44 protein-coding genes, 1 tRNA gene and 1 pseudogene are annotated in these 40384 nt (G+C 68.3%); 23 read left to right on the top strand and 23 right to left on the bottom strand.

Features of this window, described 5'->3' with window-relative positions:
- The 9 genes and pseudogenes from ASG69_RS22780 to ASG69_RS15210 form a co-directional block, all read right to left on the bottom strand.
- Positions 1–241 (bottom strand): annotated as a pseudogene (locus ASG69_RS22780) (hypothetical protein); the annotation flags it as partial.
- The gene (locus tag ASG69_RS15235) at positions 241–588 is read right to left on the bottom strand and encodes a WhiB family transcriptional regulator (protein WP_056446102.1); all 348 of its coding nucleotides are present in this window, start codon (positions 586–588) and stop codon (positions 241–243) included. The pseudogene ASG69_RS22780 and the gene ASG69_RS15235, both read right to left, overlap by 1 nt.
- Positions 585–707: a hypothetical protein gene (locus ASG69_RS23280; protein WP_268788577.1), complete on the bottom strand. Its 123-nt coding sequence runs from the start codon at positions 705–707 to the stop codon at positions 585–587. Before ASG69_RS23280 ends, ASG69_RS15235 begins: the two co-directional genes overlap by 4 nt.
- Entirely contained in the window at positions 704–862 is a 159-nt protein-coding gene (locus tag ASG69_RS22530) for a hypothetical protein (protein WP_156380543.1), read from the bottom strand. Before ASG69_RS22530 ends, ASG69_RS23280 begins: the two co-directional genes overlap by 4 nt.
- The gene (locus ASG69_RS15230) at positions 862–1200 is read right to left on the bottom strand and encodes a hypothetical protein (protein ID WP_056446105.1); all 339 of its coding nucleotides are present in this window, start codon (positions 1198–1200) and stop codon (positions 862–864) included. The genes ASG69_RS22530 and ASG69_RS15230 overlap by 1 nt, the downstream gene beginning before the upstream one ends.
- Positions 1201–1336: 136 nt before the next feature.
- Positions 1337–1996: a hypothetical protein gene (locus ASG69_RS15225; RefSeq protein WP_056446106.1), complete on the bottom strand. Its 660-nt coding sequence runs from the start codon at positions 1994–1996 to the stop codon at positions 1337–1339.
- 67 nt (positions 1997–2063) lie between these two features.
- Positions 2064–2297, bottom strand: a complete 234-nt coding sequence (locus tag ASG69_RS15220; protein WP_056446108.1) for a helix-turn-helix transcriptional regulator — start codon at positions 2295–2297, stop codon at positions 2064–2066.
- Positions 2294–3076 carry a phage antirepressor KilAC domain-containing protein gene (locus ASG69_RS15215; protein ID WP_082544547.1) on the bottom strand — a complete coding sequence of 261 codons (783 nt, stop codon included), beginning with the start codon at positions 3074–3076 and terminating at the stop codon, positions 2294–2296. Before ASG69_RS15215 ends, ASG69_RS15220 begins: the two co-directional genes overlap by 4 nt.
- A gap of 55 nt (positions 3077–3131) precedes the next feature.
- Positions 3132–3437: a helix-turn-helix domain-containing protein gene (locus tag ASG69_RS15210; protein ID WP_235578969.1), complete on the bottom strand. Its 306-nt coding sequence runs from the start codon at positions 3435–3437 to the stop codon at positions 3132–3134.
- 195 nt (positions 3438–3632) lie between these two features.
- Here ASG69_RS15210 and ASG69_RS15205 point away from each other — a divergent pair, with 195 nt between their 5' ends.
- The 6 genes from ASG69_RS15205 to ASG69_RS15180 all read left to right on the top strand — a co-directional run bounded on the left by ASG69_RS15205 (position 3633) and on the right by ASG69_RS15180 (position 7981).
- A complete protein-coding gene (locus tag ASG69_RS15205; RefSeq protein ID WP_056446118.1) occupies positions 3633–4529 on the top strand; it encodes a helix-turn-helix domain-containing protein in 897 nt (298 codons plus the stop codon).
- Positions 4526–5095: a DUF6932 family protein gene (locus tag ASG69_RS15200; protein ID WP_156380542.1), complete on the top strand. Its 570-nt coding sequence runs from the start codon at positions 4526–4528 to the stop codon at positions 5093–5095. The genes ASG69_RS15205 and ASG69_RS15200 overlap by 4 nt, the downstream gene beginning before the upstream one ends.
- Positions 5086–5982, top strand: coding sequence for a hypothetical protein (locus tag ASG69_RS15195; protein WP_056446126.1), 897 nt, complete (start codon positions 5086–5088; stop codon positions 5980–5982). Before ASG69_RS15200 ends, ASG69_RS15195 begins: the two co-directional genes overlap by 10 nt.
- 234 nt (positions 5983–6216) lie before the next feature.
- Positions 6217–6477: a hypothetical protein gene (locus ASG69_RS23330; protein WP_321163722.1), complete on the top strand. Its 261-nt coding sequence runs from the start codon at positions 6217–6219 to the stop codon at positions 6475–6477.
- Positions 6474–6710, top strand: coding sequence for a DUF3263 domain-containing protein (locus ASG69_RS15185; RefSeq protein ID WP_056446132.1), 237 nt, complete (start codon positions 6474–6476; stop codon positions 6708–6710). Before ASG69_RS23330 ends, ASG69_RS15185 begins: the two co-directional genes overlap by 4 nt.
- Positions 6707–7981, top strand: coding sequence for a site-specific integrase (locus ASG69_RS15180; protein WP_082544548.1), 1275 nt, complete (start codon positions 6707–6709; stop codon positions 7979–7981). Before ASG69_RS15185 ends, ASG69_RS15180 begins: the two co-directional genes overlap by 4 nt.
- A 74-nt stretch (positions 7982–8055) precedes the next feature.
- Here ASG69_RS15180 and ASG69_RS15175 read toward each other — a convergent pair whose 3' ends face one another.
- A complete protein-coding gene (locus tag ASG69_RS15175; protein ID WP_027505624.1) occupies positions 8056–8694 on the bottom strand; it encodes a YoaK family protein in 639 nt (212 codons plus the stop codon).
- 40 nt (positions 8695–8734) lie between these two features.
- On the opposite strand from ASG69_RS15175, the gene ASG69_RS15170 reads away from it, so the two are divergent.
- Positions 8735–9154, top strand: coding sequence for a DUF732 domain-containing protein (locus ASG69_RS15170; protein WP_056446138.1), 420 nt, complete (start codon positions 8735–8737; stop codon positions 9152–9154).
- Here the strand turns inward: ASG69_RS15170 and ASG69_RS15165 are convergent.
- The gene (locus tag ASG69_RS15165; RefSeq protein WP_051613325.1) at positions 9118–10683 is read right to left on the bottom strand and encodes an AMP-binding protein; all 1566 of its coding nucleotides are present in this window, start codon (positions 10681–10683) and stop codon (positions 9118–9120) included. The two genes, ASG69_RS15170 and ASG69_RS15165, sit on opposite strands and share 37 nt — an antisense overlap.
- 66 nt (positions 10684–10749) lie before the next feature.
- On the opposite strand from ASG69_RS15165, the gene ASG69_RS15160 reads away from it, so the two are divergent.
- Entirely contained in the window at positions 10750–11526 is a 777-nt protein-coding gene (locus ASG69_RS15160) for a helix-turn-helix transcriptional regulator (protein WP_027505622.1), read from the top strand.
- Here ASG69_RS15160 and ASG69_RS15155 read toward each other — a convergent pair.
- From ASG69_RS15155 to ASG69_RS15140, 4 genes are all read right to left on the bottom strand, one after another.
- The gene (locus ASG69_RS15155) at positions 11515–12693 is read right to left on the bottom strand and encodes a winged helix DNA-binding domain-containing protein (protein ID WP_056446140.1); all 1179 of its coding nucleotides are present in this window, start codon (positions 12691–12693) and stop codon (positions 11515–11517) included. The genes ASG69_RS15160 and ASG69_RS15155 overlap by 12 nt on opposite strands.
- A gap of 211 nt (positions 12694–12904) precedes the next feature.
- Positions 12905–13153 carry a hypothetical protein gene (locus ASG69_RS15150; protein WP_027505620.1) on the bottom strand — a complete coding sequence of 83 codons (249 nt, stop codon included), beginning with the start codon at positions 13151–13153 and terminating at the stop codon, positions 12905–12907.
- A gap of 11 nt (positions 13154–13164) precedes the next feature.
- The gene (locus ASG69_RS15145; protein WP_027505619.1) at positions 13165–14376 is read right to left on the bottom strand and encodes a fatty acid desaturase family protein; all 1212 of its coding nucleotides are present in this window, start codon (positions 14374–14376) and stop codon (positions 13165–13167) included.
- Between the two features lie 30 nt (positions 14377–14406).
- Positions 14407–15528 carry a ferredoxin reductase gene (locus ASG69_RS15140; RefSeq protein WP_056446369.1) on the bottom strand — a complete coding sequence of 374 codons (1122 nt, stop codon included), beginning with the start codon at positions 15526–15528 and terminating at the stop codon, positions 14407–14409.
- A gap of 202 nt (positions 15529–15730) precedes the next feature.
- Here ASG69_RS15140 and ASG69_RS15135 point away from each other — a divergent pair, with 202 nt between their 5' ends.
- Positions 15731–16408 carry a TetR family transcriptional regulator gene (locus tag ASG69_RS15135; RefSeq protein WP_056446144.1) on the top strand — a complete coding sequence of 226 codons (678 nt, stop codon included), beginning with the start codon at positions 15731–15733 and terminating at the stop codon, positions 16406–16408.
- A gap of 20 nt (positions 16409–16428) precedes the next feature.
- Positions 16429–17238 (top strand): alpha/beta fold hydrolase, encoded by an 810-nt coding sequence (locus ASG69_RS15130; protein WP_056446147.1) that lies wholly within the window; start codon positions 16429–16431, stop codon positions 17236–17238.
- Here the strand turns inward: ASG69_RS15130 and ASG69_RS15125 are convergent.
- The gene (locus ASG69_RS15125) at positions 17235–17831 is read right to left on the bottom strand and encodes a GyrI-like domain-containing protein (protein ID WP_056446150.1); all 597 of its coding nucleotides are present in this window, start codon (positions 17829–17831) and stop codon (positions 17235–17237) included. The genes ASG69_RS15130 and ASG69_RS15125 overlap by 4 nt on opposite strands.
- The gene (locus tag ASG69_RS15120) at positions 17828–19159 is read right to left on the bottom strand and encodes an MFS transporter (protein ID WP_235578968.1); all 1332 of its coding nucleotides are present in this window, start codon (positions 19157–19159) and stop codon (positions 17828–17830) included. The genes ASG69_RS15125 and ASG69_RS15120 overlap by 4 nt, the downstream gene beginning before the upstream one ends.
- A gap of 23 nt (positions 19160–19182) precedes the next feature.
- Between ASG69_RS15120 and ASG69_RS15115 the strand changes: the two genes are divergently transcribed.
- Together ASG69_RS15115 and cmrA are read left to right on the top strand one after the other, a co-directional pair.
- Positions 19183–21195 carry an NADPH-dependent 2,4-dienoyl-CoA reductase gene (locus tag ASG69_RS15115; protein WP_056446157.1) on the top strand — a complete coding sequence of 671 codons (2013 nt, stop codon included), beginning with the start codon at positions 19183–19185 and terminating at the stop codon, positions 21193–21195.
- A 39-nt stretch (positions 21196–21234) separates the two neighbouring features.
- Complete coding sequence (gene cmrA / locus ASG69_RS15110) at positions 21235–22041, top strand: mycolate reductase (RefSeq protein ID WP_056446372.1); 807 nt, start codon at positions 21235–21237, stop codon at positions 22039–22041.
- 4 nt (positions 22042–22045) lie between these two features.
- On the opposite strand, the gene ASG69_RS15105 is transcribed toward cmrA, so the two are convergent.
- Complete coding sequence (locus ASG69_RS15105) at positions 22046–23614, bottom strand: helicase HerA-like domain-containing protein (protein ID WP_056446375.1); 1569 nt, start codon at positions 23612–23614, stop codon at positions 22046–22048.
- A gap of 123 nt (positions 23615–23737) precedes the next feature.
- Between ASG69_RS15105 and orn the strand changes: the two genes are divergently transcribed.
- Positions 23738–24340, top strand: coding sequence for an oligoribonuclease (gene orn / locus ASG69_RS15100; RefSeq protein ID WP_056446378.1), 603 nt, complete (start codon positions 23738–23740; stop codon positions 24338–24340).
- Between the two features lie 80 nt (positions 24341–24420).
- A tRNA-His gene (locus ASG69_RS15095) sits at positions 24421–24493 on the top strand.
- 54 nt (positions 24494–24547) lie between these two features.
- Here the strand turns inward: ASG69_RS15095 and ASG69_RS15090 are convergent.
- The gene (locus ASG69_RS15090) at positions 24548–25771 is read right to left on the bottom strand and encodes a DUF4185 domain-containing protein (protein ID WP_235578967.1); all 1224 of its coding nucleotides are present in this window, start codon (positions 25769–25771) and stop codon (positions 24548–24550) included.
- Positions 25772–26286: 515 nt separating this feature from the next.
- Here ASG69_RS15090 and ASG69_RS15085 point away from each other — a divergent pair.
- Entirely contained in the window at positions 26287–27036 is a 750-nt protein-coding gene (locus ASG69_RS15085; protein WP_235578966.1) for a M23 family metallopeptidase, read from the top strand.
- 4 nt (positions 27037–27040) lie between these two features.
- Here the strand turns inward: ASG69_RS15085 and ASG69_RS15080 are convergent, their stop codons facing one another.
- Positions 27041–28255 (bottom strand): L,D-transpeptidase, encoded by a 1215-nt coding sequence (locus ASG69_RS15080; RefSeq protein WP_056446160.1) that lies wholly within the window; start codon positions 28253–28255, stop codon positions 27041–27043.
- A 482-nt stretch (positions 28256–28737) separates the two neighbouring features.
- Here ASG69_RS15080 and ASG69_RS15075 point away from each other — a divergent pair, with 482 nt between their 5' ends.
- Genes ASG69_RS15075 through ASG69_RS15060 form a run of 4 tightly spaced genes read left to right on the top strand, consistent with a single transcriptional unit; the run spans position 28738 to position 32178 of the window.
- A complete protein-coding gene (locus ASG69_RS15075) occupies positions 28738–29130 on the top strand; it encodes a TOBE domain-containing protein (RefSeq protein WP_027505607.1) in 393 nt (130 codons plus the stop codon).
- Entirely contained in the window at positions 29130–29948 is an 819-nt protein-coding gene (locus ASG69_RS15070) for an ABC transporter permease (RefSeq protein WP_235578986.1), read from the top strand. Before ASG69_RS15075 ends, ASG69_RS15070 begins: the two co-directional genes overlap by 1 nt.
- Positions 29945–31054, top strand: coding sequence for a sulfate/molybdate ABC transporter ATP-binding protein (locus tag ASG69_RS15065; RefSeq protein WP_082544551.1), 1110 nt, complete (start codon positions 29945–29947; stop codon positions 31052–31054). Before ASG69_RS15070 ends, ASG69_RS15065 begins: the two co-directional genes overlap by 4 nt.
- A complete protein-coding gene (locus tag ASG69_RS15060) occupies positions 31051–32178 on the top strand; it encodes a TetR/AcrR family transcriptional regulator (RefSeq protein WP_056446163.1) in 1128 nt (375 codons plus the stop codon). Before ASG69_RS15065 ends, ASG69_RS15060 begins: the two co-directional genes overlap by 4 nt.
- A gap of 36 nt (positions 32179–32214) precedes the next feature.
- Here the strand turns inward: ASG69_RS15060 and glgX are convergent, their stop codons facing one another.
- The gene (gene glgX / locus ASG69_RS15055) at positions 32215–34269 is read right to left on the bottom strand and encodes a glycogen debranching protein GlgX (protein WP_082544552.1); all 2055 of its coding nucleotides are present in this window, start codon (positions 34267–34269) and stop codon (positions 32215–32217) included.
- Between the two features lie 150 nt (positions 34270–34419).
- Here glgX and ASG69_RS15050 point away from each other — a divergent pair, with 150 nt between their 5' ends.
- Positions 34420–35283, top strand: a complete 864-nt coding sequence (locus tag ASG69_RS15050; RefSeq protein ID WP_051613317.1) for a YhjD/YihY/BrkB family envelope integrity protein — start codon at positions 34420–34422, stop codon at positions 35281–35283.
- Here ASG69_RS15050 and ASG69_RS15045 read toward each other — a convergent pair.
- Positions 35216–35941: a CDP-alcohol phosphatidyltransferase family protein gene (locus ASG69_RS15045; protein WP_197027781.1), complete on the bottom strand. Its 726-nt coding sequence runs from the start codon at positions 35939–35941 to the stop codon at positions 35216–35218. The two genes, ASG69_RS15050 and ASG69_RS15045, sit on opposite strands and share 68 nt — an antisense overlap.
- Before the next feature lie 10 nt (positions 35942–35951).
- A complete protein-coding gene (locus ASG69_RS15040; RefSeq protein WP_027505601.1) occupies positions 35952–36248 on the bottom strand; it encodes a hypothetical protein in 297 nt (98 codons plus the stop codon).
- Positions 36249–36461: 213 nt separating this feature from the next.
- Here ASG69_RS15040 and ASG69_RS15035 point away from each other — a divergent pair, with 213 nt between their 5' ends.
- The 3 genes from ASG69_RS15035 to ASG69_RS15025 are packed head-to-tail and all read left to right on the top strand — an operon-like array spanning position 36462 to position 40328.
- Complete coding sequence (locus ASG69_RS15035; protein ID WP_056446171.1) at positions 36462–36827, top strand: PLD nuclease N-terminal domain-containing protein; 366 nt, start codon at positions 36462–36464, stop codon at positions 36825–36827.
- Positions 36828–36876: 49 nt separating this feature from the next.
- On the top strand, positions 36877–38580 hold the full coding sequence (locus ASG69_RS15030) for an ABC transporter transmembrane domain-containing protein (RefSeq protein WP_056446174.1): 1704 nt from the start codon (positions 36877–36879) through the stop codon (positions 38578–38580).
- Positions 38577–40328 (top strand): ABC transporter ATP-binding protein, encoded by a 1752-nt coding sequence (locus ASG69_RS15025; RefSeq protein ID WP_056446179.1) that lies wholly within the window; start codon positions 38577–38579, stop codon positions 40326–40328. Before ASG69_RS15030 ends, ASG69_RS15025 begins: the two co-directional genes overlap by 4 nt.
- The last annotated feature ends 56 nt before the right edge of the window (positions 40329–40384 follow it).

Below are 40384 nucleotides of genomic sequence, written 5' to 3'. Positions count from 1 at the left end.
CCTGCAGGACGTGGTCGACGCGTGCGTGGGTGATGCCCATGACGCGGGCGACGAGGTCGGTGTGCGGCTCGTCGACCGGTGTGAACGCGGCCAGGGCCATGATGATCTGCGCCATCCGGTGTGGGTCGGATGCGCAACCGCGGGTGAGGCTGTCGAGGATTTGCTGCGGGTCCTCGTCGCGGATCGACAGAGCGATCGCGAGGGCTTCGTTGCCGAGGGTGTCGTGGTAGTTGGCGCCCATCACGCCACCTGCTTCGCGAGTCGGCTCAGCTCTTCGAGCTGGGTGACGCGGCCTTCGCCGGTGGAGGTGAGGAGGATGCCGGCCCACACGCCGTGCTGGGCGTGGGTGTCGAGTGCTCGGCGGGCGCACTGGCGGATGACGGGGCAGGCGGCGCACACGTTCTTGGCGTCGTCGACGGCCGGGTTGGGGAGGTGCTTGCGGCGGTCTTCGGGGAGTCGGCCGATGTGCTCGCGGGGGAAGTGGGAGTCGAGGTCGCCGTCGGCGCATTTGGCGAGGGTGACCCAGTCTTGTTGCGCTGCTTCGGTGATCGTTTCGAACGGGTGCCGTGGTCGGCTGATGGTCCTCATTGGTCGTGTCCTAGGAGTTGGTCTCGGTGGAGGTCGTAGTCGTGGTCCGGGTCGTCGTCGACGTCCCGGAGCCAGGCGGGCACACCGGCGCCGGCCATGGCGAGCTCGTCGTCGGTCATCGCACGGGTCCCTGCTCCTGCGATTCGCCCAGGGCCGCTGCGTAGCCCGCGGTGAACGCGTGGTGAAGGTCGGACAGGTCGTCTCCGCGCGGCTCCCAGGTCTTGCGGTAGTCCGACCACTCGCAGGCCATGTCGAGCTTCTGTTCCTCGGTCATCACCACACCCCCAGCCAACGGCCGATGACGTACGCGCCGGCAGCGACGATCCCGATGCAGCACAGGACAGCCGGGATCGGTCCCCACCGGTCGGAGCGGCCGACGTTCGACCATTCGAGGTCGTCGCCGGATCCCCCGTGCCACAGCTCATCCGGCAGCCACTGCTGCGGCTGGCGCTTCCGGGCGAGGTCGGCGATCTCGTGGCCGGTGAGGAGTTTGTGGGTGCCGTCGACGAGGGCGACGGACCAGATGGAGTCGTTCTGGTCGTGCGGGTTGTGGACGGTCTTGGTCATGGTGACGGCGGGTGTGCCGTCGACGAGGAGGTCGTTGACAATCATCAGTTCCCCTGTCGGGTGGTGGGGGTGCACCGGCGGCACAGGCCGGTGTCGAGGTCGATGTGGAGGCCGATGCCTCGGCGTGCGCACTCGATGCACTCGATGTAGTCCTCGGTCGGGCGCGAAGCGGCCGGGGCGCTCACGACAGGCGCCCGGCGACGCGAAGCAACTCAGCGGCGGCTTCGACCTTGTCCCACAGGCTGCGGTCACCGTTGCGGCGATCGGGGTGCGCCGAAGCGGCGGCACGTCGGTACACCGACTGAGTCGTGTTGGGCGCCCCTTCCGACCGCGGCATTGGCGAGAGGTCGCGCAGGAACCGCTCGGCCGCATCCGCCGACGCGAACAGTGGCTGCTCGATAGCGCCGCCAGCACCGGAGCCGATGGCCTTCCAACCGGTGTACTGCTCCGCGTTACGCGTGACGCCGTAGCGATCGACCTTGCGGAGCGCCTCGAGACTGAGAGCGATCGCGCGCAGGTTGTCCTGCCACGTCGTGAAACGGTCCGACGGGAACGACAGCGGGCCCTTCGTCGACTCGACACTCAGGATGATCCCCGGGTGCTCGGGTCGGGCGTTGGCGCGAGGCAGTCCGTCGAGCCGGAAGTCCTGCTCTCGCATTGCGATCTGCATGACTGCCGGCGCGTTCCGCGTTCCCGGACCGAGGTAGTACAGCTCCCGGTCCAGGAGTTCGAGGGTGGATCGCCACGGGGCCGAGAAGTTCGAGCGTCGCCGCTCCTTCGTGAAGGTGCCCGGCCAGTTCGTTATCGGACGCAGCGTCAGGCCGCTGGGGTAGTCGCTCATGCGATCACCACCGCGGTGACACCGAGGACCGCGAGCACGATGAACAGGATGTGGGGTCGCAGGTACCTCATGACGCCGCCCGCATCGCGTCGTCCCGGCACTGCGCCAGGAACTCGTCGACGTCGGACTCCCGCCACTGCAGCCGGGCGTTCGAGCTGGTGCCGACCTTGAATCCGAGACTGAACAGCGGGTGCTGCCCGTACTTCGCGATCGCACCGTTCGAGCGGAGCGTCAGGATCCGGCTCGGGCTGAGACCGGTGCGGTCCGCGACCTGGCGGATGTTAAGCAGCGACTCGCTCATGCGAGCACCGCCGACATCTCGGTGTTGTGGTCGAGGAGGACGCGCTGCATGCCCTTCGGCGTCACGCGGATCTGTGGCGGATCGAGCACGAGGACGCCGGTCCGCGGGTGGTAGTGCGACTGAGGCAGCACCGAGACGTAGCCGGCCTCGATGGCGGTCTGCCGCGCGCGGTACCGGTTGTCACCCTGGCCGCGACCGATCCAGCCGTACTTCCGATCGAGCAGGGTGAAAAGGCGGTTCTGGCCGACACCCACACCCGCCCGGGTGAGCGCCTGCGCGGCGTCACGGACAGAGAGGTCACCGTCAGCGTCGAGGAACCTGTCGGCGACGGCAGCTTTCGGTTCGAGCTCGGCGATGCGCTCGTCCTTCGCGGCGATCATCGCCTGTGCCTCGATCACGGCGAGCGCCAGGAGCTCGGTACCACGCGGCGGCTGGGCGACCTCGGCCTCACGGGTGCGGATTGCGAAGTACGACTGCGCCGCGGCGATCTCCGGCTTCCGCGGGTCGCCGTTCATCGCGACGAGGTAGCAAGCGAACCGCGTCATCGAGTAGTCGAAGCGCGGCCGGCCGCCGCCGGACTTCTCCGTGACGCCACGAAAAAGGTCGTCGAAGTCGAAGCCCTGATTCTCGGCGGTCACCCGGGCGCGGCCGATGGCGGACTCGAAGTTCTCCCACCGGTCGTAGCCGAGGTTCACCATGAGCTCGCGGGCCGACCACGTGCCGTCGGGGCGTTGCATCGCGTCGAAGGCCGACGGTGTCGGTACGATCATGTCTGACATCTGGTTTCCAATCTGTGTCGTGGCCGTCGCCTGTTCGCCCAGGCGGCGGCCTTACTTATGCGGCGAGTGCAGTCTTCTTCTTGCCATTCCGCTGCGCGGTAGTTGACACCTGGACGTCGAAAAGGACCTCGACGGGGACCTCGAGCGCCTCCGCGATGCGGGTGGCGGTCTTCGGCTCGCAGCTTCGACGTCGATCAGCCAGAAGGTGATCGATGAAGCTGGGATGTACGTCGACGTATCGGGCGAGCTTCCGCGCCGACATCTTCTTGTCGTCCTCGGGGCCAACGAATGCGCGCAGGAGGCCTGGACTCTTCAGCTTCATCCAAGTTCCCTTCGGCCAGCGTCGGTACGGGGTCGTCATCGTGCTTCTCCAGTCTGCTTTGTAGGCGCCTATCTGTCAACCAACAAGCAGCACTCTACTGCCTACCGCTAGGCAGATGTCAACTACTTACACGGATGTATTTCGCCTGCCAGGGGGTTTGCGGCACAATCGCACCTGTCAATCGGTAGGCGGCATCTGGCGCCTACGCGCTCGATGTTCGAATAACCGCTGTAGGTGGATGAAACGGAGACCGTGTTGTCGCAGGAGACCCGCGCCGCGCACGCTTCATCCGTGCCCAACCTCGCAGACCTCATCAGCGCCCGGAAGGCGGAACGCGGCTGGTCGTACCAGCAGCTCGCCGACCGAGTGAACGGTGCTGTCTCACGCCAGCGATGGCAGCAGTTGGGCACAGGTACGCGGATCAAGGAGTTCCCGGAACCGGCCACGATTCAGTCGATCGCTGACGCACTCGAAGTCGACATCACCCTGGTCGTCCTTGCTGTCGCACGAAGCATTGGCTTCGCGGTACGGAACCGAGACTCCTCCCTTGCGGCGATGTTGCCGCCCGGGGCCGCGCACCTCTCATCCGAACAGAGAGATGCCATCCTCGCCGTCGTGCGAGTGATGGCGCCGGCGACAGGAGCCACCGATGACAACACGAGCACGCAGACGAGCACGCCGCGCGATCCGGAGGCTGGCAGCAGCACTCGGATTGGAGCCTCAATAGCTGCCCTTAGTGAGACCCTGAGCGAGGCGGAAGTGAAGACCCTCCGCCAGGTGCGCGGCAAGCTCGCCCATCATCCGGGGGCGCGAGGTGAATCCGTCGCCCTGCTCACAGGGCTACTCGGCCAGTTGTTGGACACCGTGTCGAACCCAGAGCTGGCGAACGCTTGGTGGAACCTGACCCCAGGTACAGACGTGTCCGCGGATTGGTCCCCAGCTCAGCGAGCCGCGATCGAAGAGGGCAAGGCTGCAGCCGCAACTTCGCCGAATGAAGGCGCCAGTGGTGATCGTCGGCACGACTATGAGCTCGCGCGGCGTGCCGGCAAGACGCAAGAACGGGTCCGGCGGGAGACGGAAACACAGCCCGAGGACGAGAGCCAGGGAGACGCGCCGGAGGAAGGCGCGTGACCGGAATACCCGGCCTCGTCGACGGACATCTGCCGCCAGGCCGACACCGCTGCACTCTCGAAGAAGTGCAAGCCGCTTTTGTCGATCACCCTGACTTCGCTGCTTCCCCGACGCGCCCTGCTCTGTTTACCGGGTTCCTTCGCTATCTGCAGGAGTGGGAAGGAATCGAGACCGCGTCCGGCCTTGAGCTCCTCCACCGGGTATGGATCGGGGGAAGCTTCGCCTCCGCCAAGGTTGACCCAGAAGATGTGGACGTCACACCTCTCATCAGCAGGACTAGTATTGAGACACTGCGGGGGCGACCGGGCAGCGGTCGAGTGAAGGGGTTGTTCGAGCAGCGCAAGAACGTGCGGCGGAACTTCAAGGTCGAGCCGTTCGCCGTGCTAGCAAGCCCCTTCACTGCGCTGAAGCTGCAGAACTTGGACGCCCACGACTACGAATACGTCGCATCCAGAGGCATGATGGACGACTTCTGGCAACGCACTACTACGGGCGGCAAGCACGCTATGTTGGCGGAGGACGCGACTCCCCGCCGCGGATACTTGGAGGTGGACCCATGGCGTTAGCTGACCGGTTCCCTCAGCTGAGCGGCGAAGCCGTAGATACATCCTGGTTGCCGGCGCTCGATGCAACCGCCGACGACCTCATCCAATCCGCCCGGAAGTCGCTCTTGTCCGCGGTGCACCGGTTCTCGCCGAGCGCGAGTCTGCCTCTACACGTCGATTTGCGCCTTATAGGACCGTCCGTCACTGGCGGAAGCTTGCCAGCCAGCGCCGCTCCCGTGATCGCGTACTTCCAGCAGGAAGTACTCGCCGCGGCCGCTTCTCAGGCGGTGGAGTTCAGCTTGCAAGGGATTAGTGAAGGTAGCGCAATCGTGCATCTGGCTCCCATATTTGCTAGCTCGCGCCCCAATTCGGAAATTGGCCTTCCTCAAGTATCAGAAGTGGAGAGCGCTATAGCCAAAGTGCTGTCCATTCATGACCGGCTTGAAGATGAATCTCCTCCGAACTCGTTCGCCGCCGAGAAGCGTTCCCTGATGGATCGACTGTCTGACCTGACCAACAGCTTGCGTGATAACGACTTGGCGCTCTCGGTCACGGCTAGCGGAAGCCAAGGCTCCGTACGCGAGTCACACCTGAGTAAACGGGGCATCAACTGGGCGGCGAAGGTCTTTGACTCTCTGCAAGATCCGCCGAGCCGACGATCGATCAGCGGGCTTATCGCTGCCGTCGACATTGAGGGCAGCGTCGTAGTGCGCGGTGGCCCAAGAAATGGACGTATACAAATACAGAAAGTGCCCACGCAGCTAATCACGGATCAAACCTTGGTCGTGGGTAAGTCCGTCACAATGGAGATCGATGAATTGGCGGACGTTGACGGAATGGGGCATCGCAAAGTACGTGCGCGAAACTTTGTCAGTCTCGCCGACCAATTAGAGGCCGAAGCCGACTGAATTACACGAGTGTAATCTCGCCGGCTCGATTCACTGTCGGTAGCGGACCGTATGGTCCGGCCCATGACCCGATGGCACCCGTGGCGACACCTGCGCGAGCACCACCCGGCGACTCCCGTGTCGTTCCCTCATCGGCACACCGCGGGGTGCCTCGGTCGACTAACGCCGGATGGCATTGAGATCGACGGCACTTCCAACCAACGTGAGCGACGCTGCACCCTCACTCACGAGATCGTGCACATCGAGCGGGGTCCCGTCCCCGAGGACGCCTACCTCGCCCTCCGCGAGGAAGCTTGCGTCGACGACATCGCCACCCGACGCCTCATCGACCTCGACGCGCTCATCGACGTCCTCGCCTGGAATCGGTACCGCGTCGACGACGAGGCAGCCGAGGACCTGTGGGTGGACTACCCGACCCTGTTGACGAGGGTCCGCAATCTCACCGACGAGGAACGTCGGCACATCGACAACGAGCTCGCCAGGAGGCAGCCGTGAACGCAACACAGAAGATGATCATCGACTTCGAGGCCCGACACTTCACCCACCGCGGTGACAAGGAAGCCGCGATCGCGGAGACTTTCGACATGACCCCCACCCGCTACTACGCGCTCCTCGCCGACGCGCTCGACGAGCAGTCCGTGCTGGCGTACAGCCCGGTGCTGGTGAATCGGCTGCGGCGCATCCGGGACCGCCGGGTGCAGGCGCGGGCGTTGAGGCGGGCAGGATGAGACCGCCGCTGCCCGTGGGGACGTGGGGCCGGATCTCCCGCACCCAGGTCGCGCCCGGACGGTGGTTCGCCGACACCCGATACCGCGGCCACGACGGTGTCACTCGTCGGGTGCGCCGCTACACCCCGGAGGGTGCAGCGGACCGGACGGGCGCGGCCGCCGAACGCGCGCTCATCGAAGCTCTCACCGAGATGTCGGCGACCGTCGGCGGCGGCGACCTCCGCGCCGACTCCACCGTCACCGCACTTTGGGCGCAGTACCGCGCCGAGCTCGTCGCGAAGGACCGGGCGCCCCGCACCCTCGACCGGTACGCCGACGTCGCCGCGTACATCACCGCCGGCATGGGTGGACTTCGACTCCGCGAGGTGTCCACCCAGCGGGTCGAGGCGCTGATCCGTGAGGTCGAGCGCGAGCACGGCTCGGCGAACGCGAAGACGACGCGGTCGGTGCTGTCCGGGATGTGGTCCATGGCGTGCCGCCTCGGCGCGGCACCGTCGAACCCGGTGTCCGACACCCAGCAGCCGACGACGACCACGAAGAAGAAACAGTCCCTGTCGACGGAGCAGCTGCGTCGGGTCCTCGAGGACGTCCGGACGTCGGAGGTGCCGTGCCCGCCGGTGGTGCGTGGTGAGCAGCAGGAGGCCCGGTACGAGGTGCCGACGCTCGCTCAGTACTGCGCCCGGGCGGACCTCGTCGACATCGTGACGATGTTCTCGGCCACCGGTGTCCGCATGTCGGAGCTGCTGGGCATCGAGTGGGCCGGCGTCGACTTCACCGAGCGGGTGGTGCGCATCGACGGCAAAGTGGTGCGGCACCGCGGTGTCGGCCTGGTGCGCGTCGCGCGGGACGACGACCCGAAGAACACGAAACGGACGCTGGCGTTGCCGGACTACGCGATCACGATGCTGCGGTCCCGGAAGCTGTCGCAGGTGCCGAACCCGCGGGGCTTGGTGTTCGCGTCGTCGGCGGGGACGCTGCGGGATCCGGATGCGCTGAACAAGCAGTGGCGTCGCGTGCGGACGGCGCTGGGTCTGGACTGGGTCACGGGGCACACGTTCCGGCGGACGGTGGCGTCGGTGCTCGACGAGGAGAAGTTGTCGGCGCGTGTGACCGCGGACCAGCTCGGGCACTCGCGGCCGTCGGAGACGATGGACCGCTACATGGCGCGCGGGACGGTGCGGCACGAGGTGGCAGCGATCCTCGATGCCGCGGTCAAAGTGGAGAGTAAGTGGAGAGTGGGCGACCCTGACGGCGACGCCGATGCGGTGTGACCAGCAACAACACTGATCTGGTCCTCAGACTCCCTTGGTCGCAGGTTCGAATCCTGCCGGGGGCACCACGGCGCTCATTCGCCCATCGAGAAGACGACGACGGCAGCCACGAGCACCGCGATCAGCGCCACCACGGGTGCGCCGAGTCCGACGATCGCGAAGGCCGCGGCGCCGAGAATCGCTCCGCCCGCGAGCGCCGCCCACATCAACAGCGGGCGGACCCAGGATTCCGAGCTGCGCCCCTGGATCCGAGCGGCGATCGTGCGTGCCATGGTCACGAGCGTCCCGGTCATGTACGTGAGGCTGATGCCGCCGTCCCGCTCGAACACCGCGTTCTCGGCGCCCATCGCTGCCGCCACGATCAGAGCGGACACCAGGGTCGCGCCGCCGCCGAGGTGCACGACGCCGGCCGCCGCCAGCAGTACCGCGACGAGCAGGAGGACGACGGTCTTACGACGCCGGCCGGCGAGGTCGCCGACGAGCGACCCGGTGACGACCCCGCCCACGAACGACACGATCACCACGAGCCCGACGGACGCCGCACCGAGATGTCCCGCAGTGAGTTCGACGGCCGCCCGAGTGGTGTTGCCCGTCATGAAGGAGACGAAGAAGCCGCCGAGAGCGAGGAAGCCGACGGCGTCGACGAAGCCCGCCACAGCGGCGAGACCCAGCGCCACGTGGGCATCGCGGCGGCGGTCGTGGGTGCGCTTCACGCGGTCATTGGATCACCACGAGAGCGGTAACGTCGCACCGGTGACCCGCCGCACCGCTACCCTTCTCCTCCTCGCGACTCTGAGCGTGGCGGGGTGCGGCGGTGACCCGGCGACACCCCCGGCCGACGACCCGGCTCCGGCGACCTCGACGTCCGAGGCGCCCAGCACGCCGGCGGTGGCCGGTCCCTCCGTGCCGACGGGGCCCGACGCCGTCGCCGCGGACGACCTCTTCATCGCAGGGTTGGACAGTGGCGCCATCGAGTACACCGACCCGGAGACGATGAAGATTCTCGGGCGCGGCATCTGCGCCGAACTGCAGCAGGGGCAGCCGGTGATCGCCGAGGTGGACGCCGTCACGACGGGCAGCCGCGGCAAATGGGACGAGAGCGCCGCGGGCGCCATCGTCGGTACCGCGATCGGCGCCTACTGCCCCGAGTTCCGAGCGCTGCTGCCCGGCTGACGGCTCCGGCGCAGCAGGAAGCGCTGCACCTTGCCGCTGGGCGTCTTGGGCAGTGCGTCGACGAAGTGCACCGTGCGCGGGTAGGCGTGCGCGGCGAAGTTGGACTTCACCAGCTGCTGCAGCTCGGACTCCAACTCGGCGGTACCCGAGACGCCCTCCGCCAGAACGACGTACGCCTCGATCACCTCTCCGCGGATGTCGTCGGGTTGGCCCACCACCGCCACATCCATGACCGACGGGTGTTCCACGAGAACGCTTTCGACGTCGAAGGGCCCGATCCGGTAGCCGGCCATGATGATGACGTCGTCGTTACGCGCGGAGAAGAAGTAGGAGCCGTTCTCGATGCGTCCGGCATCGCCCGTCAGGTACCAGGACCCGTCGTCGGTGAACCGTTCGGCTGTCTTGTCGGGAGCGTCGACGTATCCGGTGAACCACATCAGCGGGCTGCCCGCCACCTCGAAGCCGATCTGATCCTCGACGACTCCGGCGGTGAAGCCCGGCAACGGCTTTCCCATCGAACCAGGGATCAGCGGCTCACGCACCGCGTCGTGCCAGGCGTTGACGATGACCATTCCGTGCTCGGTCTGGCCATAGTGATCCCGCACCGGCACGCCGAGCGCCGTCTCCGACCACACCAGAACGTCCGGCGTCAGCGGCTCCCCCGCCGACGACGCCCGTCGCAACGTGATGCCACCGACCGACGGGTCCTTGCTCAGGCTCCGGTACACCGTCGGCGCCGCCGCGAAGTTGGTGACCTCGAACTTCTGCATCACCGCGACCGTGAGCGCGGGGGTGAAGCCGGCATGCAGCATCAGACTGCGACGGCCCATCGCCATCGGGCCGAGAATGGCGTAGTAGAGCCCGTAGGCCCAGCCGGGGTCGGCGGCGTTCCAGAAGACGTCGTCCTCGGACACGTCGAGGCCGTAGGTCATGTAGGCGACGAACGATGCCAGCGCCGACACGGGCACCGGCACGCCCTTCGGCTTTCCCGTCGTGCCGCTGGTGAAGAGCTGGATCATCACACCGTCGCCGCCCACGGCCACCGAGGCCGCCATCGGCTCGTGCTCACGAACCAGAGCGTCGAAGCCCTCCCCCGTCTCGATCACCGTGATGCCCTCGATCGAGTCGAGCTTCTCGCGCTGGTCGGTCTCGGTGATGACGACGCGCGCCTGCGCGGCCTCGACGCGCATCGCGATCGCCGGAGTAGCGAAGGCGGTGAACAGCGGGACGTGCACCGCGCCGAGTCGCCAGAGCCCGAGCAGGGCGACGACCAGTTCGAGCCGCTTGCTCATCAACACTCCCACGCGGTCACCCCGGCCGACGCCCATCTCGGCGAGGCCCGTCGCGAATCGCGCCGACAGCTCGTGCAGCTCGCCGTAGGTGAGGTCGCGCGCCGTGAGATCGCCTTCGATGAAGGTGAACGCGATCGCCGCCGGGTCGTGGTCGTCGCACAGCAGGGCGGCGAGGTCGGCGTCGGCGGATCCGTAGGTCGCCAGCAGGCGTGCGACATCGTCGGTCAAGGTCGTCATGGTGAGAGTGTGGCGCGGAACACTCGCGGCCCGATACCCTCCGAAGAGGGTAGGAAGACGGAGACCATGATCGACACACATTTCGACGCCGCCGTGGACCGGTTGCGCGCCGGTTCGGGCGTCACGCTCGCTTTCGGCGGAGTCATGACCGCGGGACGGCGTTTGACGCTGCGCCATTTCGCCGGGCAGTCCGTCGGGGCGCTCGACGGTGTCGAACTCGAGGCAGGTCACGGTCTCGGCGGCAAGGTGTTGCAGGTCAATCGCACCGTCGCGCTCGACGACTACATGCGGACTCCGAAGATCAGCCACCGATACGACGCCATCATCTCCGCCGAGGGCCTGCGCGCCATGATCGCCGCCCCAGTCGTCGTCGGGCGGACAGCCGTCGGCGTGCTCTACGGCGCGATGCACACGGCCGGCCACATCGGGGATCGCGTGCTCGACGTGCTGACCCTCGAAGCGGGGGTTCTGGGCCAGGACCTCGCCGTCGACGAGGCGCGGCGCGATGCCGACCGGCTGCGCGAGGACGTCCGTCAGACGTACACGCGGCTGCGGGCGGTCGCGGCACGGTCGGACGCACCCGAGCTCACGTCCGTGCTCGACTCGATGCGCGCCTTCCTGGAACCCGCCGCACCGATACCGTCCGCTCCGCACGTGACGGCCCGCGAGCGGGACGTGTTGTCGTTGGTGGCGCTGGGCCGGTCGAACATCGCCATCGCCGAGGAGCTCGGCCTCACCGTGTCCACAGTCAAGAGCTACATGAAGTCGATCATGGCCAAGCTCGACGCGTCGACCAGACACGAAGCCGCGCACGCCGCCCGGCGTGCAGGCCTAGTTCCCTGATCCTGTCCGCAGAGCCTTCTCGAGCGGAGTCGGAAACGTCGGGGTGATGGACGCGCCGTCGAGATGGGCCTCGAGACGTGCAGCTTCCGCCGCGACCTGCTCCTCGTCGGCCTTCTCGAACAACCGGAACACCACCTCACCGGCGCCGCGTACGGCCCAACCGCCGACCACCTGGCCGTTCGACCACACCGTGGGGCCGACGTTTCCGAACGTGTCGAACAGATCCGGTCGGTACTCGTCCGGCAGGAACCATCGCCGATCCTTCCACCCCATCGGCGTCGGATCCAGCGCGGGCAGCAGCGCCACACCCCCGTCGGCACCGCTGATGTCGCTGCTGCGCAGCATGATTCCCCCACCCGACGACAGCTCGACCTCCTCGACGTCGAGAGCGGCGAGGGCTTTGACGGTGTGGCCCTTGTTCCATCCGGTCCACCACTGGAGGTCCTCGGGAGTCGCCGGACCGAACGCCTCCAGCCAGGTGCGCGCCAGGCGAACTCGCGCATCCGCCTCCTCGATCGGCGGCACACCGTCTGGCCACCACGCGCTTACCGGTGCCCACGTGTGGTGGCGCGAGGTCCAGTTTCCCCGCGGTTCCACGCGCACGATGCGCCCCTCCGCCGACAGCAACGTCAGCAGCGACGACGTCACGTAGCGACGGACGTCGTACTTCTTGTCCGTGGTCGGGAGGAACGCGGTGCGCAGTTCCGGTACGGCGGTGGACAACTCGGCTCCCGTCGCGGTGCCCGACGCAGCCAGTGCCGCATCGACACCCGACTCGAGATGGTCGAGGAACGCCGGCACGTCATCGATCACCGGGTCGGTGGGCAGGGTCGAGAGTTGCTTCGCCAGACGCGTTCTCAGGGTTCTGGCCACCCCGGCGCTCGAACCGGACTGCACGACGGGCATGAACTGCTTGTCGATGACGAAGAGGGTGCGGCGCATCGCCATGACCCGCACCAGCGAGCGGCGGGTGTACAGAGCGTCGCGCACGTCGTCCAGGGTCGCGGTGGTCGATCGCGCCAGAACCTGCAACGACACGCTCGCCGCATCCGTGGCGTGGAGCGCGACGATGCGCTGGACCACGTCCTCGGGCGTCAGCGACGACCCCAGACCCACGGCATGCCGGTGCACCAGGATCTTGCGCCGCTCCTTGTCCGTCACCTTCATCGGGACAGTGTGACCGACCCCGCCGCCGTGCGCACCCATGCCGGGCGCACATACCCCGCGGCGCAGTTCGCGTGGTGCTCCCCCGATGGGGAGTGCACGGGACGAACCGCGGTGCGCGAAGCCCAGCCCAACGGCAACGACCGAGCCGGCACCCCCACACGACAACGGCGCCGCACCCGTCATGGGTGCGGCGCCGTCGTGAGGCCCCGGGTCAGCGACCGTTCGACCGCCTGGACGACTCCTCGAAGTCCCCCTCGATCACCTCGAAGGTGCGCGTGTCGGACTGTGCCCGGCGCGACGCTTCCCTCATCTCGATGCCGTCGGTGACGAGGTCACCGATCTCGCGGGTGACGTCGCGGACTGCCGTGGCGATGATGACCGCGATGCGTCCGACGTGGGTCGCCGCGGACTCGGTCAGTTCCTGCACGGTGTCCTTGTTGCGTTCGAACTTGCCGACCATGGCACTACCTCTCAGGCTGCAGCTTTTTCGCGCTCGATGATCACACCGGTCACCTTGTCCACACCGGTGAACCGGTCGGGAAGGGCGAGTCGGAAGATCTTGCCCCACACAGTACCGATCTGATGGAAGAAGCCACCAGTGTTGTACGGAAGGCCGTACTCCTCACAGAGCGCCTTGACCTCGGGCGCGATCTGCGGGTAGCGGTGCGCGGGCAGGTCGGGGAAGAGGTGGTGCTCGATCTGGTGCGAGAGGTTGCCGGACATGATGTGGAACAGGTCGCCACCCTCGATGTTCGCGGAGCCGAGCATCTGACGCACGTACCACTGGCCGCGGGTCTCCTGCGCGGTCTCCTCGACGGTGAACGTCTGCACGCCCGTCGGGAAGTGGCCGCAGAAGATGATCGAGTAGGCCCACACGTTGCGGACGATGTTGGCGGTGAAGTTGCCCACCAGCGTCGGGACGAACATCGGCCCGGTCAGCGCGGGGAAGACGATGTAGTCCTTGAGGACCTGTCGTCCGGCCTTCTTCCACCAGCCCTCGAGCAGGGGCTTGACGTCGTGCCACTTGCGCTTGCCCTGGATGACGTTCTCGGCCTCCAGGTCGTGCATCATGACGCCCCACTCGAAGAAGGTCATGAGCAGGAACGCGTAGATCGGGTTGCCCAGGTAGTACGGGTTCCACTTCTGCGCGCTGTCCATCCGCAGGATGCCGTAACCGATGTCGCGGTCCATGTCGAGGATGTTGGTGTACGTGTGGTGCATGTAGTTGTGCGAGTGGCGCCACTGGTCACCGGGGCAGGTGTTGTCCCACTCGAAGACCTTGGAGTTCAGGCCCGGCTCACGCATCCAGTCGTACTGGCCGTGCATGACGTTGTGACCGATCTCCATGTTGTCGAGGATCTTCGACAGGCTCAGGGCGCTGACGGCGGCGATCCAGGCCGGCGGGAAGAAGCCGAAGTACATCAGTCCGCGACCGGCGACCTCGAGTCCGCGCTGCGCCTTGATGATCTTGAAGATGTAGTCGCGGTCCTCCTGACCCAGATCCGCGACGGTGCGGGCGCGCAGGTCGTCGAGCTTGCGTCCGAGTTCCTCCACGGCTTCGTAGCTCAGGACGACAGGTCCGTCGGTTCCCGGCTCGTCCATCACGTCGACGCCGGACGTCGCGGTGTCGGGCGCCGAGCTGGAACCGATGAACGGGAGAAAGGACAGTGAGAGTCCGAACATGGTGACCTCCTCTTCGAGTATGTGGATGGGTCAGACGTCGATGTCGACGTCGCCCACGGGGACGGAGATGCAGAGCTGGATTTCGTTGTCCGGATCGGAGTCGAGCTCACCGGTCTTGACGTTGCGGGTGCATCCCGACTTCTTGATTGCCGTGCAGGTGAAGCAGATTCCCATCCTGCAGCCGAATTCCGGTGTCAGCCCGGCATTCTCGGCCTGCTCCAGGAGGGTGGCGCCGTAGTTCTCCGCCTCGACGGACGAACCCGAGAACGACACGGTTCCCGAGGCATCCCCGTCGACGACCGGAACGGCGGTGACGAACTCCTCCGAGAACAACGACTCGGAGAGCCCGAGGTCGTCGAACACCGACCTGACACCCTTCATCAACCCGGGCGGACCACACAGGAACGTCTGCGCCGAGGCGTGCCAGGGTGCTGCGGCGTTCAGGTGCTCGGTGTCGAAGAATCCGTGCAGATGACCACCGTTCTGCTGATCGGTGTACGCGTACAGAACGTCCACGTTGTCGTTCTCGGCCGCGATGCGGTCGAGTTCGGCGCGGTAGCAGACGTCGTTCTCCGTGTAGGCGTAGTGCAGGAACGCCACGCGTCCGGTGTACCCCTCGTGCACCAGCGTGCGCAGCATCGACATCACCGGGGTGATGCCGCTTCCACCACTGATCAGCAGAACGTGGTCCGGCCGCGGGCTCGGGAGCTCGAAGGTGCCCGTGGCCGGCGCGAGATTGACCACGAGACCGGGCTTCGCCGAGGCGACCAGGTAATTGGACACGATGCCGTCGGGCTGAGCCTTGACGGTGAGCTCGATCGTGTCGTCGTCGGTTCCGGCGGTACCTGCCGGGGAGTAGCAACGCGTGTGCCGGACGCCGTCGACCACGACACCGATCTGCACGAAGTGGCCGGCGGAGAACCCCTTCCACTGCCACGTGGGGCGCAGCGTCAGCGTGACGGTGTCGGCAGTCTGGTGACGGACGGCCACCACCTCGGCGCGCATGTCGTCGACAGTCATCATGGGGTCGACGAGTTCGAGGTACCGATCGACCGCGTGCGGCGTCGTCAGCGTCTCGAGCAACCGGGGCCGCAACCTGGACAGCAGCGAACTGCGACGGCCGCGCGATGTGGGGGTGGTGGCGATGCTCAAGTCGTCCTCCTCGAATGACGGGCCGGTGACCGGATCACTTCTCCAGTGCACACTCGTTCACTGGAACCGAGTGTGACAGCCCGTACCGGCAACTTTCAAGGCCAATGTGACGACGGACACGTACCGTGAGCAGCAGTGACCCGCCAGGCTCTCGCGCGGCGGAAGTGCACACCTATACACCGATGTCGGTTAATGTCGAGGAATGTCCGAGAATTCCGTAGGTTCCACGACGGCCAGCAGGGCCGAACGCAAGGAACGCACCCGGCGGGCACTCGTGGACGGAACACTGGACGCCATCGCGGACCGCAGTTTCTCCAGCGTGAGCCTCCGCGAGGTCACCCGTGCGGCCGGAATCGTGCCGACGGCGTTCTACCGCCACTTCGCGTCGATGGAGGACCTCGGAGTCGCGGTCGTCGAGGACAGCATGCGCGTCCTTCGCAAGATCCTGCGCGACGTCCGTCGTCACCCGTCCGCGGACAACGCGCGCGAGTCGCTCGAACTGCTGGTGGGCGAGATCCGCGAACACGACGTCCAGTTCCGCTTCCTGATCCGTGAACGGTCCGGCGGGGTGGTGGAGGTCCGGCGCGCGATCGAGACCGAACTGCGAATGATCGTGCACGAGCTCACTCAGGACCTGTCCCGGATCCCCGCCCTGTCGTCGTGGCCCGGCGATGATCTCGAGATGGTCGCCGACCTCATCGTCAACACGATGCTGGCGACGGTGGTGGACCTGGTCGAGGTGACGCCCGCCGGCGCGGCCGAACGCGACATCGTCGAACGCGCGCTGTCCCAGCTGCGCGTGATCATGCTGGGAATGGGCCAGTGGCAGCCTCGGAACGTCCGCGGCGCACGGACGTCGGCAGCCGCCCTCGGAGCGTGAGGACCCGATAGCCTTTCCCCATGCAGATCTCAGTCGGTGACCTGACCTTCGACGCGGACCGCTACGGAACCCCCGGCGACCGCCCGGCCCTTCTCCTGCACGGTTTTCCCGAGACGTCCGCGAGTTGGCGCGACGTGGCGATCCGCATGGCGGACGTGGGCCGCGACGTCGTCGTGCCGAACCAGCGCGGGTACTCCCCCGGTGCCCGTCCGTCCGGTACCGACGCGTACCGCATCGACCTGCTGGTCGCCGACGTCATCGGAATGCTCGACGAACTGGGCTTCGCGGCAGTCGATCTCGTGGGGCACGACTGGGGGTCGATCGTCGCCTGGTACGTCGCGGCGCTGCATCCGGATCGCGTGCGCACCCTCACCGCAGTGTCCGTCCCGCACCCGGCCGCCTTCGGATGGGCGATCCGCGAAGACGAGGACCAGAAGAAGCGCAGCGAGTACATGACTCTCTTCCGTCAGCCCGGCAAGGCGGAGGATCTGCTGCTCGAGGACGACGCCCGCCGGTTGATCGCCATGTTCTCCGGTGCCGCCGATCCGACGATCGTCTCGCAGCATCTTCCGGTGGTCGGCCGGCGTGAGACGCTCACCGCCGCGCTGGAGTGGTACCGCGCCATGACGCGCGACTTCGCGGATCTCCCGTCCGTCGAGGTGCCGACCACCTACGTGTGGGGTAACCAGGACACGGCGGTCGGCCGCGCCGCCGCCGAGCGGTGCGCCCAGCACGTCACCGGCCCCTACGAGTTCGTCGAGTTGAGTGTCAGCCACTGGGTGCCCGAGGACGATCCGGACCGACTGGCGGACGAGATCCTCGCGCGTTAGCGCGTGACCGGTTGTCGCAGAATCGTTCTCAGCTTGTCGGCCACCACACGCCGTGGGTCGCCGAGATAGATCTCGTGATGACGTCCCGTCATTCGGAGCGAGTTCGCCGGGACGACGACGTCGTGCATGTGCGCGAGCACCGGCGCCTCGTCCTCGTAGGACCCGACGTGCAGCGTCTGCACGCACAGCCCCTCGTCGAGACGTATCAGGCGCACGTCGCCTGTCCGCGGGCCCGCCTTCCGTTCGCGGACGGTCTCCAGATGCTCGGCCGTGATCCAGTCGGGGGTCATGATCATCGCGGTCCATCGCCATCGCGACGGGTCCCGCTCGCGGGTGAACGACGCCCAGTCGTCCGCCCACCACAGCGCTTCGAGCGGCATCACCACGTGGTCTCTGCCGAGTTCACGCTTGGCGAGGAACTTCAGGCCGTACGCGAGCGGATACAGAGACGACACCGCGTCGGTCCAGGCGGTCGTGTTCGGATCACCGTCCCCGTCGATCGTGAGGTACTGCAGGGGCGGCACCTCGACCACGTCGAACACCCCGAGTCGAGCGCTGTACGTCGCGATCTCCTTCTTGTGGTCGACCTTCACGCCGCCGCGTCCCTCCCCCGATCACCCTCGGGTGCCGCGACGCGGAGCAGGGCCAGTAGCCCGGCCGCCAGCACCAGCACGATGCCGATGATGCCGGCCCGATCCGCGTCGAAGAGGAAGACGAAGAGTCCGAAGAGGCTCGGAGCGAGGAACGAGACCGCGCGTCCCGTCGTGGCGTAGAGGCCGAACATCTGGCCTTCCCGGCCGGGCGGGACTATGCGGGTCAGGAAGGTGCGCGACGCCGACTGTGCGGGTCCGACGAACAGGCACAGGATCAGTCCGAAGATCCAGAACATCAGGGGACCCGAGACGGCGAGCAGGACCAGCCCGGCGACGATCATCGACACGAGCGAGACGACGATGACGAGCTTGGGCCCCAGCACGTCGTCGACACGCCCCGCGACGACGGCGCCGAGTGCGGCGACGACGTTGGCGGCGACCCCGAAGAGCAGCACGTCGGCACTGGAGATGCCGTACACGGTGACGGCCAACACCGCTCCGAAGGTGAAGACCCCGGCCAGACCGTCACGGAACAGAGCGCTCGCGACGAGGAACCACACGGTGCGGCGGTCGGTGCGCCACAGCTCGGACACGTCGCGCCACAGCACGCGGTACGACTCGAGGTAGCCGGCTCGCGCGGCCGCCGCCTCGGGGTCGGTGACGGGGAGTTCGGGAACCGCGAAGAGCACGGGAAGCGAGAACACGAGGAACCACACCGCCGCGAGCAGCGCCACGAGCCGGATGTTGAGGCCGTCCTCGGTGGTGATGCCCAGCAGGCCCCGCTCGTCGCCGTCGCCGGCGATGAACCCGAAGTAGCACATAAGCAGCAGGACGATGCCGCCGAAATAGCCCATCGCCCAGCCGAATCCGGACACCCGACCCAGATTGTCGGGCGTCGAGACCTGACGCAGCATCGCGGTGTAGGGCACCTGCGCCACCTCGAAGAGCACCGAGGCGACGGACAGCAGGATCAGGCCCAGCCACAGGTAGTGGTAGTCGTCCTTCACGAAGAACAGTGCCGCCATGCACACGACGGTCGCGGTCGACAGTACGAAGAGGAGCCGTTTGCGGCGACCTCTGGCATCGCTGCGCTGACCGGAGACGGGAGCCAGGACCGCGACCAGAACTCCGGCGATGCCGAGCGACCACCCCAACCACGACGTGGCGGACACTCCGCCGGGCAGATCGGCACCCACCGAGTCGGTCAGGTACACCGAGAACACGAACGTGAGGATCACGGCCTGGAAGGCGGCGCCGCCCCAGTCCCAGAAACCCCACGCCAGCACCTGCTTCTTCGTCACGACACCGGGCGCGCCCACGACCACCATGTCTCGCAGCATAGGGTGCCGAGATGACCGACTTCCCTGTTCTGCTGTCGCCGATCACGGTCGGTCGTACGACGTTGCCCAACCGGGTGATGATGGGCTCGATCCACACTGGACTCGAGGATCGGGCGAAGGACGTCGAGAAGCTCGCCGCGTACTTCGCCGAGCGCGCCCGAGGTGGTGTGGGACTCGTCGTCACCGGGGGCTACTCCCCCAATCGCACCGGCTGGCTGCTGCCGTTCGCGGCCAAGTTGACCAACCGTCTCGAGGCCCGTCGCCACCGACGCGTGACCGATGCCGTGCACCGCGAGGGTGGTCGGATCGTGCTGCAGATCCTGCACGCGGGCCGCTACTCCTACCATCCGCTCTCCGTGAGTGCGTCGGGTGGGAAGTCGCCGATCACCCCGTTCCGCGCCCGCGGCCTCACCGATCGGGGCGTGGAACGGCAGATCAGCCACTACGTCCGGTGCGCGCGCCTGGCGCAGCGCGCAGGCTACGACGGCGTCGAGATCATGGGCGGCGAGGGCTACTTCCTCAACCAGTTCCTCGCACCGAGGACGAACCGTCGCACCGATCGATGGGGCGGGTCCGCCGAGAACCGGCGCCGCCTTCCGGTGGAGATCGTGCGTCGCATCAGAGCAGCGGTCGGACCGGACTTCCTGCTCTCGTTCCGGATCTCGCTGGCCGATCTGGTCGAGAACGGTCAGACGTGGGACGAGATCGTGGCACTCGCCACCGAACTCGAAGGAGCCGGGATCGATCTGTTCGACTCCGACTTCGGCTGGCACGAGTCGCGCGTGCCCACCATCGTGACGTCCGTACCGAGGGCCGCGTTCATCGACTTCACCCGCCGCCTCACCGAGGTGGTGACGGTGCCGGTGGCGGCGGCGAACCGGATCAACATGCCGGAGGTCGCCGAACGCCTGCTCGCCGACGGCAGCGCGCACCTGGTGTCGCTGGCCCGCCCGATGCTGGCGGATCCCGACTGGCTGCTCAAGGCGAGGAACGGCCGACGGGACGAGATCAACACGTGCATCGCCTGCAACCAGGCCTGTCTCGACCACGTCTTCGTCCATCGCAAGGCGTCCTGCCTGCTCAATCCGCGGGCCGGGCGGGAGACCGAACTCGTGCTGTCCCCGACTCGCTCCGCGAGAACGGTCGCCGTCGTCGGCGCCGGCCCGGCGGGACTCGCCACCGCGGTCGCACTGGGGCAGCGTGGTCATCGCGTCACCCTCTTCGAGGCGCGCGACGAGATCGGCGGCCAGTTCGCGATCGCGCAGCGCATCCCCGGCAAGGAGGAGTTCGCCGAGACGGTCCGCTACTTCACCCACGCACTCGCCGCAGCGACGGTCGACGTTCGGCTCGGCACGACGGCCGGCGCCGCGGACCTCGTGCACTTCGATCGCGTCGTCCTGGCCACGGGTGTGGTGCCGCGCATCCCGTCCATTCCCGGCATCGATCACCCCAGCGTCGTCACGTACGCCGAGGCGGTGCTCGGCCACCGCGACGTCGGCAGGCGCGTGGCCGTCATCGGGGCCGGCGGCATCGGTGTCGACGTCTGCGAGTTCCTCACCACGGAACACTCCTCGACTCTGGACACCGCGGAGTGGCGTCGGGAATGGGGAGTCACCGACGATCCGGCGGCCGCGGGTGCCGTGGCCACCGCCGTCGCTCCCCCCGCGGCTCGCGAGGTGTACCTGCTACAGCGGACGGCGGGACGGATCGGGACGCGACTCGGCAAGACCAGCGGCTGGGTGCATCGCGCTGCCCTGCGAAGCAGGAACGTGACGCAGTTGTCGGGGGTGCGGTACGACCGGATCGACGACGACGGATTTCACATCACCGTCGACGGACGGACACGCGCACTGGAGGTCGACACGATCGTCGTGTGCGCCGGTCAGGAGTCGGTGCGCGATCTTCTGGACGATCTCACAGCTGCGGGAACAGTAGTTGACGTCATCGGCGGCGCCGACGTGGCGGCGGAGGTGGACGCGAAGCGGGCGATCGAACAAGGGACCCGCCTCGCGGCCGCCCTCTGACGTCTCGTGCTCCGCAGCGTCACGCTAGCCTCGGTGACCGTGAGCCTCCCCGCACCCACCGCAGAGTCCCGTGCCGTCGTCACCGGAGCGTCGTCCGGCATCGGAGAAGCACTCGCCACCGAACTCGCCGCCCGTGGTCATTCGCTGATCGTCGTCGCCCGTCGAGGCGAGTTGCTCGAGGCGCTGGCGGCGAAGCTGACCGCCGAGCACGGCGTCACCGTCGAGGTCCGCGTGAACGATCTGTCCGATCCCGTTCAACGCCAGACCCTGGCGGACGAACTGGCCGGCCGCGACATCTCGGTGCTCTGCAACAACGCCGGCATTGCCACCTTCGGTCCGGTGTCGGCGCTGGATCCCGCCTACGAGCGCGCCCAGGTGCAGCTCAATGCTGTTGCGGTGCACGATCTCACGCTGGCGGTCCTGCCCGGCATGATCGAGCGCGGCGCCGGCGGCATCCTCGTCACCGGCTCGGCCGCGGGCAACATGGCCATCCCCAACAATGCGACCTACGCCGCCACCAAGGCGTTCGTGAACACGTTCTCCGAGTCGTTGCGATCGGAGCTCGCCGGCACCGGCGTGCACTGCACGCTCCTCGCACCCGGCCCGGTCCGCACCGAGACGCCCGATCCCGCGGACGCCTCCATCGTCGACAAGCTGGTGCCGGACTTCCTGTGGATCGACAGCGCGTACACGGCACGGCTGTCTCTCGACGGGCTCGAGAAGAACAAGATGCGCATCGTTCCCGGAATCCTCAGCAAGGGCATGTCCGTTGCGGGCCAGTACAGTCCGCGCTCGATCAGCGCTCCGATCATCGGCAGCTTCTACAAGAAGCTCGGCGGTTCCTGACCTTCTACCTCCGACGGCGGCGTCCGGTCCCGAAGATGCTCCGTGAGATCTCGCGACCGGCCGCACTGGCTGCCGACCGCAGGAAGCTCTTCACGGCGGGGTTGGCCATGATGCGTTCTGCGGCCGACGGCCCTTCCGGCGCGGGCAGCGGCGGCAGGTCGTAGGTCTGCGGCAGCGGCGGGAACTCCGGCTGCTGCGGCGTCGGTTCGGGGGCCATCCGTGCGTTCAGCAACTCGTACGCGGACTCGCCGTCGACGGTGGTGCCGTACGTCGCGTACAACGGACTGGCGGTCGCGGCGGCCGTGATCGCGTCCGTTCCGATGGTGTCCATCAGCGACTGCGGCGGACGAATCCTGGTCCAGGCCACGGGAGTCGGCGCGCCCCGCTCGGACAGCACCGTGACGATCGCCTCGCCGGTCCCGAGGGTGGTGAGTGCCTCCTCCAGGTCGTAGTCCGCACTCTTGGGATAGGTCCGTACCGTCTTGGTCAGCGCCTTCTGGTCGTCCGGGGTGAAGGCGCGCAGCGCGTGCTGCACCCGCGCGCCGAGCTGGGAGAGCACCGGCCCGGGAACGTCCGACGGCAGCTGCGTGCAGAAGAAGATGCCGACACCCTTGGAGCGGATCAGTTTCACGGTCTGCTCGACCTGCTGGAGGAAGGCCTTCGACGCGTCGGCGAAGAGCAGATGTGCCTCGTCGAACACGAACACCAGCTTCGGTGCGTCGACGTCCCCCTCCTCCGGCAGGGTCTGGAAGAGATCGGCCAGCACCCACATCAGGAACGTGGAGAACATGACGGGACGCGCTGCGAGAGCGCCGAGTTCGAAGAGGGTGACGATGCCGCGTCCGTCCGGTGCGGTGCGGATCAGGTCCTCCGTCCGCATCTCCGGCTCACCGAAGAACGTATCGCCGCCGTCGGCCTCCAGGTTCACCAGTGCCCGCAGGATGACACCGGCGGTGGACGACGAGACGCCGCCGATGCCCTTCAGGTCGGCCTTGCCCTCGTCGCTCGTGAGGTGCGTGATGACGGCACGCAGATCCTTCAGGTCGAGCAGCGCGAGCCCCTGCGTGTCCGCCCAGTGGAAGATCAGTCCGAGGGTCGACTCCTGAGTCGCGTTGAGCTGCAACACCTTGCTGAGCAGGATCGGGCCGAACGCCGTGATGGTCGCGCGTACCGGCACCGCGCCACCCTCGGTACCGAGGGAGAGGAACTCGACCGGGAATCCCGTGGGCGCCCACCCGTCCGCGCCGGTCTCGCCGGCCCGGCCGCGCAGGCCGTCCGAGTCGGCGCCCGGAGCGGACAGTCCCGAGAGGTCGCCCTTGACGTCGGCCAGCACCACCGGAACACCGGCCGCGGAGAGCTGTTCGGCGATCACCTGCACGGTCTTCGTCTTGCCGGTTCCCGTGGCGCCGGCCACGAGGCCGTGACGGTTCACCATCTTCAGCGGTAACCGGACCCGTGCGGTCGGATCCGCGACGCCGTCCAGCACCACACTGCCGAGTTCGATGGCGGGGCCTTCCGTGGCGTACCCCGCTGCGATCGCGGCCGCGCGGCCACCCTCCGTCGGTTCCGTCATCGTCACTCGTGCTCCCGTTCTCGTGTCGCCGGCGGTACGGGCTGAACTCTATCGCCGGTACCGACACGTGCGGGTCTACTGTGGCAGCGGTACCGATGGACACGACGGATACCGAGGATGTGCGTGAACGACAAACTGGTGTGGATCGACTGCGAGATGACGGGCCTCGAGCTGGGCTCGGACAAGCTCATCGAGATCGCGGCCCTGGTCACCGACAGCGACCTCAACGTTCTCGGCGACGGCGTGGACATCGTGATCCACTGCGACGACGACGCACTGGCCTCGATGCCGGACGTGGTCACCGAGATGCACGCCAAGTCGGGGCTCACCGAGGAGGTCCGTGCGTCGACGGTCACGATGGAGCAGGCGCAGGAGAAGGTGCTCGAGTACATCCGGCAGCACGTTCCCGCCGGCACCGCGCCGCTCGCCGGCAACTCGATCGGCACCGACCGCGGCTTCATAGCGCGGGACATGCCGGAACTGAACGACTACCTGCACTACCGGATGATCGACGTCAGCTCCATCAAGGAGTTGTGCCGCCGGTGGTACCCACGCATCTACTTCGGTCAGCCTCCCAAGGGCCTCGCGCACCGGGCACTCGCGGACATCGAGGAGTCGATCCGGGAGCTCAAGTACTACCGGCAGACGGCCTTCGTGGCGGCTCCGGGACCGACCACCGAGGAGATCAGCGCCGTCGTGACGACGCTGACCGGTGGCGACGCGTGACACAGGGAACCGATTGGCTTCCCGCGTATCGGTCACGCTAGTATCGAACGCGCCGCATCGCCGCAGGGTGTGCAGCAATGGTGGGCGTAGTTCAGTTGGTAGAGCACCAGGTTGTGATCCTGGCTGTCGCGGGTTCGAGTCCCGTCGTCCACCCCGAACACGGAGGCCCCCGACTCGCGAGTCGGGGGCCTTCGTCGTGCGTGGGGCTCAGCGGGGCAGCGCGTCGAGGTCCGTCCGCATGAGGATGACGTTGTAGGACGAGTACTGCGACGCCGTGAAGTACAGCGAGTCACCGGCCGACCTCGGGTGGATGTAGGGCGCGTAGAGGCCACCGCCCGGGTAGTTGCCGATGTCGTTGTTCACCACCAGCGCGGTGGGAGCGCTCCACGGCCCCTCGGGCGCCGACGCGGTCCGCGCCATGATGCGGCCCTCGACGTCGTTGCCGTACAGCATGATGTAGCGACCGAGATACGCATTCCACGCGACGGACATCTCCCCGACCGGCTGGCCGACCACAGGAGCGGCGGCGGCCAGGTCGGAGGTCCAGGACCCACCGTTCCAGTACTCGTACCGGGTGAGGTCCAGCATCGCGTCGGGTGCGACGCGGGCCAGGTAGGCCGCACCGAGACGGCCGTTCGGTGTCCCGTACTGGTACATGAACCCGTCCTGGCCGCGGACGAACGCCGCCTGCTGGAAGCGGGCGTCCAACTGCTCCGTACCGGGGACGGTCACGCCGCTGTTGAACCGGATGGTGGCGGGCTCGGGGAACCACGTCTGCCCGTTGTCGCGCGACGTCGCGATTCCCGCGTAGTTCGTCGACCACACCGAGCCGCTCCACTCGCGGACCGACATGAAGTGCAGATACTGCACGCCGTTCACGGCAATCGCCGACGTGGGAACGATCGTGTACTCGACAGGTGAGAGCCCGAGAGCCGAGAGCAGTTGGGTCGCGAATCGCGGATCGTTCCCGGCCACCACCGCACCGGAGTTCACGTCACCGGGCACACCGTCGGCGAACGTGATGCCGTCCGACAGGTCGGTGTCGTTGCTGCGCAACAGAACATTGTGCCGCCACTGCCCGCCCGGGACCGCGCAGTTCCCGAAGGTGTCGCCGAACGCCATGAGGGTCTGACCGGCTCCGTTGTCCCAACTGATGCCGAGATCGGTCCCCGAGATTCCGAAACGATCGAACGTCCGGTTCACACTCTCCTGACCGGTCACCCACCCCACGGTGGACGTCGACGGCCCGTTGTAGGCGGGCACCGGGCCCTGCCGTCCCGCAGGTGGCTGACCGGGAAAACCTGTTCCGTCGATCCCGGTACCGGGCAGTCCTCCACACGGTTCGGCCGCCGCCACGGGCGCGAGCACCAGGCTCACTCCCCCCACCAGTGCCAGTGCCAGCGCAGCCGCCATCGCCCGTTGTCGTCGCATACAGAACATCCCCCACAGTCGCGCCACACGCGGCAGTAACCCGCCCCCGAACGCAAGGTACCAGTCCGGACACGGTCCGATCTCCGCACCGGGACGGCCCCACCGACGAATTACACGTATGTGTTTTCGCAGGTAGGCCGGCACAACCGAATTACGTTGGTGTAATTGAGCATTCGTGTTACCGAGCGATACTGCTGTCCCGTAGAGTGACCCGTGGCGCTCTTGGGGAAGGTGCGCCGTGTGTTACTCGTGTTGTTCGCTCGACGGACGTGAATGCCAAGGGAAGGGCATTCGACTTCGCCGAGCGGTGCGCCGTGGGCGACTGCTCGTCCGGTACCGGTCGGTGAGACCGGTACGGGACAGAGGGACGTCGACGGCCGTACCGCCGTGGACAGCGCAGCAGCGACGGGACTCCTCCCCCGGGTCGGCGCCGACCGAATGGCGACGCCCGTGGGCGCATACGGAGGTAGCTCGTGCACCGAACATCACACTCGAACACCGCATCACAGGACACCGTGGGCGCATCGCCGTCACCGGTGCGCCGCCGTGGTCGCTGGGGATCTGCCGCCATGGTGGGCGTCGCGGCCACCGGAGCTCTGCTCTTCGCCGGGACACCCACGGCCGCAGCGGCACCCGCGCTTCCGCCGCTCCCCGCTCTGCCCGCGTTCCAGATTCCCGGTGTTCCGCTGAGCGCCAAGCAGCAGGCGGCGATCCTCGCCGCCGTCTTCGACGCGACGGGCGTGCTGGTGCAGGAGGTCGCGGGGCTCGTTCTCGGCGACATCACCCTCACCCCGGTGACTCCCGACGCCGCGCCGGACGCCACGTCGCCCTTCCAGGCGGCCCCGCTGGGCGTCGGCGGATCACGACTCCCCTTGACGCCCGGCACCTTCGAGGTCACGTCCGGTTACGGCGGGCGCAACAACCCGACCGGCGGCGGACGGCAGAACCACGAGGGCATCGACCTCGGAGCCGCGCAGGGAACCACGATCTACGCGGTCACCGGCGGCACCGTCACGCAGGCCGGTGACGCGGGCGACGGGTACGGCAACCTGGTGAAGATCCAGAAGGGCGACACGGAGGTCCTCTACGGACACCAGAGTCGCATCGATGTCGCCGTGGGTGACACCATCGCTCCCGGTCAGGCCATCGGCGCGGTCGGCAGTACCGGCGACTCCAACGGCCCGCACCTGCACTTCGAGGTGCGACGCGGCGGCGAGGCCGTGGACCCGGTCGGTTACCTCACCGCTCTGGGCCTGAAGGTCTAGCGGCTCAGACGGACTGGGCGTTGCCGGCTTTCCACTCGTCCCACGGGATGTTCCAGTCGCCCAGTCCGTCGGTACCCGACAGCGTTCCACCCACGGTGTTCTTCACGACGGTGATGTCACCACGCTTGGTGTTGTCGTAGACCCACTTCGCGTTCGACGGGCTCAGGTTCAGGCAACCATGGCTGACGTTCGAATAGCCCTGTGATCCGACGGACCACGGCGCCGAGTGGAAGAAGATGCCGCTGTACGACATTCGCGTCGCCCAGTCGACCGGAGTGCGGTAGCCCTGCGCGGAGTCCACGGCGACGCCGTAGGTCGACGAGTCCATGACCATGGACGCGAACTTGTCACCGATGATGTAGACCCCGTTGTCGGTGGGCGAGCTGTCCTTGCCCATCGACGTCGGCATGGTCTTGACGTCGACTCCGTTGACGGAGAACGTCACCTGCTTGGTGGCGTCGTCCGCGGTGGCGATGACGGCGTCACCGATCGAGAAGGACGACGACGCGTTCTCCTGGCCGAAGAGTCCCTCGCCGAGGTCGCGACCGAAGACGTCCACCGTCACGGTGACGCGGGTGCCGGGAGCCCAGTAGTTCTGCGGGCGCCACCGCACCTCTTTCTGGTTGACCCAGTAGAAGGCACCCTCGACCGGCGGGTCCGTCACGACGGTGATCGCGTTCTGCGCGGCGATCTTGTCGGGGATCGGCTCGTCGAACTGCACGGCGACCGGTTGGCCGATGCCCACGATCTCGTTCTCGGACGGCAGCAGGTACGGCTTGGTGACGTTGTCCGGCGAACTGGTGGTGAAGGACGAGACGGACGACGCCTCACCGCCCAGACCGTAGGCCCGCGTACGCAACGTGTAGGTGCCGTTGTAGTCGAGCACCTCGCTGTTCGTCCAGGACGACCGATCCTCGGACAGTGCTCCGGGGACAGGGGTGCCGGCGTCGTCGGTGAGCGTCACCTCGGACAGGGTGCCGTCCGCCACGGTCACCGCGACCGGAGCACTCGGGGAGAATCCGACGGACGCGTCGGGCGCCGGCAACGACACCTTCGGCTTCATGAGCTCCGACAGCGGGTTGGAGTCGATCGGTGCGGGAGCCGCCGTCGGTGACTGACCCGACCCCGCCGTGCACCCGGCCGCGGAGAGTGCCAGCACCGTCATCGCGGCCACCAGAGTCGAGCGCCCACGACGGGTCCTACCCCACGACATCGTCATTCTCTCGACTCCACTCACCTGCGCCCGAACCATCAGCTATCACGCACATGATGCCACCCACCTGGGATTTCTCACCACTCCGGAGCTGGGGAACACGGTCACGGTCGAGTACCGATCGAGCATCGACCCGGCTCCTCACCAGCGGTCCGGAGCCTCTGCCAGCGGGAATGCGGACCAGGCGTCCCGTTTCGCTGATCGCGGGTGCTGTTGGTGTGCGTCACAAGCGACCCCGCACAGCACGATGCCGCCGAGCGTGAACTCGGCGGCATCGAGGACGGAGTCGGCCGTGCGCCTCTCGGCAGAAGGCCGCTCGTAGCGGCGAAAAGGGGTGGTACCCGGGGCATGGATCCGACTCCGTCGAGCTGTGCAACGCCGACACCCCCGAGTCTGTTCCCGGCCGCTAGCATCACGTGGATGCGCGCCCTCGGTCCCACGTCGTCCGCATCTGCGCCGCGCCCCGTCTCGTTCCGGCGTGCGACCCGATGAGTGATCTGCGTGTCCGAGACGCCGCCGCCCTGGTCGGTGTCAGCGACGACACCGTCCGCCGGTGGATCGAGAGTGGTGTCGTCGAGACGTCGAAGGACTCGGCCGGACGCACCGTCGTGAACGGCGCCTCGCTCGCGGCGCACGCTCGGGCCCGCGCCGCCGCACCGCCGGATCCGAGCGGCACGGTCAGCTCCGCGCGCAACCGTCTGGCCGGACTCGTCACCTCGGTGGTCGTCGACACGGTGATGGCCGAGGTACAGATGCAGTGCGGCGCGTTCACCGTGACGTCGCTGATGAGCGCAGAATCGGTGCGGACACTCGGACTGGAACCCGGCAGCGTCGCCGTCGCGGTGGTCAAGGCGACCACCGTCATCGTCGAGACACCGTGATCTCCAGCCTCGCGGGCGGGACGCGCGGCCACCGCGACGCGGTGCGTCCGCCCGCCTGGATCCTCGTGCCGGCCAGCCTCGGCACGGCGCTCGTCGTGCTCCCTCTCGTGGCGATGCTGCTCTCGGTCGACGTGGCTCGCTTCGTTCCGCTCGTCACCTCGGAGTCGTCCCGGGCCGCGCTGCTGCTCAGCCTGCGCACGGCGGCCGCCAGCACTGTCCTCTGCATCCTGCTGGGGGTGCCGATGGCCCTGGTCCTCGCGCGGTCGACCGGGCGGATCGTCGCCGTCGTGCGCGCACTCGTCCTGCTCCCCCTCGTCCTGCCCCCGGTGGTGGGTGGGCTCGCCCTGCTCTACGCGTTCGGCAGGCAGGGACTGCTGGGTGAACACCTGCGGGCGTGGGGCATCGACATCGCCTTCACCACCACCGCGGTGGTCCTCGCGCAGACGTTCGTCGCCCTCCCCTTCCTCGTGATCAGTCTCGAGGGCGCACTGCGCACGGCGGGCACGCGGTACGAGGTCGTCGCCGCGACCCTCGGAGCCTCACCCGGCACCGTCCTGCTGCGGGTCACCCTCCCCCTGGTCCTGCCCGGGCTGGCGTCGGGTGCGGTGCTCTCCTTCGCCCGTGCGCTCGGCGAGTTCGGCGCCACCCTCACGTTCGCCGGGTCGCTCCAGGGCGTCACCCGCACCCTCCCGCTCGAGATCTACCTTCAGCGCGAGACGGATCCCGATGCGGCGGTGGCCCTCTCGCTGGTCCTCATCGTCGTCGCGATCGTCATCGTGATCCTCACTCGCAGTCGGCGTCCGGCAGGCGTGCTGTGACACCCACCGACACCTCGGTCGTCCTCGACGTCCGTCACCGAGCACGCGGCGCCGACCTCACGCTCACGGTGCCGTCGGGCGGAGTGGTGGCGATCCTCGGGCCCAACGGTGCCGGGAAGTCGACGCTGCTGTCGATGGTGGCCGGACTCGTCCGGCCCGACGACGGCGTGGTCCGCATCGGAGCGCGTACCCTCACCGACAGCGCGCAGCGCATCGACGTCCCGCCGCATCGCCGACGGGTGGCTCTCCTCGCCCAGGACGCGCTGCTGTTCCCACACCTGTCCGCGCTGGCGAACGTCGCCTTCGCGCCCCGCTCACGAGGTGCCGGACGAGCCGAGTCCGAGCGACTCGCGCGCCGATGGCTCGAGGCCGTCGACGCGGCAGACCTCGCCGATCGGCGGCCGCGCGCACTGTCCGGCGGACAGGCCCAACGCGTCGCCCTCGCCCGCGCACTCGCGGCGGACCCCGACGTGCTCCTGCTCGACGAGCCGTTCGCGGCGCTCGACGCCGAGTCCGCACCGGCCATGCGCCGCGTGCTCCGCGAGGTGCTCGCCGAGACCTCGCGCACCACCCTGCTGGTGACCCACGACCGGGTCGACGCCCTGACGCTCGCCGGTGAGGTGGCCGTCGTCGACGCCGGACGAGTGGTCGAACACGGCACCGTCCGCGACGTTCTGACGGCTCCGCGTACCCGGTTCGCGGCCGCCCTCGTCGGAGTGAACTCGATCGAGGGCACCATCACCGCTCCGGACACGCTCACGACCGCGTCGGGTGTCGCGGTGCAGGGCCGCGCCCCGGATCCTCTCGACGCGGGCTCGTCGGCGGTGGCCCTGCTGCATCCCACCGCCGTCTCCGTCTTCGTCGACCCACCGCGGGGCAGCCCCCGCAACGTGCTGCCCGTGCAGATCGGCCACGTGGAGTCCACCGGCTCGTCGGTCCGCATCACGTCCACCGCGGCCGCGGGTCTGCCCGCGCTGCACGCCGACGTCACCGTCGCGGCGGCCACCGAACTCGACCTCGTGCCCGGCCGTCGCGTCCACTTCGTCGTCAAGGCCGGCGAGGTGGCACTGCACGCCGCGGCTCCCGGCGCGCCCACACCGCGGTGACCGGTGGGTCGCCACGGCCGCGGCGACTGCTCGACGCGGCAGCGGATCTGTTCGGCGCCCGCGGCTACGCGGCCGTCGGCATCGACGACGTCGCGGCGGCCGCGGGCGTCTCGGGGCCGTCGGTGTATCGGTGGTTCGACTCGAAGTACGACCTGCTCCGCACGCTGCATCTGACCGCGGTCGCACGCCTCGAACGGCGCATCGCTCGGGAGGGCGCTCCCGCCGATCACCACGCGCTCGCTCTCGGCGCCCTCACCGTGCGCCGCTCGCTCGGCACGCTGCGCCGCGACCGCCCGCATCTGCACGACCCCGACATCGGTTCGGTGACCACGGTTCTCGATGCCGTCACCGCGGCAGCACGTCGTGCCGATCCGATCCTTCGGCCCTCTCGCGACTCCGACGTCACGACTCGGGCGGTGCTGTCCACCCTCTCCAGCATCGGGACGCACCGCCTCGCCGTCCCCGCCGCCGCGGTGCTCGAGGTTCTCGACTCCGCGTGCGCCGCGGTCCTCTCGGCGGACCTGCCGGACGCCGTCGACGATCCGGATCTCCCGCGCGGCGTCCCGCCCGTCGGGCGACGGGACGCACTCCTGCGCTCGGCCGCGGCGCTGTTCGACGAGAACGAGCCCGCCGACGTGACGATGGCGGCCATCGCCTCCTCGGTGGGCATCGCGGCATCGAGCACGTACCGCTGGTTCGGCGGCAAGACCGTGGTGCTGGACGAGGTGTGCCTCGGCGCCGCGCGCCGGGCGGCAGACGAGACGGCGCGTGTGCTCGCCCGGTCGGACACGCCGCACCAGGCGCTGGCCGGGCTGGCGCGGCGGCGCGTGGCCCTCGCGACGCGGGCGCCGGCACTGCGGGTACTCCGGCGCCACGGCCTCTCGACCGGTCCGGCGACGGCACGCGAGCTCACCGTGATGGCTCGCCAGGAGCGCGGAGAGTGGGTGCACCTCCTCGCGTCGACGATGCCGGGACGCTCGCGGGCACAGTCGTCGGTTCTCGTCGAAGCAGCGTTCACCGTGGTGAACGACCTGTCACGGCACGTCGACGAGCGCCGGCTCGCCGCGGTGATCACCGCGATGCTGGGTGTGGACGACGGCGGGCCCCGATCACCACATCGGTGATCGGGGCCCGCGTCGGATCTGCCGTGCCGCGACCGGCTACTGAGCCTGCAGCAGCGTGAACGACCTGTCTCGTACCAGCAGTGACGTCGGGTCCTCGCCCACCTGCTGCTCGGGGTCGCTCGAGATCGTGAGCGACCACGTCTCGTCGGGCAGGGTGAACTCGACCGGGGTGTCGGAGGCGTTCATCAGCCACAGGAACACGGTGTCCTCGGCCGACGACTTGAACAGCACGGCGATCGACTTGTTCGATCCGGTGGTCCAGTCGTCGTCACCCATCGCGACGCCGTCCGCACGCTGGAAGTCGATCGTGTCGGGTCGACCGCCGCTCGTGTCGGTGGTGGCGTCGTCCTCGCCGTGGCGGAACCACACCGGACGCAGCGCCGGATGCTCGCGGCGGAGTGTGATCAGCGCCGTGGTGAACTCGACGAGTGCGTCGTCGGCGACCGCCCAGTCGAACCACGAGATCTCGTTGTCCTGGCAGTAGGCATTGTTGTTGCCGCCCTGCGAGCGCGCGAGTTCGTCGCCTCCCAGGAGCATCGGAACGCCGGCCGAGAGAAGCAGCGTGCCGAGGAAGTTGCGGCGCTGGCGATCGCGCAGCGCGTTGACGTCCGCATCGTCCGTCGGACCCTCCGCGCCGCATCCCCACGACCGGTTGTCGGACTCGCCGTCCTGGCTGTCCTCGCCGTTCTCCTCGTTGTGCTTCTCGTCGTACATCGTGAGGTCGGCGAGAGTGAAGCCGTCGTGCGCGGTGATGAAGTTGACACTCGCGAGGGTGGGCCGGCGATCGTTCTCGTAGACGTCGGGGCTACCCGAGATACGTTGCGCCAGAGCGGGAAGGCTACCCTCCTCGCCGCGCCAGAAGTCGCGGACGTCGTCGCGGAACTTACCGTTCCACTCCGACCACCGCGCCGGGAAGCCGCCGACCTGATAGCCGGCGGTGTCCCACGGCTCGGCGATCAGCTTCACCGGGGCGAGCACCGGATCCTGATGCACCATGTCGAGGAACGCGCTGTGTCGGTCGAGGTCCTCGTCCTGACGGGTCAGGGTGCTCGCGAGGTCGAAGCGGAAGCCGTCGACGTGCATCTCGGTGACCCAGTAGCGCAACGAGTCCATGATGAGGGCGAGTGCGGCGGGATGGCCGACGTTCAGGCTGTTGCCCGTTCCCGTCGTGTCGTAGTACGAGCTGTGGTCCTCGGGGACCAGCCGGTAGTAGGACGCGTTGTCGATTCCCTTGAGGGACAGGGTGGGTCCGAGGTGGTTGCCCTCGGCGGTGTGGTTGTAGACCACGTCGAGGATCACCTCGAGGCCGGCCGCGTGCAGCGCCTTGACCATCGACTTGAACTCGGTGACCTGCCCACCCGTGTCGCCCGCACTGCTGTACTCGTTGTGCGGCGCGAGGAAGCCGATCGAGTTGTATCCCCAGTAGTTCCGGCGACCCTCCTCGAGCAGGTGCGAGTCCTGGACGAACTGATGCGTGGGCAGCAGTTCGACGGCGGTGATGCCCAGCCGTGTCAGGTGCTCGATGGCGGACGGATGCGCGAGACCCGCGTAGGTCCCGCGGACGGCCTCGTCCACGTTCTCGTCGAGCTGGGTGAAGCCCTTGACGTGCACCTCGTAGACGACGGACTCGGACAACGGGATTCGCGGCGCGGCGTCGTCTCCCCAGTCGAACGAGTCGTCGACGACCACGGACCGCGGCATGAAGGGCGCGGAATCGGCGTCGTTGCGGGTCTCGGGCTCGTCGTGATGGTGGGAGAACACCGCTTCGTCCCATTCCACGGATCCCGCAACGGCTTTCGCGTAGGGGTCGAGGAGGAGCTTGGCGGCGTTGTGGCGCAACCCGGCGGCCGGATCCCACGGGCCGTCGACCCGGAATCCGTATCGCGTTCCGACGGACATGTTCTCGACGATGCCGTGGAACACGTGGCCGGTGTACTCGGGCAGTGTCGTCGACGACAGTTCGGTACCGTTCTCGTCGTACGTGACGACGGTCACCGACTCGGCCGTCTCGGTGTAGACCGCGACGTTCGCGCTCCCGTCGGGTCGAAGACTGACACCCGCAGGGTAGGGGGTGGAAGGCTGTCGTGTCACTGATGGCACCAGTTCTCTGTCGTAGGTCCAGCTCGTGGAGGGACCGGAAGTCACCCACGGAAGTCGTGCGGGTCCCAGCGTTCTTACCCGCGCACCGCCCGGACGAAACGGTGCAGGTTGAGCGCACGGGCCACCGGGTAGACATGCCCCATGACGGGCGTCCGCACGACTCGACGCATCGTGCGTGAACGAACGGCCGTCGCGGCGGGAATGCGACGTCGGCTGGCGGCACGCGACACGGCCCTGGTGGCGGCGGGCATCACGTTCTACGGCGGCATCGCCGTCGTGCCGATGTTGCTGTTGGGTCTGCGCCTCACCACGCTGCTGCTGGGTGAGGAGACCGTCGTCGGGTACGGAGACGCCATCGCCGGACTGCTGCCGGGCGCAGCGGGCGCCCCGGGTGCGGTGCGGACCCTGTTCGACGCCGGGACCCACCTCGGGTGGCTGGGCGGCCTGGTCGCGATCCTGCCCGCCACCTTCTACGGCGAGGGCATGCGACGGGCCCTGCTCGTCTACGAGCCCGTGCGCGAATCGTTCGTCGGCTGGCGCGGTCGCGCGTCGGCGCTCCCGGTCCTGATCGTCACGCCGCTGCTCACCATCCCCGTTCTCGTGGTGGGCAACGCACTCGCCTCGGTGAACGGCGGCATCGGCGCGGGAGCGTTCCGCGTCTGGCTCGGATTCGTCACCGTCTGGCTGGTGCTCGCCGTACCCATCGGATGGACGTACCGGGTGGTCGCGCCGACCACCCTCTCGCGTACGGCCGTCGCGATCGGTGCCCTGACCACCGCGTCCTTCGTCTCGGGATTCCTGCAGGGCTACGTGCTGTTTCTCGCGATACCCATCGACTGGTCGGGCCCGTTCGGCGGCCTCGAACCCGTCGGAGCGGCCGTCGCCACGGTGCTGTGGCTGTTCCTGCTGCACATCATCGTGCTGATCGGCTGGGTGTTCACTCTCGAGTGCGACCGGGTCGCGGAGCGGGAAGCGCACTCAGAGCGTGATGGATCGACACGCTGATCTGACTGAAGCCGACGACGGCGAGAATCAGGGACACGGCGGCACCGATGGTGCCGAACAGCGGACCGGTGTCCACCACCGAGGCTCCCAGGAGAGTCACCACGACGGCGATCACGCGGGACGGGCGCTCCCACACCGTCACGACTCCGATCGACGCCATCCCCGCGGACACCGCGCGAGCCCGCGCCGTCTCGTGCAACAGGGTGAGCAGCGCGACCGCGACCACCAGGGGTGCGGGTGCTCCCAGCACGAGGAGAACCGCGAAGACGAGCATGTCCGAGAGTCGATCGGCCACCGAGTCGGCAACGTAGCCGAATGCCGTCGATCGACCGCGGAGCAGTGCGACGGCGCCGTCGAGGCTGTCCACCAGCGCCGACAGGACGAGAAGCAGTGCCGCCGCGCCGGCGCCCCACGGACCGGAACCCGCGACGGCGAGAGCCAGGACAGCGAAGAGAACCCCCACAGCGGTGACCGCGGTGGGGGCGACGCGCGCCCGCGCGAGCGGGCGGGCCAGAACGTACGTGATGGTCAGCCAGCCGTGCACCAGTGCCGACGAGTGCACGTCGTACCCGCCGTGCAGCTCGGACCACGCACGGAAGTACTGCGTGCGAGTTCTCGGCACGGAGACGACGGGTTCCGACGCATCGGAACCCGTCACGTGATCGTGGTCAGTGACCACCGGGATCGGTGAGGGACTTGCCCTCGGCCGCCTTGACGCGCTTGCGCTCGAGCAGGACCACGGCGAGGCCGGCGAGCAGGAGAACCGGGCAGGCGATGCCGGCGACCAGCACCCATCCCTCGAAGCCGCCGCCCGCTGCGGTCAGGCCCAGTCCGAGCGCGACGAAGCCCAGCGCCATCAGGAAGTAGCCCGGCCATGCGCGGCTGTCGGTGATGGCCTCACCGGCGTGCGCACGCGTGGTGCGTGCGAAATCCTGCGGCTGCTCGTTCTCGTTCTGCGCGACCACGACTTGTCCTTTCGTCGATACATCCGTGCATGCCCGTCGGACCGCCGGGGGAAACCCGGTCGGTGGGCGCTCACAGAGGGCATTCGGAACCACCTACCCCCGCGACGGCTCGTACGGAGTGACGAGGGCGACGTCGGGCGCTAGGGTGAGCGCGTCAACAGACCATGCGGTTCGTGAATCGGGACGTGAACCGCTCTACGTGAGGACGCGCCCGTGCCCTATCTCGGCCTGATCGTCGCCGTGCTCTGGATCTTCTGCCTCATCGACGTCATCACGGCCGACGAGGGTGGGATCCGTCACCTCCCGAAGACGGTCTGGCTCCTGCTCGTCGTGTTCCTTCCTCTCGCCGGGTCCGTGGCCTGGCTCGTGGCGGGCCGGCCCGTCGGCGGCGGCATCTGGGGCGGTCCCGACGCGGGACGCCGACCGAGCGCGACCCGTTTCCCCGAGTACGACGTCCGTCCCGGCCGCGCGGTCGCGACGAACTCCGAGTCCGACGAGGAGTTCCTGCGTCGGTGCCGGGAACGCGCTCAGCAGCAGCGCGACGCCGCCCGTCGCACCAGGAATCCCGAGCACGACTGACGCGTACGCGTCGTCCCGACCGGTCGGCCACGTGGGTTAGGGTCGGCTAATGCATGACGCACCTCCGTCGACCGGCGGGGCCATCCTGCGCCGCACCACCCGGCGCCACCGTGTGCGACTCGTCGGTTCGTCGGCCCTGTTCTGTGTGCACCAGTTCTGCGAGACGATGGTGCCGGTCGCCGTCGGTCTCATCATCGGCCGCGCGGTCGAGACCGGCGACGTCACCGCGATGATCGTCTCGTTACTGGGGCTGGCGGGTCTGTTCGTCGTCCTCTCCTACGCGTACCGCATCGGCGCCCGCATCATCGTCGTCGCGATCGAGCGGGAAGCACACCTGCTACGCGTGGAGGTCGCGGGACGCGTGCTCGACCCGCGCGGCGTCCAGGTCGATCTCGGCCCCGGCGAGTTGTTGACGGTCAGCACCTCGGACGCCGAGAAGACCTCGTGGGCGCTCGACGCCATCGCCCGGGTCGCCGCCGCGGTCACCGCCCTCGTCGTCACGGCGGTGGCACTTCTCGTCATCGATGTGCCGCTCGGGCTGGCCGTCGTCATCGGCACGCCTGTCCTTCTCCTTCTCCTGCAGTTGTGTGCGCCGTTCCTCACCCGCGCCGCGACCGATCAGCAGGCGGAGGTGGCCCGCGTCTCGGGTCTCGCCACCGATCTCGTCAGCGGCGTACGGCCCCTCCGCGGTATCGGCGCCGAGGACGTCGCGTCCCGGCGGTTCGTCCAGTCGAGCCGACGTGCACTGGCCGCGACGATGCGTCTGGCCCGCGGCAACAGCGTGTATCTCGGTGTCTCGGCGACGGTGGGCGCGCTGCTGTCCGCCGCCGTGGCCGGCACGGCCGGGTTCCTCGCTCTCGAGGGCCGAATCTCCGTCGCCGAGTTGATCACTGTCGTCGGACTGGCGCAGTTCCTCATCGAGCCGCTGAGTTCGCTCTCCCGACTTCCCGGCTTCCTCGCGGTCATCCGCGGATCAGCGGACCGGTTGGCATTGGTTCTCGGCGCCGACCCGGTGGTCACCTCCACCGGTACGCGGTCCCCCGACACCTCGTCCGTCGGACTCGACGACCTGTCCTACGGGACCTTGACGCATCTCGACCTGCATCTCGGGCGCGGCGAGATCGTCGGCGTCGTCGCCTACCGGCCGCAGGACGCCGATGCATTGGCCGCCGTCCTCTCCGGGCAGGTGTCGCCCGACGACGTCACCGGACGGCTGACGGTCGGCGGCGTCGACGTGACCGAGCTCGCGCTCCCCGAGGTCCGCCGCACCGTGCTGGTGGAACCGCACACGTCGGATCTGTTCGCCGGCACGGTGCGGTCCAACATCGCCCTGGACCGCGGGAGCGACCTCGACGCCGCGGTGACCGCCTCCGCCGTCACCGACATCGTCGCCATGCACGACGGCGGTCTCGACCATCCGGTGACCGACCGCGGTGCCAGCCTGTCCGGTGGGCAACGCCAACGAGTCGCCCTCGCCCGCGCACTCGCGGCGCAGCCACCGGTACTCGTCCTCCACGATCCGACCACCGCCGTCGACGCGGTGACCGAACACGCCATCGCCACCGGCATCGCGGGACTGCGTCACGACGGCGACGCCCGCACCCAGACGACGGTGCTCATCACCACCAGCCCCGCGCTCCTCGCGGTCACCGACCGCGTCGTCGTGCTCGACGAGGGGCGCGTCGCGACCGTCGGCACCCACCACGGGTTGGCGGAGACGGACGAGCGCTACCGAGAGGCGGTTCTGCGATGACCGAACCGACCGCACTGCTGCCCATCGCGAGTGGACGGCGATGCTGGGCGTTCCTTCGCGGCGAACTCCGTGCGCGGCGGGGATCGGTCGCGCTCACCGTCGCCATCGGCGTGGTCGCGGCGGCGATGGCGCTGATTCCCGTGTACGTCTTCGGCATGCTCGTCGATCGGGTGACCGAGGGCGCACCGACGTCCACGATCGTCGGTGTCGTGACGGTCATCGGCGCCGCGGCGGTCGCGGGCGGCGTCTTCACCGGGATCGGCGCCTACACCGTCAGTCTGCTCGGCGAGAAGATGTTGGCCTCGCTGCGCGAGCGCGTCCTCGGTCGCGCACTCCACCTCCCGGTGAGCACACTGGAGCGAGTCGGCAAGGGAGACCTGCTCTCCCGCGTCGGGGACGACATCGCGGTGATGGCGAAATCGCTCGGCGAAGTGGTGCCGAACATCCTCGCCGCCGTGCTGCTGGTCCTGCTCAGTCTGATCACGATGCTCGGGCTCGACTGGCGTCTGGGACTCGCGGGCATGGTCGCGATCCCGATGTACGTGATGGCCCTGCACTGGTATCTGCCGCGGTCCGCCCCGATGTACGCCGCCGAGCGCGTCGCGATGGGCGAGCGCGCCCAGTCTCTGGTCAGCAGCATGCAGGGGGCCCGCACCGTGCGGGCGTACGGCATGGAGGGTGAGCACCTCGCGCGCATCGACGCATCGTCCGGCATGGCTCGCGACATCGCCGTCACCGTCTTCCGTCTCTTCACCCGGTTCGGCTCGCGCAGCAACCGGGCGGAGTGCGTCGGCCTCTCGGTCATCCTCACCGTCGGCTTCCTGCTGGTGCGCGAGGACGCCGTCACCGTCGGTCAGACCACCGCGGCGGCACTGCTGTTCCACCGGCTCTTCAACCCGATTGGCATGCTGCTGTACTCGTTCGACGACATCCAGTCGGCCGGGGCCTCCCTCGCACGACTGGTGGGCGTCATCGATCTGCCCGACGACCGCTCTCCCGGGACCGAGGCGGAGCCCGCCGACGGCACCGTCGTCGTGACGAACCTCCGCCACTCCTACGACGGGGTCGACGACGTCCTGCACGGGATCGATCTGCGGATCGACGACGGCACGACGGTGGCGCTGGTCGGCTCGACCGGCGCCGGCAAGTCCACCATCGCCGCGCTCGTGGCGGGCTCGATGCGAGCGGACTCCGGATCGGTCCGGGTGGGCGGGGTGTCGCTCGACGACATCGGCTCCGATCGACTGCGCCGGCACGTCGCGATCGTCAGCCAGGAGGTGCACGTGTTCGCCGGACCGCTCATCGACGATCTGCGGCTCGCGGCACCGGACGCGGATCGGGAGACGGTCGAACACGCGCTGCGGACGGTCGGCGCGCACTCGTGGGTGAGCACCCTCGAGGACGGTCTCGACACGGTGGTCGGCGAGGGCGGCGTCGAGCTGACTCCGTCTCGCGCGCAACAGATCGCACTGGCCCGCATCGTCCTGGCCGATCCGGCGGTCGCCGTCCTCGACGAAGCCACCGCCGAGGCCGGCAGCGCCGGCGCGCGCGACCTCGAGGAGGCCGCCCGGGCCGCCACTCGCGGACGGACGACTATCGTCGTCGCCCACCGCCTCACCCAGGCGGCGAGCGCCGACAGCGTCGTGGTGCTCGAGCACGGCCGCATCGTCGAGCAGGGGCCGCACCAGGACCTGGTGGAGGCGGGCGGCCGGTACTCCGAACTCTGGTCCGCGTGGCGAGGGCGCTAGTTGTTCTTCGCGGGGAGGTTGTGGACGGTGAGTCGCTCGATGGGTGACTTGCCGTC

This window comes from Rhodococcus sp. Leaf225 (genome assembly GCF_001426145.1).
In the GTDB taxonomy this organism is placed as follows: Bacteria; Actinomycetota; Actinomycetes; order Mycobacteriales; family Mycobacteriaceae; genus Rhodococcoides.
Note: the sequence above shows the minus strand (reverse complement) of the source record. Positions and strands in the feature narration are given on the sequence as shown.

Coding starts and splice junctions, on each gene's coding strand:
- ASG69_RS15130 (WP_056446147.1), top strand. CDS start 16,429: ATGCAGATCTCAGTCGGTGACCTGACCTTCGACGCGGACCGCTACGGA.
- ASG69_RS15120 (WP_235578968.1), bottom strand. CDS start 19,159: ATGGTGGTCGTGGGCGCGCCCGGTGTCGTGACGAAGAAGCAGGTGCTG.
- ASG69_RS15195 (WP_056446126.1), top strand. CDS start 5,086: ATGGCGTTAGCTGACCGGTTCCCTCAGCTGAGCGGCGAAGCCGTAGAT.
- ASG69_RS15115 (WP_056446157.1), top strand. CDS start 19,183: ATGACCGACTTCCCTGTTCTGCTGTCGCCGATCACGGTCGGTCGTACG.
- ASG69_RS15160 (WP_027505622.1), top strand. CDS start 10,750: ATGATCGACACACATTTCGACGCCGCCGTGGACCGGTTGCGCGCCGGT.
- ASG69_RS15180 (WP_082544548.1), top strand. CDS start 6,707: ATGAGACCGCCGCTGCCCGTGGGGACGTGGGGCCGGATCTCCCGCACC.
- ASG69_RS15155 (WP_056446140.1), bottom strand. CDS start 12,693: ATGAAGGTGACGGACAAGGAGCGGCGCAAGATCCTGGTGCACCGGCAT.
- ASG69_RS15145 (WP_027505619.1), bottom strand. CDS start 14,376: ATGTTCGGACTCTCACTGTCCTTTCTCCCGTTCATCGGTTCCAGCTCG.
- ASG69_RS15090 (WP_235578967.1), bottom strand. CDS start 25,771: ATGCGACGACAACGGGCGATGGCGGCTGCGCTGGCACTGGCACTGGTG.
- ASG69_RS15225 (WP_056446106.1), bottom strand. CDS start 1,996: ATGAGCGACTACCCCAGCGGCCTGACGCTGCGTCCGATAACGAACTGG.
- ASG69_RS15075 (WP_027505607.1), top strand. CDS start 28,738: ATGAGTGATCTGCGTGTCCGAGACGCCGCCGCCCTGGTCGGTGTCAGC.
- ASG69_RS15220 (WP_056446108.1), bottom strand. CDS start 2,297: ATGAGCGAGTCGCTGCTTAACATCCGCCAGGTCGCGGACCGCACCGGT.
- ASG69_RS15050 (WP_051613317.1), top strand. CDS start 34,420: ATGACGGGCGTCCGCACGACTCGACGCATCGTGCGTGAACGAACGGCC.
- ASG69_RS15210 (WP_235578969.1), bottom strand. CDS start 3,437: ATGACGACCCCGTACCGACGCTGGCCGAAGGGAACTTGGATGAAGCTG.
- ASG69_RS15215 (WP_082544547.1), bottom strand. CDS start 3,076: ATGTCAGACATGATCGTACCGACACCGTCGGCCTTCGACGCGATGCAA.
- ASG69_RS15235 (WP_056446102.1), bottom strand. CDS start 588: ATGAGGACCATCAGCCGACCACGGCACCCGTTCGAAACGATCACCGAA.
- ASG69_RS15030 (WP_056446174.1), top strand. CDS start 36,877: ATGCATGACGCACCTCCGTCGACCGGCGGGGCCATCCTGCGCCGCACC.
- ASG69_RS15105 (WP_056446375.1), bottom strand. CDS start 23,614: ATGACGGAACCGACGGAGGGTGGCCGCGCGGCCGCGATCGCAGCGGGG.
- ASG69_RS15165 (WP_051613325.1), bottom strand. CDS start 10,683: ATGACGACCTTGACCGACGATGTCGCACGCCTGCTGGCGACCTACGGA.
- ASG69_RS22530 (WP_156380543.1), bottom strand. CDS start 862: ATGACCGAGGAACAGAAGCTCGACATGGCCTGCGAGTGGTCGGACTAC.
- ASG69_RS15230 (WP_056446105.1), bottom strand. CDS start 1,200: ATGATTGTCAACGACCTCCTCGTCGACGGCACACCCGCCGTCACCATG.
- ASG69_RS15150 (WP_027505620.1), bottom strand. CDS start 13,153: ATGGTCGGCAAGTTCGAACGCAACAAGGACACCGTGCAGGAACTGACC.
- ASG69_RS23280 (WP_268788577.1), bottom strand. CDS start 707: ATGACCGACGACGAGCTCGCCATGGCCGGCGCCGGTGTGCCCGCCTGG.
- ASG69_RS15025 (WP_056446179.1), top strand. CDS start 38,577: ATGACCGAACCGACCGCACTGCTGCCCATCGCGAGTGGACGGCGATGC.
- ASG69_RS15080 (WP_056446160.1), bottom strand. CDS start 28,255: ATGACGATGTCGTGGGGTAGGACCCGTCGTGGGCGCTCGACTCTGGTG.
- ASG69_RS15135 (WP_056446144.1), top strand. CDS start 15,731: ATGTCCGAGAATTCCGTAGGTTCCACGACGGCCAGCAGGGCCGAACGC.